Source organism: Kitasatospora sp. NPDC092286, from assembly GCF_044755565.1.
Taxonomy (GTDB): Bacteria; Actinomycetota; Actinomycetes; order Streptomycetales; family Streptomycetaceae; genus Kitasatospora.
On the sequence record NZ_JBIVRD010000036.1, the window covers coordinates 1 to 57,671 of the forward strand.

Below are 57,671 nucleotides of genomic sequence, written 5' to 3' on the forward strand. Positions count from 1 at the left end.
ACTGCAGGGGGGACCCTGTGGGAGAGTAGGACGCCGCCGAACAATCATTCCAGAGAACCCCCACCCGATTCCGGGTGGGGGTTCTCTGCGTTTACGGCCGTGTATTGCTGTGTATTTACGGCATCACGCGCAGGGCACGGTCGCGACGGCTGCTCGGACAGGGCACCCCGGCGCGCCGCTCCGCCGTCAATATGCCGCTAAAACCGCCTGATCAGCGCCCTGATCAGCGGAAAATCGCCTCCCACGCCGTAGTCTCGAAGGGGAGGGGAACAGGTGTCCGGGGGTGGCCCCCGGGCCGGGCCGGATCAAGAATGGTGCTCATGGGACGAGGCAGGCTGCGCATCTACCTCGGGGCGGCCCCCGGGGTCGGCAAGACGTACGCCATGCTCGCCGAAGCGCACCGGCGACTGGAGCGTGGCACGGACGTCGTGGTGGGGTTCGTCGAGGACCACGGGCGGCGGTACACGGCGGCGCTGGTGGCCGGCCTGGAGGTGGTGCCGCGCCGCGAGCTGGTCCATCGGGGCGCCGCGTTCACCGATATGGACCTGGACGCCGTGCTGGCCCGCCGCCCACAGGTGGCGCTGGTGGACGAGCTGGCGCACACCAACGTCCCCGGCTGCCGCAACGACAAGCGCTGGCAGGACGTCGAGGAACTGCTGGCGGCCGGGATCGACGTGATCTCGACCGTGAACATCCAGCACCTGGAGTCGCTCGGCGACGTGGTCGAGGGCATCACCGGGGTACGGCAGCGGGAGACCGTCCCGGACGAGGTGGTCCGGCGGGCCGACCAGATCGAACTGGTCGACATGTCACCGCAGGCGCTCCGCCGCCGCCTCGCACACGGCAACGTGTACGCGCCGGAGAAGATCGACGCCGCCCTGGCCAACTACTTCCGCCCGGGGAACCTGACCGCGCTGCGCGAGCTGGCGCTGCTGTGGACCGCGGACCGGGTCGACGAGTACCTGCAGAAGTACCGGGCCGAGCAGGGCATCGAAGGTACCTGGCAGGCCCGTGAGCGCATCGTGGTCGGCCTCACCGGCGGGCCGGAGAGCGCGACGCTGATCCGCAGGGCGGCCCGGATCGCCGCGCGCGGCTCCGGCGGCGAGCTGCTGGCCGTCCACATCTCCCGCTCGGACGGCCTGGTCGGCTCCGGTTCCGGCTCGCCGCAGGCACTGATCGAACAGCGGGCGCTGGTGGAGAGCCTGGGCGGCAGCTTCCACGCGGTGCTGGGCGACGATCCGGCGGCCGGGCTGCTGGACTTCGCCCGGGGCGTCAACGCCACCCAGATCGTGCTGGGCACCAGCCGCCGGCCGGCCTGGCAGTACATCTACGGTCCGGGCGTGGGCACCACCGTGACCCGGGACTCCGGCGACATCGACGTGCACATCGTCACCCACGAGCACGCCGCCAAGGGGCGCGGCCGGCTCCCGACCCGCCGGGTCACCGACCTGGGCCGTCCGCGGACCGTCACCGGCTGGCTGATCGGGGTGGGCGGGCCGCCGCTGCTGGCGCTGCTGCTCACCCACACCAACGGACTCGGCCTCTCCACCGACATGCTGCTGTTCCTGTCGCTGACGGTCTGCGCGGCGCTGGTCGGCGGGCTGTTCCCGGCGATCGCCTCCGCCCTGGTCGGCTCCTCGGCGCTGAACTACTACTTCGCGCCGCCGATTCACACCTTCACCATCTCCGAGCCGCAGAACATCATCGCGGTGGCGATATTCACCACCGTCGGCATCGCGGTCGCCTCCGTGGTGGACCTGGCCGCCCGGCGCACCCATCAGGCGGCCCGAAGCCAGACCGAGGCGCAGACGCTCAGCGCGCTGGCGGGCACCGTGCTGCGTGGCGCGCCGAGCGGGGAGGGTGTGCTGACGGCGCTGCTGGAGCAGGTCAGGGAGACCTTTCAGCAGGACTCCGCCGCGCTGCTGGAACGGCCGGACCCGCTCGGCCCGTGGCAGGCGGTCGCGACGGCCGGCCCGCACCCGCCGGGGCGTCCCGAGGCCGCCGACGTGGACGTGCCGGTCGGTGACACCCTGGCCCTGGTCCTGCGCGGCCGGGTGCTGCCCGCCGAGGACCGCCGGCTGCTCGGCGCCTTCGCCGCCCAGGCCGCGGTGCTGCTGGAGCGCCGCCGACTGGCCGGGGAGGCCGTCGCCGCCCGCCGGGAGGCGGAGGGGAACCGGATCCGCACCGCGCTGCTCGCCGCCGTCTCGCACGACCTGCGAACCCCGCTGGCGAGCATCAAGGCCTCGGTCAGCTCGCTCCGCTCGGCGGACGTCGAATGGGACGAGCAGGACGAGGCGGAGCTGCTGGCCGGCATAGAGGCCGGCGCCGACCGGCTCGACCATCTGATCAACAACCTGCTCGACATGAGCCGGCTGCAGACCGGCACCGTCACCCCGCTGATCCAGGAGACCGACCTGGACGAGGTGGTGCCGTTCGCGCTCGGCGGCGTGCCGCCGGACTCCGTGCGGCTGGACGTCCCGGAGACCCTGCCGATGATCCGGGCCGACGGCGGGCTGCTGGAACGCTCGCTCGCCAACCTGGTCGAGAACGCCGTCAAGTACAGCCCGGACGGCGTCAAGGTGCTGGTCAAGGCCGACGCCCTGCACCCGGTGGGCGGCCCCGGCCGGGTCGAGCTGCGGATCGTCGACCGCGGCCCGGGGGTGCCCGAGGACGCCAAGGAACGGATCTTCGCGCCGTTCCAGCGGTACGGGGACGCCCCGCGCGGCGCCGGAGTGGGCCTGGGGCTCGCGGTGGCGCGAGGCTTCGTCGAGGCCATGGACGGTACCGTCACCGCGGAGGACACCCCCGGCGGGGGCCTGACGATGGTGGTCACCCTGCCCGCCGCCGACCGCCCGCCGGAGCCGGACGAGAGCGGGCCGCCCGACGCGGCCCCGCCCGAGGCGGCGACCAGCCCGTCCCGTGTATGACCACGTCAGACCTTCCCTTCCGACAGCTGTGAAAGGCGGAGCCCGTATGACCCGGGTCCTCGTCGTGGACGACGAACCGCAGATCGTCCGCGCGCTGGTGATCAACCTCAAGGCCCGCAAGTACGAGGTCGACGCGGCCCACGACGGCGCGAGCGCGCTGGAGCTGGCCGCCGCCCGGCACCCCGACGTCGTCGTCCTCGACCTCGGTCTGCCCGACATGGACGGCGTCGAGGTGATCAAGGGCCTGCGCGGCTGGACCAGGGTGCCGATCATCGTGCTCTCGGCCCGGCACGCCTCCGACGAGAAGGTCGAGGCGCTGGACGCCGGTGCGGACGACTACGTGACCAAGCCGTTCGGCATGGACGAGCTGCTCGCCCGGATGCGCGCCGCCGTCCGCCGGGCCGAGCCGGTGGCCGGGGAGGACGACTCGCTGGTGGTCACCGACAGCTTCACCGTCGACCTCGCGGCGAAGAAGGTCAACCGGGACGGCACCGACGTCCGCCTCACCCCGACCGAATGGCATCTGTTGGAGGTACTGGTCCGCAACGCAGGCCGACTGGTCAGCCAGACCCAGCTGCTCCAGGAGGTCTGGGGCCCGGCCTACCGCACCGAGACCAACTACCTGCGGGTCTACCTCGCCCAGCTGCGGCGCAAGCTGGAACGTGACCCCTCGCACCCGCGGCACTTCATCACCGAGCCGGGCATGGGCTACCGCTTCGAGGGGTGAGCCCCGGGCACCGCCCCGATATCGCGGCCTGCCCTCGGGGCCCCCGAAACCGGTACCCTTCCGGCATGAGTGGTGACATCAGCAGCGACCAGCCGCAGGGCCGCTTCCGCCGCATGCTCAGCCGGCTGACCTCCTCCACCGAGGAGCTGCAGGCCGAGGAGTTGCGCCAGGAGAGCGCGGCGGAGTCGGGCTGCACCCCGATCGCCCGCTGCGGAGACCGCGAAGTGGTCACCGTGGCAGGCACCCTGCGGACCGTGACCCTCCGCCCGCGGGCCGGCGTGCCCGCGCTGGAGGCCGAACTCTTCGACGGCACCGAGGCGTTGGACGTGGTCTGGCTCGGCCGCCGCTCCATCGCGGGCATAGAGCCCGGCCGCCGGCTGGTTGCCAGCGGCCGGATCAGCCTGGCACGCGGGCGCCGCGTGCTGTTCAACCCCCGCTATGAGCTGCGTCCGGTCGGACACGGGAGCGAATGAGCGTGAGCAACCAGCCCGGCGGCGAGTCCGCCGCCCAGCTCGACCTGGCCGGGATCAACGACGCCGCCGAGAACGAGGCGGCCCGGCGGGCCGCCGCCTCCAAGGAGGCCGCCGACACCGTGATGCAGGCCTTCGGCGGCGTGCGCGGCATGATCGACATGACCCTGCCCGGCCTTGTCTTCATCGTCACCTACAACATCACCCACGAGGTGGCGCCGGCCGGCTGGGCGGCGCTCGGCCTCTGCGCGCTGTTCGTGGTGACCAGGCTCGCCAGGCGGGAGACCGTCCAGCACGCCTTCAGCGGGGTGTTCGGGGTCGGCCTCGGCGTCTGGATCTCGATGAAGACCGGCAAGGCCGAGGACTTCTATCTGCCGGGCCTGCTCTGGAACGTCGGCTACTGCCTCGGCTTCGCCGTCTCGGCCCTGGTCCGCTGGCCGCTGATCGGCGTGATGCTGGGCCCGATCACCGGGGAGATGTTCACCTGGCGCAAGGAGAGCCCGGGCCGACTGGCCGCCTACACCAAGGCCACCTGGGCCTGGGTGGTGATCATGGGCATCAAGCCGCTGATCCTCTTCCCGCTGTACTTCTCCCACAACGTCAACCTGCTCGGCTGGCTGAAGGTCGCCCTGGGCATCCCGCCGATGCTGCTGGCGATGTACGTCACCTGGCAGATCCTGCTGAAGGCGCCGCCGCCGATCAAGGCGCAGCTGGACGACGAGCCGGCCGAAGAGGCCGACCGGCCGTAGGGCGTGTCCGACCAGGCCACGCGAGAGGGCCCGCACTCACCGAGTGCGGGCCCTCTCGCGTGGCGGTGGCGCTACTGGGCGCCGGAGGAGGTGGACAGCAGGTCCTCCAGCTCCTCCTCGCGTTCCTGCGCGGCGACGAAGAGCAGCTCGTCGCCGCCCTCCAGGGTGTCGTCCTTGCCCGGCGTCAGCACCCGGCCCTCGCGGATGATGGTCACCAGCGCGGTGTCGGGCGGCCACGGCACGTCGCCGACCCGGGTGCCGACCAGTTCGGTGTCCGAGGCCAGGGTCAGCTCGACCAGGTTGGCGTTGCCCTGGCTGAAGCGCATCAGCCGGACCAGGTCGCCGACGCTGACCGCCTCCTCGACCAGGGCGGACATCAGACGCGGGGTGGAGACGGCCACGTCCACGCCCCAGGACTCGTTGAAGAGCCACTCGTTCTTCGGGTTGTTCACCCGGGCGACCACCCGCGGCACGCCGTACTCGGTCTTCGCCAGCAGCGAGACGACCAGGTTGACCTTGTCGTCACCGGTCGCGGCGATCACCACGTGGCAGCGATGCAGCGCCGCCTCGTCCAGCGAGGTGATCTCACAGGCGTCGGCCAGCAGCCACTCCGCCATGGGGACCCGCTCCACCGAGATGGAGTTGGGGTTCTTGTCGATCAGCAGGACCTCGTGGCCGTTCTCCAGCAGCTCGCCCGCGATCGAGCGGCCGACGGCCCCGGCTCCGGCAATGGCGACCCGCATCAGTGACCCTCCTCCTTCGGCCCCTGCGCGAACGCGGCCTCGACCGCCGTCAGGTCGGCCCGGCGCAGCATCACGTGCACCAGGTCGCCTTCCTGCACCACCATCTGGGGCGTGGGCAGCACACCCTCGCCGAGCCGGGTGACGAACGCCACCCGGGTGTCGGAGGCCTCCTCGAGCGCGCTCAGCCGGTGGCCGACCCAGACCGGGTTGTACGCCACCTCGGCGAGCTGCACGGTGCCGCTCGGGTCCTGCCAGAGCGGCTCGGCGCCGCTCGGCAGCAGCCGGCGCAGCATCTGGTCGGCCGTCCAGCGGACGGTGGCGACGGTCGGGATGCCCAGACGCTGGTAGACCTCGGCGCGCCGGGGGTCGTAGATCCGGGCCGCGACGTTCTCCACGCCGAAGTTCTCCCGGGCGACCCGGGCCGCGATGATGTTGGAGTTGTCTCCGCTGGAGACGGCGGCGAACGCGCCGGCCTCCTCGATGCCCGCCTCGCGCAGGGTGTCCTGGTCGAAGCCGACGCCCGTCACCCGGCGCCCGTTGAACCCGGCGCCCAGCCGGCGGAACGCCGTCGGGTCCTGGTCGACGACGGCCACCGAGTGGCCCTGTTTCTCCAGCGCCCTGGCGAGGGCGGAGCCCACGCGGCCGCAGCCCATGATGACGATGTGCACCGGCGCTACCTCACCCGTCCCGTTGGGTTCTTGACCTGCGCAAACACCGTTCGTCATCCTTCCCCGCCCCGCCGTGCGGGGCGAGCGTCCTCAGGGGTGCTCGGCGCGACAATCCAAGTGTTGCCCGCCTGCTCGTATCCGACACGCTAGCCGGTCCGTCGAACGCGGTCGCGACGAAGGGGGGGAGATAAGTCAGACCACGCTCCGAACAGCCCCTACGATTCCTTAACGTGCCTATGCCGACTGACCTTCCGAAACGCATCCTGATCGGGCGTGCGTTGCGCAGCGACAAGCTCGGGGAAACGCTGCTCCCCAAGCGCATCGCGCTGCCCGTTTTCGCCTCGGACGCGCTCTCCTCGGTCGCGTACGCGCCCGAGGAGATCCTGTTGACGCTCTCCCTGGCGGGCGCCTCGGCCATCCATTTCTCCTGGCAGATCGGCGTTGTCGTCGCCATCGTGATGCTCGCGGTGGTGGCCTCGTACCGGCAGAACGTCCACGCCTATCCCAGCGGCGGCGGTGACTACGAGGTCGCCACCGTCAACCACGGGCCGAACTCCGGTCTGGTGGTCGCCAGCGCGCTGATGGTGGACTACATCCTGACCGTGGCGGTCTCGACCACCTCGGGTGTGGCCAACGTGGTCTCCGCGGTGCCCGCGCTGCGCGGGCACGAGCTGACCCTGTCCGTCGTCGTGGTCATCCTGCTGATGGGGATGAACCTGCGCGGGGTCCGTGAGTCCGGCACCGCCTTCTCCGTTCCGACCTACGCCTTCATGGCCGGTGTGCTCGGCATGGTCGTCTACGGGGTGATCCGGCATTTCGCCTTCGGGCAGGAGATGCCGGCCGAGAGCTCCGGTTTCCATCTGGCGGCCACCCCGGGCAATGATTCGCTGGCCGGCTTCGCGATGGTGTTCCTGCTGCTCAAGGCGTTCTCCTCGGGCTGTGCCGCGCTGACCGGTGTGGAGGCGATCTCCAACGGTGTGCCGGCCTTCCGCAAGCCGAAGAGCAAGAACGCGGCGACCACCCTGCTGATGATGGCCACCATCGCCGTCGTGATGTTCATGGGCATCATCTGGCTGGCCCGGCTCACCGGCGTCCAGATGGCCGAGAACCCCGTCGAGCAGCTCGGCGGCGCCCCGGCCGACTACCACCAGAAGACCGCGCTCGCCCAGATCAGCGAGGCCGTCTTCTCGAACTTCACGCCCGGGTTCTTCTTCGTCGCCGCCGTCACCGGCCTGATCCTGGTGCTGGCCGCCAACACCGCCTTCAACGGGTTCCCGGTGCTCGGCTCGATCCTGGCCCAGGACCGCTACCTGCCGCGCCAGTTGCACACCCGCGGCGACCGCCTGGCGTTCTCCAACGGCATCATCCTGCTGGCGCTGGCCGCGATCCTGTTCATCATCGCGTTCGACGCCGACCCGACCCGGCTGATCCAGCTCTACATCGTCGGCGTCTTCGTCTCCTTCAACATGAGCCAGTCCGGCATGATCCGGCACTGGACGCGGGAGCTGCGCGGCGAGACCGACCCGGCCCGCCGCCGCCACATGCAGCGCAGCCGGGCGATCAACACCTTCGGCCTGGTGATGACCATGGCGGTGCTGATCGTCGTCCTCGCCACCAAGATCAGCCACGCCTGGATCGCGATCGCCGCGATGATCGTGCTGTTCGTGATGATGAAGGCCATCCGCCGGCACTACGACCGGGTCTCCGAGGAACTGGTCGCCGCGGAGGAGCCGGACGACGTGGTGCTGCCCACCCGGGTGCACGCCATCGTGCTGGTCTCCAAGCTGCACAAGCCGGCGCTGCGCGCCCTGGCGTACGCGCGGCTGGCCCGCGCCCACACGCTGGAGGCCGTGACCGTGAACGTCGACCCGGCGGACACCGCGGCGCTGCGCAAGGAGTGGGACGAGCGCGGCATCGAGGTGCCGCTCAAGGTGCTGGACTCGCCGTTCCGTGAGATCACCGGGCCGGTGCTGGACTACGTCAAGAACCTGCGCCGCAGCAGCCCGCGCGAGGTGGTGTCGGTCTACATCCCCGAGTACGTGGTCGGCCACTGGTACGAGCACCTGCTGCACAACCAGAGTGCGCTGCGGCTCAAGGGACGCCTGCTCTTCAAGCCCGGTGTGATGGTGACCTCCGTACCCTGGCAGTTGGAGTCCTCCGAACGGCGCAGGCCGCAGAAGGCGTGGTCGGCGCCCGGTGCCGTCCGGCGTGGTGAGCCACGCGCACCGAAGGCCGTAAAGTCGAAGGTCTCCGCAACGCCCGACGCCACCGCTGACAGCAGCAAGGACTCCTCCCAGTGACCCGCAACACCCCGTCCCGCTCCAACGGCTCCTCGGGCAAGGGCGCCCGCAAGGGCGGTGCCAAGCCCGGCCAGGTCGCCCGTCCGCGCTGGGGCAAGCCGGTGCGTCCGGCTGCCACCGACCGCGAGGGCTTCACCGCGCAGACCGCTCCGCTCGCCCCGGGCGAGCGCGCCCCCGAGCGCCCGGCGGAAGCCGCCGAGGGCGCGGCCAAGCAGCCGAAGCCGGCGAAGTCGGCGAAGTCGGCAAAGCCCACGGGCGACCGTCCGCGCAAGCAGACCGTCCGCCCGCCCAAGGCGCTGCGCACCCCGCGCCCGCCGCGCGCCGAGGCCGCCCCCAAGGGACCCGGCGGCGACCCGCTGGTCGGCGAGCGGTACGAGGTCGAGGTCGGCCCGGTCGCGCACGGCGGCGGGCACTGCGTGGCCCGGCACGAGGGCCGGGTGCTGTTCGTCCGGCACACGCTGCCCGGTGAGCGGGTGATCGCGCTGGTCACCGAGGGCACCACCAAGTCCCGCTTCCTGCGGGCCGACGCGGTGGAGATCCTGGAGCCGGCCAAGGACCGGATCGCCCCGCCGTGCCCGTTCGCCGGGCCGGGCAAGTGCGGCGGCTGCGACTGGCAGCACGTCACCCCCGGCGGGCAGCGCAAGCTCAAGGTACAGGTGCTCACCGAGCAGCTGGCCAAGCTGGCCGGGCTCACCCCGGCCGAGGCCGGCTGGGACGGCAGTGTCGAGCCGGTCGGCGGCAAGCTCCCGGCCGGGCAGGTGCCGGCCTGGCGCACCCGGGTGCAGTACACGGTGGACGCGGGGACCGGGAAGGTCGGCCTGCGCAAGCACCGTTCGCACGACATCCAGCCGGTGGACCACTGCCTGATCGCCGCCGAGGGCGTCAGCGAGCTGGGGATCGAGGCCCGTGACTGGCCGGGCGTCGCCTCGGTCGAGGTGATCGCCGCCTCCGGCTCCTCGGACCGCCAGGTGGTGCTGACCCCGGCGCCGGGCGCGCAGCTGCCGCTGGTGGAGCTGGACAAGCCGGTGTCGATCAGCCGGATCGACGAGCAGGGCAACGTCCACCGGGTGCACGGCCGCGCCTTCGTGCGCGAGCGGGCGGCCGGGCGGACCTGGCGGGTCAGCAACGGCGGCTTCTGGCAGATCCACCCCGAGGCACCGGACACCCTGGTGGACGCGGTCCTGGACGGCCTGGACCCGCAGTGGGGCGAGAACGCGCTCGACCTGTACTGCGGTGTGGGCCTGTTCGCGGGCGCGCTGGCCGACCGGGTCGGCGAGGACGGCGCGGTGCTCGGCATCGAGTCCGCCAAGCAGGCGGTGGAGGACGCCCGGCACAACCTGGCCGCGCTGGACAACGTCCGGATCGAGTGCGACCGGGTGGAGACGCTGCTGCCGCGCACCGGCATCACCGCCACCGACCTGATCGTCCTGGACCCGCCGCGGGCGGGCGCCGGGCGGGAGACCGTCGCGCACCTGGCCGGCCTGGCGGCCCGCCGGATCGCGTACGTGGCCTGTGACCCGGCCGCGCTCGCCCGGGACCTGGCGTACTTCCGCGAGGGCGGCTACCGGCCGGTCTCGCTGCGGGCCTTCGACCTGTTCCCGATGACCCACCACTTCGAGTGCGTGGCGATCCTGGAGCCGGTGGGGGAGCTCGCGCAGTAGCGGCGGCCCAGTTGTGACGGAGGCGGCATCCGGGGTTTCCCGGGTGCCGCCTCCGTGTGTCCGCGGGTGTGAGCGCCCGGGCGGGCGTGCCGTTCAGCGCTGGTCCGGCTCCCCTTCGTCGGCGCTGGGCGGCAGGGTGATCCCGTGCTGGGCGGCGAGCCGGAGCAGTCCGGCGATCCGGCCCTCGTACGCCTGGACGCCGTCGGCGTCCCCGTCGGCCCGGGCGGCCGCGAGTTCCTTGCGGGCCTGGTCGAGCTGCTCGCGCAGCTCCTGGTCGAACATGGCTGTCATTGCCGGCCTCCACACCGGTCGGTGCCGCTCCAGGGAATGCTCAGGGCAATTCAGAGTCTACGAAGGTGAAGAACTCTTCAAGTCTCGCTCCGATCGGTACCGCTCCGGTGCGCCCGGCGGTGTTCACCCCCGGATGTCCTGGCCGGTGGTCCGGCCGTCACCGGCACCGCCATTCTCGTCCCGGTCGCCCGGGCTCCGCCCTCGCGGCACCGGGCGCGGCCCGCGGCATGGCTGATCTGCTAGTTTCGCCGTGCCGTGCCTCGGCGTGAAGCGAGTGGCCACCTGCCTGCGTGCCGGATCGTGGCGGGCAGGCGCAACATGACAGCGAGGGGGCGGCGATGAACGGGTCGTTGCGGAGTACACGCCGGCTGGGCATCGCGGCCGCCGCACTGGCGCTCGCTCTGACCGCCTGCTCGTCCGGCGCCACAGGCAAGGCCTCGAAGCGGCTCATCCCTCCCGAGCAGGCCGTCCAGCAGCTGAGCGCCCTGCTCGACGAGTCGCTGTCCGAGGTCCGGCCGAAGCTGCGGTACCGGGACGAGTGGCCCCGCTCGACCGAGCAGTACTCCAGGGGGCTCGACGAGCATTCCCTCGGCTACGCGACCGCCTCCCGCCGGCGCCACATCATGACCAAGGTCTCGCCGGCCAAGTACGGCGTCCTGCTGGACATGGTCCGGCGCGGCTTGCAGGCCAGGGGCTACACGGTCAACTCGGCCGCCCCGGACCGGCTTGCCGTGTCCGCCACCACCCCGGACGGCTCCGGCGTGGGAATCACCATCCACCCCGCCGGCAACATCGACATCGGGGCGTCGGTCGGCCCCGTCCCGGTGGCCGACGGCCACGACTCCTTCGGCACCCCCACCCCCGAGCCGACCATGTCCAACGGCAATCCCGACATCCTCCCCAGGGACGACGACCCCTTCTGGTCGAACTGACCCCGGCCCACCGGGTCGGTGAGCCGGATCCGGGACCCGTGGCGCAGGACGCCGGACCGGTCGACTTCCTGCCGGAGCGAAGAGTCCGGTGGGCGCTTCCCCCGGCCCGCGAACGGAACTCCTCCGCGCCGCCCGACAACGGGGAGGGCGTGCGACGGCTTTGCATGCGCCCTTGTTGTGCTAGCACATCGGCGCTAGCTTGAGATTCATGGGTAAGAAGCAGCTGAACGTCCGGGTGGACGCCACCACCGCGGAGATGGCCCGGGAGCGGGCGGAGCAGCAGGGGATCAGCATGAACCAGTACATCGAGCGCCTGGTCCAGCAGGACATGGGCGAGGCCGGGCGGGCGTTCGTCGACGCCGCGGCGCAGTTCATGAAGGAGTACGAGACGGCCTTCCTGGCCGAGTTTGGCGAGCGGGGCGGCGCCGACCTGCAGGACGTGCGCCGTTGAACCTGGAGGTCGACCTCTCGTGGCTGCTCATGACCGCCGAGCAGTACACACCCGGTGACCCGCAGGTCACCGACTACGGGTCGCTGCTCGCCGCGGTCTCCCGCCATCAGGCCGAGATCTTCGACATCGCCGTCTACCCCGAACCGCAGGACCGCGCCGCCGCCCTGATGCACCAGCTGATCCGGGTGCCGGCCCTGGAGAAGACCAACGAGCTGTACGCCACCGCCGTCGCCTACGCCTACCTGGTGGCCAGCGGCTGCACGGTCGCGACCACCGCCCGCGAGGTGCGCAGCCTCGCCCGGGCCATCCGTGAGGGGCGGCTCGGCGTGGCCGGGGTCGCGGAACGGCTGGCGGCCTGGGTGGTGGACGAGGCCGAGGGGGAGGGCGTCAGCGGCGAGGACGACGAGGACTCGGACTGACGACCTCCCCCCACGGCGCACCCTGTGCGGGGTGCGCCGTACGGTCTACGCGCCGGCCGGGCCGGTCCCGGCGGGCTCGGCGATCAGGGCCGTCGCGAACGGGCGGAAGCCGGCCCGGCGGTAGATCCGGGCGACGTCCTCGTCGGCGGCGGACAGGAACACCGTCCGCACGCCGTTCGCCCGTGCGTGGGCGACCAGCGCCGCCGTGACCGCCAGGCCGAGGCCGCGGCGGCGCGCCGACGGCAGGGTGCCGACGCCGGCCACTTCGGTGACCGGGCCGACCGGGTTGTGCTGGCCCGCGCAGAGCGCCGAGCCGTTCTGGACGGCCGCGGCGAGCACGGTGCGCCCGGCGGCGATCCGCTCCGCGATCCGCGCGACGGAGCCGTCGGCCACCGAGCGTTCGGCCGCCGCCGCCAGCTCGTCCGTACCCGCGCCGCCCACGCCGGTGCCCGGCTCGGCGAAGGCCAGGTGCGGGACGGTCACCGCGCTCGCCAGGTCGGGGTCGCCGGCGGCCAGCACCCGGACCGACACCCCGTCCGGCGGCCCGGCCGGCCCGGCCGCCGCGTCCTCGGGGCCCAGCACCAGCAGCGGGTGCTCGTGCACCACCAGCCCGGCCTCCTCCACCGCCGCGCGCAGCAGCGGATCGTGCTCGGCCACCCACTCGAAGGCCTCCGGCAGACCCAGCTCGCGCTGGCGGGCCAGGACCAGGCGGACGTCCTCGGCGGTGGCCGCGGGGCCGCTGTGGCCCAGCGCCGGCCGGGCGTAGTACGGCCAGCCCTCGCCCTCGCGGACGAACAGGCTGAGCGGACCGAAGTCCTCGACCCGGGCGGCGCTGCGCGGCACGGCGTCGTAGTACCGCTCGATCTCGTCGAGGAGGGTCCGGTGGCCGGGGTGGCCGGGGTGGCCGGGGTGGCCGGAGTCAGGAGCAGCAGTAGTCACGCCGTGCATCCAAGCAGTCGGCCGCCGCTCCTGCCACCACATTGGGCGCCGTCGGGATGCGGGCGGGACCGGCGGCGGTGAGGCGGTCCGGCGGTTCGTCAGGGGTCGTTCCGACAGGGGCATTTCGGATCGATTGTTGCCCAATGCTTACAGGCCGGGCGATCTTGTGTGTGGGCGGCGTGGCATTCTGGGGCCTTTACAGCTCTGCCGGACGGGACGGCGGACGTCCTGCTGGGCAAGGCGAGGGGGATGACAGGCTCATGAGGCTCTGCTTTCTGGTGGAGGAGCACTACCGGCACGACGGCATGCCGCTCGACGTGGCGCGCCAACTCACCGCGTGGGGCCACCGGGTGGACCTGCTGCGCCCCGGCAACGCGCTGATGGCGATCTCCGAGGCGGTCCGGGCGGGCAGCCATGACGCCTGGGTGCTCAAGACCGTCTCCGGTGGTCCCGGCCTGACCCTGCTGGAGGCGGCCGCCGCCGTTGGCCTCACCACGATCAACGACGTCCGCTCCATCCGCGGCGTCCGGGACAAGGCGCTCGCCGCGGTGATCGCTCGTACCCGGGGTCTGCCCGTCCCGGTCACCTACGCGGCCGCCCGCTGGGAACGGCTCGCGGAGATCCCCGCCTCCGAGTACCCGCTCGTGGTGAAGCCCGCCGACGGCAGTTCGGGGCGGGCCGTGAGGCTCGTCCCGACCCCGGAGCACCTCGCCGAACTCGGTCCCGAACTGGACGGCGAGAGCCTGCTGATCGCCCAGCCGTACGTGCCCAACTCCGGTACCGATCTCAAGGTGTACTGCGTCGACGGCGAGCTGTACGCGACCGAGCGCTGCTCGCCGCTCCACCCCGGCCAGGGCGTACGCGAACGGCAGGTGCCGCTCAGCGGCGATGTCGCGCGGATCGCCGCCCAGGTCGGGGAGGTGTTCGGTCTCGATCTCTACGGGGTCGACGTGCTGCTCGGTCCGGACGGTCCAGTGGTCGTCGACATCAACGACTTCCCGAGTTTCCGTCAGGTGCCCGACGCGGTCGCCCGGGTCGCCCGGGCGGTGCTGCGACTGGCCCGTACCGGGACGGCCGTCTCCGCCCCGGCGCCCGCCCTGGAGTCCGTTCCCGCCCCGGCACCGGGGGTCGTACGGCTGCCCGCGCAAGGGGCCGCCCTCGGGGTGCCCGCTCAGGTGGGCGGTTCCGCGTTCGGCGCCGATTTCGGGGGAGCCGGGTACGACGGGGCCCGCCTCGGCGGCTCGATATGAGGATCTGCCTGCTCACCCCCGACCCCGGTCACCCGCTGCTCGCCGCCACCGCAGGGCTGCTGAGGCCCCGCCACCTGGTGGAGAGCCTCGACCCCAACGCGGGCGACGGTCCGCCCGCCGACCGGCTCGGCCCCGGCCCGCTCGCCGACGTCTACCTGCTCAAGGCCCGTACGCCCCGGGCCCTCGCGTTCGCCCGCCACCTGGAGGAGCGGGGCGCCCCGGTCATCAACTCGGCCGCCGCGACCCGGTTCTGCCAGGACCGCACCGGCATGGCCGAGCTGGCCCGCTCGGCCGGTCTGCCGTTCGCCGCCACCCGTACCGCGGCCCGCCTCGCCGACCTGGCCGAACCCGGCTTCCCGCTGGTCGTCAAGAGCCGCTACAGCCGCCGCCACGACCTCGTCGCCCGGGTCGACGACGCCGCCGGGCTGCGTGCCCTCGCCGAGCGCTGGCCCGACGAGCCCGTGGTGACCCAGCCGTACCTCGCCAACTCCGGCTGGGACCAGAAGCTGTGGGTGATCGCCGGGCAGGTGTTCTGCGCCCGGCGCCGGTCCGAGCTCGCCGAGCCCGCGCTTGTCGAGCCGGTGCTTGTCGAGCCGGCACCCGCCGGGGCCGCTGCGGGAGCCGCCCACGGCAGCCCGTTCGGGCCGGGGGACCTGCCGGCCGAGCGGGTGGACCTCGCGCGGCGGGTCGGCGAGGTGTTCGGCCTCGACGTGTACGGCGTCGATCTGCTCGACGGGCCCGCCGAACCCGTGATCGTCGATGTCAACGCCTTTCCCGGCGTCCGCGGGCAGGCCGGCGCGCCCGAGGCGCTGGCCGCGCTGGCGCTGCGGGTGGCGGGCCGGGGCGGCGCCGGCGGCCCCCGGGTGCCCGGACCGCGCGGTGCGGGGTGGCCCACCAGTAGTCGTTAGGCTTGCCCTTCCGGTCGGACGGCGAACCGGATGGCGGGAGAAGACGGACGTTGCTGCAGGACATCGAGCCCTACCTGGCCTGCCCGCACTGCGCGCAGGCGCTCACCCCGGACGGGCGCACCCTGCGCTGCCCGTCGGGGCACAGCTTCGACATCGCCAGGCAGGGCTACGTCAGCCTGCTCGCCGGTGACGCCCACACCGGCACCGGCGACACCGCCGGGATGGTCGCCGCCCGCAGCGACTTCCTCGCCGCCGGCCACTACCGGCCGATCGCCGACGCCCTCGCCGAGGCCGCCGCGGCGGCCGCCCCGGAGGGTCTCGTCGCGGACCTCGGCGCCGGTACCGGCCACTATCTCGCCCATGTCCTCGACGCCCTTCCCGGCAGCCCCGGCGCGGCCCTGGACATCTCCAAGTACGCGCTGCGCCGGGCCGCCAGGGCCCACCCCCGGATCGGGGCCGTCGTCTGTGACGCCTGGCGCCCGCTGCCGCTGCGGGACGGCTCCGCCGGGCTCGTGCTGAACGTCTTCGCGCCGCGCAACGGTCCGGAGATCCGCCGTGTGCTGCGCCCCGGCGGCACGCTGCTGCTGGTCTCGCCGACCTCCCGCCACCTGCGCGAACTCGTCGCCGCCCTGGGCCTGCTCTCGGTCGACGAGGAGAAACAGCGCCGGATCGAGGAGAAGCTCGGCCCCTACCTCGACCCGGCCGGGCAGCGGGAGGTCGAGTTCACGATGCGGTTGTCGGCGGCCGACGTCCGCACCGTCGTCGGGATGGGCCCGAGCGCCTGGCACACCGACCGGGAGGTGCTGGAGGACCGGCTCGCCGCGCTGGCCGACCCGGTCGAGGTGACCGCCTCGGTGACGGTGGCGGTCTATCGGCGCTGACGGTACGGCGGGTGGTGGCTGTCGGGGCGACGAGCGCTTTGTCCCCGGGACCTCGTTGGGATGAATCTGCCGAGCAGGCACGTTTCTCCCGTCCGACCTGCGGCTAACGTCCGACGGGTGAACCGCGACGCCACCCGGCCCGCCGTGCCGGCCCACCCCCGTCCGAGCGCTCCGGGGCCCGGTCGACCGCCCGTCCAGCGCCCCATCGTCGAGGAGATCCGGCTCGCCTCCTTCAAGTCCTACCGGCGCGCGACACTGCCGCTCGCGCCCCTGACCGTGCTGCACGGCCCCGCCGGCGTCGGCAAGTCGAACGCCCTCGACGGGCTCGCCGTCCTCTCCCGGCTCGCCCTCGGCGAGGAGATCGCCGACTCCCTCAACGGCCTGCCGGGCCGGACCGGACCACTGGCCGCCCCCGTGCGCGGCGGCCTGGAGGGCTGCGTCCCGCACGGCCGGAACGCGATCATCCTCGGCTGCACCGTCCGTTCCGGTGACGGGCCGATCCGCCTGGAGCTCGTGATCCGCACCGACGGGCCCGTCCGGATCGCCCGTGAACGGCTCACCCTCGACGGCCGGACCCTGGTCGAGACCGGTGAACAGGACGTCCGCAACCAGCGGGTCAACGTCAGCTGGCACAACGACACCCGCCAGGGCGACATCCGGGCGCCCTTCCCCGGAAACACCATGATCACTTCGCAGATCCCCCTGCGGGTGGCCGGATCCTCCCCCGGCGAGCGCAAGGTGCTGGCCGCCGCCGAACAGCTGCTCACCGCCCTGCGCGAGGTCTTCCCCGTCCACCCCGTACCCGCCCTGATGCGCGGCTGGGCCCGCCCGAACCCGCAGGCCAGGCTGCTCAGCACCGCCGCCAACATCTCCGCCGTGATCGCCCGGCTCAGCAACGAATGCGGCCGCCGGTACGGCCAACTGCTGCGCGTCGTCCAGTCCGCCGCGCCGCACCCGCTGCTCGGGCTCGACCTCGCGCACCGGGGTACCGGCGCCGACCAGCGGGTCCTGGCCGTCTTCGACGAGGGCGTCCTCGGCCGCACCGGCGTCGACCAGGCCTCCGACGGCATGCTGCGCCACCTCGCGTTCGCCGCCGTGCTGCTCACCGGGGCCGGCGTGCTCGACCTGGATGCGGCCGCCGAGATCCCCTGGGCGCACCGGCAGCTCACCGTGCTCGCCGACGACCTCGGCGCCGGGCTCAGCACCGAGCAGGCCGCCTCGCTGCTGCGGCTCGCCCGTGAGATGTCCGGGCGCAACCAGCTGCGCGTGCTGGCGGCGCTCCAGGAACCGGCTGCCGCCCGGGAGGCGTTCGGCGGGTCGGGCGGGCTGCCGCCGGGGGCCACGCTGGTCGAGTGCCGACGGGACCCGGGCTCCGGCCACACCGTGCTGCGGACGGAGACGGCGCGGGTACCGGCCCAGGCGGTGCGCGGGTGCGGGCCGGTAGGGGAGCCCGGGGTGACCGTGGGGACGGAGCCGGGGGCGGTGCCGGAGACGGTGGTGGATGCGGTAGACCTGGACGGGTGAGTGAACGAGTGACGGAGTCCGGGGCCGGCCCGGTGGAGCCCGGAGCGGCGTCCGGCGAGGCCGCGGTCCCCACGCTGGAGAGCCTGCGGCAGCGGTTGGTGGAGTTCGCCGCCGCGCGTGGCTGGGAGCCCTTCCACACGCCCAAGAATCTGGCCGCCGCGCTGACCGTGGAGGCCGGCGAGCTGCTGGAGATCTTCCAGTGGCTCACACCGGAACAGGCCGCGTCGGTGATGTCCGATCCGGACAGCGCCCATCGGGTGCGCGACGAGGTGGCCGATGTCCTCGCGTATCTGGTGCAGTTCTGTTCGGTACTGGGAGTGGATCCGCTGGCGGCCCTCGCGGCCAAGATCGAACGGAACGAACTGCGCTTCCCGGTTCCTGGGCCTGGGTCGGGGTTGGGGTTGGGATCGGGGAGTGGGACAGGGGGCGGATCGGGGTTCGGCGTCGACTCGAACGTAGGCGATTAACCCTTGTGGGGGATGGAAGTTATCCACACCCCCGGGCTTTTCCACAGGCTTTGACGAGGTGGCCGCATCCGGCCGCGCCCCGACGCACGCTTTCGCCGTGACCACGTGACCGCCATACCGGCGGTCGCGGTCGACGGCGAAACGAGCGAGAAGGGGGTGGCGGGCCGATGGAGGCGCTGCGACTCATCAGGACGGCCAGGCACGCGCTGGCCGAGGCCAGGGAGGTACCGGAGGTGCTGGCCGAGGCGCGGCAGGCCGCGCTGCTCACCGAGGCGGTGGGCGCTCGGCTGTCCGAGCTGGACGACGGCGAGTTGGCCGGGCTCGGCCGGCAACTGTCCGAGGCCGGCGCCCACGCGGCCGGCTGCCTGGACCAGACCTGGTCCGACCGGTGCGCCCCGCCGGGCTGGGGTGGCAGCGGACGGGCCGGGCGGCTCACCGATCTCGGTGAGCTCGCCCCGGCCCTGGGTGAACTCGGCGGCCTGCTGCAGGACGTCGGCGAGGCGCTGGTGGTGCTGGCCTGCGGCGCCGACACCGAGAGCCTGTACTGGACCTGCATCGACGGGGTCGACGCCGGGGCGGAGTGCAAGGACGTGGTCGGTCGGCTGAGGCAGACCGTCGGCGCGGCGGCGGGGGAGGAGGGCGCCGATACCGCATCCGGTCCCGGCGGGGTGGCGGACGGCGCGGCCGGTCCACCGCCGCCCTGGGCTTCGGCGACCGGGCGGGCATCGCCGTCACTGGTCCTCCGGCTCGGTCCTCCGGTCGGTGGCACTGCGGAGGGCGGGGCTGAGCAGGGTGGGGCCGCGGAAGGCAGGGCCGCTCCGCCGGGCTGTCGGGCGTCGGGCGAGGCGGCCGCCTCGGAACAGGGTTCGGAGCGGAGGGCCGCCGTTTCGGTCGGCCGTGCACGGTGATGCGGCCGGCGGCGGTCCGGTCGGGCCGCGCGGACGACAGGGCGGCTGGACGACAGGGCGGGCGGACGGCAAGCGCAGCGGCCCCGGCGCCGTCACCCGGCACCGGGGCCACCCCGCACAGTCGTGTTGCCGCAGCGCTGATGCGGCAACACGAGAGGCGGTCAGTTGTGAGCGTGCAGCTCGGCGTTCAGGCCGCCCCAGGAGCCGGAGCGGGCGATCACCTCGACCGCGCCCGTCTGGGAGTTGCGGCGGAACAGCAGGTTGTCCTGGCCGGACAGCTCGACCGCCTTGGCCACCTTGCCGTCCGGGGTGGTCACCCGGGTGCCGGCGGTCACGTACAGGCCGGCCTCCACGACGCAGTCGCTGCCCAGCGAGATGCCGATGCCCGCGTTGGCACCGAGCAGGCAGCGCTCGCCGACCGAGACGATCTGCTTGCCGCCGCCCGACAGGGTGCCCATGATCGAGGCGCCGCCGCCGATGTCGCTGTGGTCGCCGACCACGACGCCCGCGCTGATCCGGCCCTCGACCATCGAGGTGCCCAGCGTGCCGGCGTTGAAGTTGACGAAGCCCTCGTGCATCACGGTGGTGCCGGTGGCCAGGTGGGCGCCGAGCCGGACGCGGTCCGCGTGGGCGATGCGCACACCCGAGGGGGCGACGTAGTCGGTCATCCGCGGGAACTTGTCGATGCCGTAGACGGCGAGCTGGCCGCCCTGGGCGCGCACCGCCAGGCGGGCCTGCTCGACCTTGTCCACCTGCACCGGGCCGATGCTGGTCCACGCCACGTTGGCCAGCAGACCGAACAGGCCGTCCAGGTTCTGGCCGTGCGGCTTCACCAGACGGTGGCTCAGCAGGTGCAGGCGCAGGTAGGCGTCGTGCGCGTCGATCGGCTTCTCGTCCAGCGAGGCGATCGTGGTGCGCACGGCGACCACCTCGACGCCGCGGCGTACGTCGGTGCGGAGCGCCTCGGCGGCGCCGGCGCCCAGCTCGGCCTCGGCCTGCTCGGCGGTCAGACGGACGGTGCCGGCCGGGCCGGGCTCGGCGGCCAGCGCGGGGGTGGGGTACCAGGTGTCGAGGACGGTGCCGTCGGCGGCGATGGTGGCCAGACCGGCGGCGACGGCGCCGCTTGCGCGGGAGGTGGATTCAGCAGTCACATCGTGCACGTTAACGAATGCGGGCCGTCGGTGCCGAACACGCTCACCGTGCGGACGCGGCGGCCCGCCGTCCGCCGGGGGAGCCGCGCGGCCGCCCGCGCCGGCTCCGGACCTCGGATAAACCCGGTGCTCAGAGGGGTGGTGCTGGGCAATACTCGTGCAGGTGTTCATGTCGATCTCCACCACAGGCACCGCCGAGAGCCCTGCCACCGACCTCGGCTTTCTTCTCCACAAGCACCCGGGCAAGGTCCAGCGGTTCGGGACTTCGCACGGCGAGGCCCATGTCTTCTACCCAGAGGCGAGCGACGAGCTCTGCACGGCCGCTCTGCTACTGGAGGTCGACCCGATCGCGCTGGTCCGCCGGGGCCGGGGCAAGGGCCGCGGCGGCTCCCCGGACTTCGCGCTCGCCCAGTACGTCAACGACCGCCCCTACGCCGCGTCCTCACTGCTGGCGGTGGCCCTGCGGACGGTGTTCCGGACGGCGATGAAGGGCGTCTGCGAGGGCCGCCCCGGGCTGGCCGACCAGGCCCGGCCGCTGCGCATCTCCCTGCCCGCGGTGCCCGCCAACGGCGTCGGCGAGGGCGGTGGCGTGGCGATGGTGGCCAGGCTCTTCGAGCCGCTGGGCTGGCAGGTCGAGGCGGCGGCGATCCCGCTGGACGCGGCCTTCCCCGAGTGGGGCGAGTCGCGCTACGTCCGGATCGAGCTGACCTCCGACGCGCTGCGCCTGGCGGACGCGCTCCAGCAGCTCTATGTCCTGCTGCCGGTGCTCGACGGGGCCAAGCACTACTGGGTCGCCCCGGACGAGGTCGACAAGTTGCTCGCGGCCGGGGAGGGCTGGCTCGCCGACCACCCCGAGCGGGCTCTGATCGCCCGTCGCTATCTGTCCCGGCGCTGGTCGCTCACCCGGACGGCGATGGAGCGGCTGGAGCTGGCCCGGCTGGCGGAGGCCGACGACCGCGAGGTCGAGGAGATCGACAACGCGGTCGACGACACCGACCGGACCGGGAGCACGCCGGACGCCGGGGCCGCTGCGGCCGACGCCCCGGTGCGGCCGGGCGAGCAGGAGGAGAAGCAGATCTCCCTCGCCGAGCGGCGCCGGGTGGCGATCCTGGCCGCGCTGAGTGAGGTCGGGGCGGCCCGGGTGGCCGATCTCGGCTGCGGGCAGGGCGAGTTGATCGGCGCGTTGCTGAAGGACACCCGGATCACCGAGGTCCTCGGCGTGGACGTCTCCGCGCGGGCGCTGTCCGCGGCCGCGCGCAAGCTGAGGCTGGAGCGGATGTCGGAGCGCCAGGCGGCCCGGGTCACGCTGGTCCAGGGCGCGCTGACGTACACCGACGCGCGGTTGAAGGGCTTCGACGCGGCCGTGCTCTGCGAGGTCATCGAGCACCTGGACCTGCCCCGACTGCCGGCCCTGGAGTACGCGGTGCTCGACGCGGCCCGCCCGGCGGCGGTCGTCGTCACCACGCCGAACGCCGAGTACAACGTCCGCTGGGAGAGCCTGCCGGCCGGTCACGTCCGGCACGCCGACCACCGCTTCGAGTGGGACCGCGCACAGTTCCGCGCCTGGGCCGAGCGGGTCGCGGCGACGTACGGCTACACGGTCGTGGTCCGCCCGGTCGGCCCGGAAGACCCGGAGGTGGGCGCGCCGACTCAGCTCGCCCTCTTCCGGATCGGTACCCCGGTCGCGGCTACCGTCGTCGGTACCGCCATCGCCGGTACTACCCCTGCCGGTACCAGTACTGGTACCGGCATCGACACCGACACTGACACCGACGCTGTTGCCCGCACGACGCCCGAAGGGGGCGAGACCCGATGACCGACGACGTACTGTCCGAGTCGCCGCTGGACGAGGCAGCCCCTGCCGGGCAGGCGGGCACCGCCGGGGCCGTGAACCCCGCCGAGCCGGCCACCCCCGCCGAGCCGGATGCCTCCGGCCGGGGCCGTCGGCTGCCGGTCACGGACGTCTCCCTCGTCGTGCTGATCGGCACCAGCGGCGCGGGCAAGTCCAGCTTCGCCCGCAAGCACTTCCTGCCGACCCAGGTGATCTCCTCGGACTTCTGCCGGGGCCTGGTGGCGGACGACGAGAACGACCAGTCGGCCTCCTCCGAGGCCTTCGACGTGCTGCACTACATCGTCGGCAAGCGCCTGGCCGCCGGTCGGCTGACCGTGGTGGACGCCACCAACGTCCAGCAGGAGGCGCGCAAGCAGCTGGTCAGGATCGCCCGTGACCACGACGTGCTGCCGATCGCGATCGTGCTGGACATCCCGCCGGGTGTCTGCGCCGAGCGCAACAAGACCCGGCCGGACCGGCAGCTGCCGGCCCACGTGATCCCGCGGCAGAACCGGGAACTGCGCCGCTCGCTGCGCGGGCTGGAGCGTGAGGGCTTCCGCAAGGTGCACATCCTGCGCGGTGAGGCCGAGGTGGAGTCCGCCGAGATCGTGCCGGAGAAGCGCTTCAACGACCTGCGCCACCTCACCGGCCCGTTCGACATCGTGGGCGACATCCACGGCTGCCGCTCCGAGCTGGAGACCCTGCTCACCCGCCTCGGCTACACGCTCACCCGGGACGCCGTGAACCGCCCGGTGGACGCCGTGCACCCGCAGGGCCGGACGGCGGTCTTCGTCGGTGACCTGGTCGACCGCGGCCCGGACACGCCGGGTGTGCTGCGCCTGGTGATGGGCATGGTGGCGGCCGGGCACGCGATCTGTGTCCCGGGCAATCACGAGAACAAGCTCGGCCGGGCGATGGACGGCAAGAAGGTCACCGTCTCGCACGGCCTCCAGGAGTCGCTGGACCAGCTGGCGGGTGAGTCGGAGGAGTTCCGCGCCGAGGTCCGGGCGTTCATGCGCGGTCTGATCAGCCACTACCTGCTGGACGGTGGCGCCCTGGTGGTCTGCCACGCCGGTCTGCCGGAGAAGTACCACGGCCGCGCCTCCGGCCGGGTGCGCTCGCACGCGCTGTACGGGGACACCACCGGCGAGACCGACGAGTACGGGCTGCCGGTGCGCTACCCCTGGGCGGAGGAGTACCGGGGCAGGGCGCTGGTGGTCTACGGCCACACGCCGGTGCCGATGGCGAGCTTCCTCAACAACACCATCTGCCTGGACACCGGGTGCGTCTTCGGCGGCAGCCTGACCGCGCTGCGCTACCCGGAGCGCGAGCTGGTCGGCGTCGAGGCCGAGCGGGAGTGGTACGAGCCGGTCCGGCCGATGCTCACGGACGCGCCGGGCTCACGCGAGGGCCGTCCGCTGGACCTCGCCGATGTGGCGGGCCGTCGGGTCGTCGAGACGACGCTGCACGGCCGGGTCGCCGTCCGGGAGGAGAACGCGGCCGCCGCGCTGGAGGTGATGAGCCGGTTCGCGATCGACCCGCGGCTGCTGGCGTACCTCCCGCCGACGATGGCACCGAGCGCCACCTCGCGCCGGCCCGGCTACCTCGAACACCCGGAGGAGGCCTTCTTCGCCTACCGCGAGGACGGCGTCCAGCAGGTGATCTGCGAGGAGAAGCACATGGGCTCCCGCGCGGTGGTGCTGGTCGCCCGGGACGACACGGCGCTGGAGAAGCGGTTCGGCATCGCCGGGCCGGGCGCGATCTGGACCAGGACCGGCCGGGCGTTCCTCAGTGACGACGAGCTCACCTCGGCCGTGCTGGGCAGGGTGCGGGCCGCGGCCGAGCGCTCCGGGCTGTTCGAGGAGCTGGGCACCGGCTGGCTGCTGCTGGACGCCGAGCTGATGCCGTGGTCGCTCAAGGCCGTCGAGCTGCTGCGCCGCCAGTACGCGGCGGTCGGCGCGGCGGCGGGCGCGGCGCTGCCCCCGGTGCTCTCCGTGCTCGAGCAGGCGGCCGGCCGTGGGCTGGACGTGGCAGGGCTGACCGCTCGCCAGCGGCAGCGCGCCGCCGACGCGCAGGCGTTCGTCGAGGCCTACCGGCGGTACTGCTGGCCGACCGAGGGCCTGTCGGGCATCCGGCTGGCGCCGTTCCAGGTGCTGGCGGCCGAGGGGGCGAACCTCGCGGTGCGCCCGCACGACGAGCACCTCGCCTGGGTCGACCGCCTGGTCGAGGCCGACCACGCCGGTGGCACGGACAGCGATGACGGCGGCGACGGCTCGCGCACCCCGATCCTGCACCGGACCGGCCGGCTGCTGGTGGACACCACCGACGAGGCGTCCGTCGCCGCGGGCATCGCCTGGTGGGAGGAGCTGACCGGGGCCGGTGGCGAGGGCATGGTGGTCAAGCCGCTGGCGTCCCTGGTCCGCGGCAAGGCGGGCGAGGGCAGGCCGGGCGGGCTGGTCCAGCCCGGGGTGAAGGTACGCGGTCGGGAGTATCTGCGGATCATCTACGGCCCGGACTACACCGAGTACCTGGACCAGTTGCGGCAGCGCTTCCTCGGCCACAAGCGCTCCCTGGCGCTGCGCGAGTACGCGCTCGGCCTGGAGGCGCTGGACCGGCTGGCGGCCGGCGAGCCGCTCTGGCGGGTGCACGAGCCGGTCTTCGCGGTGCTCGCGCTGGAGTCCGAGCCGGTCGACCCCCGGCTGTAGCGGCAGAGGTGTACGGGCCCTACGGTCGTTCCGTGGGGCCCGTACCACCGTAGTTATTGCATACAAATTCCGAGTATCGTATACAATTTCCGCTTCATCTCCGTCCCGTCACCCCAGGAGCCCGGCATGGCGTTCAACCTCCGGAACAGGCACTTCCTCAAGGAGCTCGACTTCACGCCCCAGGAGTTCCGCTTCCTGGTGGACCTCGCCGCCCAGCTCAAGGCGGCGAAGTACGCGGGCACCGAGCAGCCCCGGCTGCGCGGCAAGAACATCGCGCTGATCTTCGAGAAGACCTCCACCCGGACGCGCTGCGCCTTCGAGGTCGCCGCCCACGACCAGGGCGCGACCACCACCTACCTGGACCCGGCCGGCTCGCAGATCGGCCACAAGGAGTCGATCAAGGACACCGCTCGGGTGCTCGGCCGGATGTTCGACGGCATCGAGTACCGGGGCCACGGCCAGGAGATCGTCGAGGAGCTGGCCGCGTTCGCCGGTGTTCCGGTCTGGAACGGCCTCACCGACGAGTGGCACCCCACCCAGATGCTCGCCGACGTGCTGACGATCAAGGAGCACACCGCCAAGCCGCTCACCGAGGTCGCCCTCGCCTACCTCGGCGACGCCCGCTCCAACATGGGCAACTCGCTGCTCGTGACCGGCGCCCTGCTCGGCATGGACATCCGGATCGTCGCGCCCCGTGCGCTCTGGCCGGCCGAGGACGTCCAGAAGGCGGCCAACGCGCTCGCCGAGTCCACCGGTGCCCGGATCACCCTCACCGAGGACGTGGACGCGGGCGTGGCCGGTGCCGACTTCCTCTACACCGACGTCTGGGTCTCGATGGGTGAGCCCAAGGAGGTCTGGGCCGAGCGGATCGCCCTGCTCAAGCCGTACCAGGTGTCGATGGACACCGTCCGGGCCACCGGCAACCCGGCCGTGCGGTTCCTGCACTGTCTGCCCGCCTTCCACGACCTCGGCACGGTGGTCGGGCAGCAGATGCACGAGGCGACCGGGATGTCCGAGCTGGAGTGCACCGACGAGTTGTTCGAGTCGGAGCACTCCATCGTGTTCGACCAGGCGGAGAACCGCCTGCACACCATCAAGGCCGTGCTGGTCGCCACTCTCGGGGCGTAGCTCAGAACTCCAGGTTCACACAGGCGGCCCGGTCGCCCGCGCCGTGCGGGCCGGCCGGGCTGCCGGCGTGCAGCACCAGCGAGCGCGCCTCGCCCGGCCGGGGGTGCCAGGCCACCGAGGTCGTCGCAGCGGCGTCGCCCCGGTCGTCGGTGTGCAGGGTCAGCCGCAGCTCGTTGCTCTCATTGGCGTACGCGGGGTCGGTGGACGGCTGCACCGGGTCCACGGCGTCCTGGTAGTGCGGGCCGGACGCGGCAGGGTCGGCGCCGCACGTACCGGTGTGCAGATGGGCCGGGAAGTCATGGTCCGGGGCGAGGCCGGCGGTGGTCAGCGTCAGCACCGTCCGCCCGGCCACCGTGCGGTCCACCACCACCCGGACGTGGGAGCCGTAGGGCACCAGGTCCGGTGCGTGGCTGATGGCGGCCGGCGGGACGAAGGCCGTGGCCGGATCGAAGTCGGCCTCGATCACCAGGAGCGGCAGGGCGGGGACGGCGGTCGAAGCCGTTGCGGCGGGCGCGGCGGGCGCCAGCAGGGCGAGCGGGAGCAGCGCGGCGGCGTACGAAGCGGGCATCGGAGGGCCTTTCGGGGCTGCGGAACGGGCGTGCCCCCTGCTCAACGGCTGCCGCCCCGAACGGACACCCCCGCCAACGGACACCCCCGCCCATGAGTCCGCCCCGGCCCGCCCGCCCGCCCGCACCTCGCCCGGTCTCACTCCGCCGAGCGCCGGATGCCCCGGATCTCGCAGCGCGGTCCGCTGGCGCGCATCAGCCGCAGGTCCGCCGTCACCAGCGGCGCCCCGTACTGTTCGGCGACCGCTACATAGGCGGCGTCGTCCGGGGTGAGGTTGTCCTTGAGCTCCCAGATCCGGCCGAGCAGCGGTGCCAGTTCGACCTTCCGGATCGCCAGTGAGGGCAGCCGGGCCGCGAGCTCGCCGACCCGTTCGGCGGTGAGCTCCTTCGCCAGGTAGAGCCCGCGCAGCGACTGCATCACCTCGATCAGCAGGTGTTCGGGGGCGACCCACTCGCCGCCCGCCGCGAGTTCGGCCCGGGCGGCCTCCCCGCGCTCGCCCTCGTCCGCCAGCGCGAGCACCAGTGCCGACGCGTCCACCACGATCATCAGTAGGCCCCCGGCCTGTCCCAGCGTGTCAACTGACGGCCACCGTACCCGGGCGCGGAGCCGCCGGGAGGGGAGGGGGGAGAGCCCGGAGGGAGGGGAGCGCGGGGTGCGAGGGGAGGCCCGGAGGGGGTGTTCCGGCGACGGGAAGGCCGTCGAAAAGCTGCGCGAAGGCCGCTGGTGGGCGGAGGGTGGAGTGGGGGGTGGTGCCGACGTGGTGAACGCGGCACCATGCACTATGGTTTATCTCGACATCGAGATAACTGCCCACTACGATATATCTCGACATCAAGATACTTGCCGAGAGGCGCTCGCCGGCGATGCGGGAAAGGTAAGCCTAAGTAAGGCTGACCTTACCACCGCGTGGGCCGGATACCGCACGAAGCACCTAGAAGGAGTCAGTCGTGTCCGCGAACAGCTTCGACGCCCGCAGCTCGCTGCAGGTGGGCGACGAGTCGTACGAGATCTTCAAGCTCTCCGCCGTCGAGGGTTCCGAGCGGCTGCCGTACAGCCTCAAGGTGCTGCTGGAGAACCTGCTCCGCACGGAGGACGGCGCGAACATCACCGCCGACCACATCCGCGCCCTCGGCAACTGGGACGCCACCGCCCAGCCGAGCCAGGAGATCCAGTTCACCCCGGCCCGCGTGATCATGCAGGACTTCACCGGTGTGCCGTGCGTGGTCGACCTCGCCACCATGCGTGAGGCCGTCAAGGAGCTGGGCGGCGACCCGGCCAAGATCAACCCGCTGGCCCCGGCCGAGCTGGTCATCGACCACTCCGTCATCGCCGACAAGTTCGGCACCCCGGACGCCTTCGTCCAGAACGTCGAGATCGAGTACGGCCGCAACAAGGAGCGCTACCAGTTCCTGCGCTGGGGCCAGACCGCGTTCGACGAGTTCAAGGTCGTCCCGCCCGGCACCGGCATCGTCCACCAGGTGAACATCGAGCACCTGGCCCGTACCGTCATGGTCCGCGGCGGCCAGGCGTACCCGGACACCTGCGTCGGCACCGACTCGCACACCACCATGGTCAACGGCCTGGGCGTGCTGGGCTGGGGCGTCGGCGGCATCGAGGCCGAGGCCGCGATGCTGGGCCAGCCGGTCTCCATGCTGATCCCGCGCGTGGTCGGCTTCAAGCTCAACGGCCAGCTGCCGGCCGGCACCACCGCCACCGACCTGGTGCTCACCATCACCGAGATGCTGCGCAAGCACGGTGTGGTCGGCAAGTTCGTCGAGTTCTACGGCGAGGGCGTCTCGGCGATCCCGCTGGCCAACCGCGCCACCATCGGCAACATGTCGCCGGAGTTCGGCTCGACCTGTGCGATCTTCCCGATCGACGCCGAGACCATCAGCTACCTGAAGCTCACCGGCCGCGACGAGCAGCAGCTCGCCCTGGTCGAGGCGTACGCCAAGGAGCAGGGCCTCTGGCACGACCCGTCGGTCGAGCCGGTCTACTCCGAGTACCTCGAGCTGGACGTCTCCACCGTCGTCCCGTCGATCTCCGGCCCGAAGCGCCCGCAGGACCGCGTGATCCTGGCCGAGGCCGCCGAGAAGTTCGCCGAGGCGCTGCCGGCCTACTCCGCCGAGGCCTCGAAGCCGACCACCGTCACCGCCCCCGACGGCTCGACGTACGAGATCGACAACGGCGCGGTCGTGATCGCCTCGATCACCTCCTGCACCAACACCTCCAACCCCTCCGTCATGCTGGGCGCCGCCCTGCTGGCGAAGAAGGCCGTGGAGAAGGGCCTGCGGGTCCAGCCCTGGGTCAAGACCACCCTGGCGCCCGGCTCCAAGGTCGTCATGGACTACTACGAGAAGGCCGGCCTCCTCCCGTACATGGAGAAGCTGGGCTTCAACCTGGTCGGCTACGGCTGCGTCACCTGCATCGGCAACTCGGGCCCGCTGCCCGAGGAGGTCTCGGCCGCCGTCAACGAGGCCGACCTGGCGGTCGTCTCGGTGCTCTCCGGCAACCGCAACTTCGAGGGCCGGATCAACCCGGACGTCAAGATGAACTACCTGGCCTCGCCGCCGCTGGTGGTCGCCTACGCCCTCGCCGGCAACATGAACATCGACATCGCCAAGGACGCCCTGGGTCAGGACGCCGACGGCAACGATGTCTTCCTCGCCGACATCTGGCCGTCCGAGAAGGAGGTCGCCGACGTCGTCGCGGGCTCCATCGACGAGGCCATGTTCGACAAGGGCTACCAGGACGTCTTCGCGGGCGACCACCGCTGGCAGTCGCTGCCCGTCCCGACCGGCAACACCTTCGAGTGGGACGCCGAGTCCACCTACGTCCGCAAGCCCCCGTACTTCGAGGGCATGGCCAAGACCCCGAGCCCGGTGACCGACATCGCCGGCGCCCGCGTCCTGGCCAAGCTGGGCGACTCGGTCACCACCGACCACATCTCCCCGGCCGGCAACATCAAGCCGGGCACCCCGGCGGCGCAGTACCTGACCGCCAACGGTGTGGAGAAGCGCGACTTCAACTCGTACGGCTCGCGCCGTGGCAACCACGAGGTGATGATCCGCGGCACCTTCGCCAACATCCGTCTGCGCAACCAGATCGCGCCGGGCACCGAGGGCGGCTACACCCGCGACTTCACCCAGGCCGACGGCCCGGTGTCGTTCATCTACGACGCCGCGCAGAACTACCAGGCCGCCGGCACCCCGCTGGTCGTCCTGGCCGGCAAGGAGTACGGCTCCGGCTCGTCCCGTGACTGGGCCGCCAAGGGCACCGCGCTGCTGGGCGTCAAGGCCGTCATCGCCGAGTCGTACGAGCGCATCCACCGCTCGAACCTGATCGGCATGGGCGTCCTGCCGCTGCAGTTCCCGGAGGGCGAGAACGCCGACTCCCTCGGCCTGACCGGCGAGGAGACCTTCTCCTTCACCGGTGTGACCGAGCTCAACGAGGGCCGCACCCCGGCGACCGTCAAGGTCAAGGCGGTCGGCGCGGCCGCGACCATCGAGTTCGACGCGGTCGTCCGCATCGACACCCCCGGTGAGGCGGACTACTACCGCAACGGCGGCATCCTGCAGTACGTGCTGCGCAGCCTGATCGGCTGACAGCCGGGGCGGCGGGGCTGATCCCCCGTCGGTAAAGAGACAGTCAAGAGGCCGGATCGCGTCACTGTGGTCCGGCCTCTTGTGCGTCTCGATCAAATGGACTAAACCTCTGTGTCAGCTTGGTCCAGACCATTTGATGCTGAATCAGAGAAAGCCGCAGGTCTTCTCGTATGCGCATGCTCAGTCGTACCGCTGCCCTCATCGCCGCCGCCACGGTGGCCGCCACGATCGCCGCCCCCACGGCCCAGGCCCAGGACCGTGACAACGGCCCGAAGCTCAAGGGGCAGCGGGTCGGCTACTTCACCCAGTGGGGCGCCGACAGCTCCGCCAAGCGGGTGCAGGAGTCCGGCCAGGCCGGGAAGATCACCGTCATCAACTACGCCTTCGGCAACGTCTCCGCCGACGGCACCTGCTTCGAGACCAACGACGCGGGCCAGGGCGACGCCCTGAACGACTACCAGCGCCCGTTCAGCGCCGCGGAGTCGGTGGACGGCGTGGCCGACACCGCCGACCAGCAGCTCAAGGGCCACTTCAACCAGCTGCGCAAGCTCAAGGCCAAGAACCCGCAGCTGAAGACGGTGATCTCGCTCGGCGGCTGGAGCTGGTCCAAGTACTTCTCGGACGCGGCCGCCACGGACGCCTCCCGCAAGAAGTTCGTCTCCTCCTGCGTCGACCTCTACCTCAAGGGCAACCTGCCCCGCCTCGGTACCGCGGAGGGCGGCACGGGTGTGGCCGCGGGCGTCTTCGACGGCATCGACCTCGACTGGGAGTACCCGGGCGGCGGCGGTGACGAGGGCAACATCGTCCGGCCCGAGGACGGCCGCAACTTCACCCTGCTGGTGCAGGAGTTCCGCCGCCAGCTGGACGCGCTCAGCGGCAAGAAGGGCCCGCACTACCTGCTGACCGCCGCCGTGGCCGCCAACGAGACCGTCGCGGACCGGCTGGAGCTGCCGGAGCTGGCCCGGTCGATCGACTGGCTCAACCTGATGACCTACGACCTGCACGGCCCGTGGGAGGGCAAGGGCCCGACCAACCACCAGGCCAACCTCTACTCCGACCCGCACGACCCCGAGCCGCGCCAGCGCAGCGCGGACAAGGCCGTCGACCACTACGCCCAGCTCGGCCTGCCGTCCCAGCAGACCGTGCTCGGCACGCCGCTCTACGGCCACGGCTGGACGAACGTCCCGGCCGGCAACCGCGACGGCCTGCACCAGCCGGCCAGCAGCGCCGCCCCCGACCTGTCCTACAAGGAGATCAACGCGCTGCCCGGCAAGGTCTACGTCGACCGCGACCACGGCGCGTCCTGGAAGTACGACGGCAGCACCTTCTACAGCTACGACAGCGCCGAGGTGCTCACCGAGAAGGCCCGCTACGCCCGTTGGAACGACCTGGCCGGTGTGATGGTCTGGTCGCTGGACGGCGACGACGCCCAGGGCAGCGGGATCGCCGCCCTGGACCGCGGTCTGCGCGGCAACTGAGGCCCGCCGCAGGCTGACAGGCCCCGCAAACCGAGGACCCCGCCGCGAACGTTCGCGGCGGGGTCCTCCCTTCGGACGGCCGGGCTCAGCCGCGGTCGCAGGCCTGCGCGGAGAGCGCCCGGGCCAGGTCGTCACGGCACTCCAGCACCAGCCGGCGCAGCGCGGGCGCGGCGCCCGGGTGGCCGTCGAGCCAGCCGTCCACCTCGGCCAGGGTCTGCTCGCTGGTCTGCGCGCGGGGGAAGAAGCCGCCGACGATCCGCATCGCGATCTCGATCGTGCGCTCGGCCCAGACCCGCTCCAGCAGCTTGAAGTACGGCGCCGCGTACAACGCGGTGAGGTCGCGGTGGGCGGGCACCGCGAAGCCCGCGATGTTCGCCTCGACCAGGGCGTTGGGCAGTTCGTCCGAGTCGATCACGGCCGACCAGGCGGCGGCCTTGGCCTCGGCGGTCGGCCGGGCGGCCAGGCACTCGGTGTACTGCCGCTTCCCACTGGCGGTGTGGTCGGCCTTCAGCTCCTCGGCCAGCTCCTCGTCGGTGGCCTGGCCGGCCACCGCCAGTGCCAGCCAGAGCGACCAGCGCAGCTCCTGGTCCACGTCCAGGCCGTCGATCCGGGCGGTGCCGGCCAGCAGACCGCGCACCAGGCCGAGGTGCTCGGAACCACTGGCGGTCTGCGCCAGGAAGCGGGCCCAGGCCAGCTGGTGGTCGCTGCCGGGGGCGGCGGCGCGCAGCTCGCGCAGCGCGCCGTCGGCCAGCAGCCGGCCGCCCTCGCCGCGCCAGGCCGGGTCGGCGTACAGGTCGACGGCGCTCCTGGCCTGCTGGTGCAGTGACTGCAGCACGCCGATGTTGGACTCCTGCCCGGCGAAGCGCAGCACCAGGGCGACGTAGTCGTGGGCCGGCATCAGGCTGTCGCGGGTCAGGTTCCACACCGCGGACCAGGCGAGCGCCCGGGCCAGGTCGCTCCGGATGTCGCCGAGACCGGTGCGCAGCGTCTCCAACGACTCGGCGTCGAAACGGATCTTGCAGTACGTCAGGTCGTCGTCGTTGAGCAGCACCAGCGCGGGCCGGGCGCGGCCGACGGCCTCGGCGACCACGGTGCGGGCGCCGGTGACGTCCAGCTCGATCCGCTCGGTGCGCACCAGCGTGCCGTCGGCGTCCCGGTCGTAGAGGCCGACCGCGATCCGGTGCGGGCGCAGGGTCTCGCCGTCCTGGAGGAGGGCGAGTTCGGTGATCCGGCCCTCGGAGTCCACCGTGACCTGCGGGGTGAGCGAGTTGACACCGGCGGTCTGCAGCCAGGTGGCGGCCCAGGACTTGAGGTCGCGGCCGCTGGTCTCCTCCAGGATGTCCAGCAGGTCGGTGAGTTCGGTGTTGCCGAAGGCATGCCGCTTGAAGTAGCGGCGGGCGCCCTCGAAGAAGGCCTCCGAACCGGCGTACGCCACCAGTTGCTTGAGCACCGAGGCGCCCTTGGCATAGGTGATGCCGTCGAAGTTGAGCTTGGCGTCCTCGAGGTCGCGGATGTCCGCGGTGATCGGGTGGGTGGTCGGGAACTGGTCCTGCCGGTAGGCCCAGGCCTTGCGCTGGTTGGCGAAGGTGACCCAGGCGCCGGAGTAGCGGGTGCGGGCGCCGATCAGCGCGTAGGAGCCCATGAAGTCGGCGAACGACTCCTTCAGCCACAGGTCGTCCCACCAGCGCATGGTGACCAGGTCGCCGAACCACATGTGGGCCATCTCGTGCAGGATGACGTTGGCCCGGCTCTCGTAGGCGGCGTCGGTGACCCTCGAACGGAAGATGAACTCCTCGCGGAAGGTCACGCAGCCCGGGTTCTCCATCGCGCCGATGTTGTACTCGGGCACGAAGGCCTGGTCGTACTTGCCGAAGGGGTACGGGTAGTCGAACTCCTCGTGGAAGAAGTCGAGTCCGAGCTTGGTGACGCCGAGGATCTCGTCCGCGTCGAAGTAGGGCGCGAGCGACTTGCGGCACAGCGCGGAGAGCGGGATCTCCAGGGTGGTGCCGTCGGGCAGCACGCGGCTGTAGTGGTCGCGGGCGACGTGGTACGGGCCGGCGACGACGGCGGTCAGATAGGTGGAGATCGGCTGGGTGGGGGCGAACTCCCAGACGCGGGCGGCGCCTTCGTCGGTCACGCGCTCGTGGACGGCGTTGGACCGGACGTCCCAGGCGGCCGGCGCGGCGACGGTGAAGGTGAACGGCGCCTTCAGGTCGGGCTGTTCGAAGTCGGCGAAGACCCGGCGGGCGTCGGCCGGCTCGTAGTGGGTGTAGAGGTAGGTCTCGCCGTCCACCGGGTCGGTGAAGCGGTGCAGGCCCTCGCCGGTGCGGCTGTACGCGCAGTCGGCGTCCACGACGAGGACGTTCTCCGCGGCCAGGCCGTCGACGTGCACCCGGGCGCCGTCGAAGGCGGTGGCCGGGTCGAGCGCGCGGCCGTTGAGGACGACCGAGCGCACGGTGGGGGCGAGCAGGTCGAGGAAGGTCGAGGCGCCCGGCTCGGTGCAGCGGAAGGCGATCGTGGTGGTGGAGCGGAAGGTGGCGGCCGCCGGGTCGGGGGCGGAGGTCACGTCCAGCCGGACCTGGTAGCCGTCCACGGCCAGGATGCTGGCCCGCTGCTGGGCTTCGTCGCGGCTCAGGTTCTTACCCGGCACGGCGGTACTCCTTTGTCCGGCTCGCATGGTGGTGCGTTCATCGGGTGATGCGGTCTGGGTGCGGTGTCGTACGCACCGATGGCATCCTTTCACGGCTCGCCACGCCGGTACCATTGCACAGGCCGACTCCGTCGTCCCGGAATCAGCGGTGCGGGGCGGGCGTTGGGTCCGGGGAAGACCCCGTGCGGGGCCCGCCTCACCACTCACGAAGGACGACAGCCGTGACGACTGCCGCTGAGCGCAAGACCGCCGACTTCTGGTTCGACCCGGCCTGCCCGTGGGCCTGGATGACGTCCCGCTGGCTGATCGAGGTCCAGCAGCTCCGCCCGGTGGACGTGAACTGGCACGTGATGAGCCTGTCCGTGCTGAACGAGCACCGTGATCTTCCGCAGGAGTACCGCGACCTGCTGGACAACGCCTGGGGCGCGGTCCGGGTCTGCGTCGCCGCCGCCCAGAAGCACGGGGAGGAGGTGCTCGGGCGGCTCTACACCGAGCTGGGCACCCGCTTCCACAACCAGGCCCTGCCGCAGAACCGCGAGACCGTCGAGGCCGCCCTGGTCGCGGCCGGCCTGCCGGCCGAGCTGGCCGACGCGGCCGACACCGACGCGTACGACGAGGCCCTGCGCGCCTCGCACCAGGAGGGCATCACCCTGGTCGGCGAGGACGTCGGCACCCCGGTGATCGCGGTCGAGGGCGTGGACGGCGAGCGGGTCGCCTTCTTCGGCCCGGTGGTCACCCCGGCCCCGCGCGGCGAGGCCGCCGCCCGGCTGTGGGACGGCACCCTGCTGGTCGCCTCCACCCCCGGCTTCTACGAGATCAAGCGCACCCGCACGGCGGGCCCGTCCTTCGAGTAGCCCCGGCAGCGCACAGCACGAGGGCCCGGTACCGACGCGAGCGGTACCGGGCCCTCGTGCTGTGCCGTTCTCAGTGCGCCCGGGCGTCCCGGCGCTGCTTGAGCAGGCCCGCCGCGGACAGTACGGCGACCAGCACACCGGCCGCGTACAGCTGTTGCCGGTTGCCCTCGGTGGTGGTCATCAGCCCGAGGATGCCGACCACGGCGGCCATCGCGATCCAGGTCAGGTACGGGTAGCCCCACATCCTGACGCTGAGCAGCTCGGGTGCCTCGCGCTCCAGCCGGCGGCGCATCCGCAGCTGGACGACGCAGATGAACAGCCAGACCACCAGGATGGCGACGCCGGTGGTGTTCATCAGCCAGGTGAAGACGGTGTCCGGCCAGAACTTGGCGGCCAGGACCGCGGCGAAGCCGAACAGGCAGGAGGCCAGCACGGCCCGCCGGGGCACCCCGCCGCCGACCTTCGCCAGCGCCTTGGGCCCCTGGCCGCGGCCGACCAGCGAGTACGCCATCCGGGAGGCGCCGTAGATGTTGGCGTTCATCGCGGAGAGCAGGGCGATCAGCACCACGGCCTCCATGATCGTCCCGGCACCGGGCACGCCCAGGTGGCGCAGGACCGTCACGTAGGGGCCGTTCTGCACGACCGCCGGGTCCTTCCAGGAGACCAGGGTGACGACCAGGGCCATCGAGCCGATGTAGAAGATCGCGATGCGCCAGACCGCCGTGCGCACCGCGTTGGCGACGTTCTTCTTGGGGTCGTCGGACTCGGCGGCGGCGATGGTGACGGTCTCCAGACCGCCGTAGGCGAACACCGAGGCGAGCAGGCCGACGATCAGCCCGCTGACGCCGGTGGGCAGGAAGCCGCCCTGGCCGGTGAGGTTGTGGGTGCCGGGCGCGCCAGGGCCGAGCACGCCGGCGACGCCGAGCGCGCCGAGCACCAGGAAGGCGATGATCGCGGCGACCTTGATGGCGGCGAACCAGAACTCGAACTCGCCGAAGTTCTTCACCGCGGTGAGGTTGCTGGCGCAGAAGAAGACCATGAACAGGGCGACCCAGACCCAGGACGAGACGCCGGGGACCCAGCCGTTGACGATCCGCCCGGCGGCGGTGGCCTCGGCGGCGACGCCGCAGCAGAGCATCACCCAGTACATCCAGCCGGCGGTGATCCCGGCCCAGGGACCGAGCTCCTTCTCGGCGTGCACGGAGAAGGAGCCGGAGGCCGGGCGCGCGGCCGACATCTCGCCGAGCATCCGCATGATCAGCATGACCAGCAGGCCGGAGAAGGCGAACGCCAGGATGATGGCGGGCCCGGCCGCCGCGATGCCCGCCCCGGAGCCGACGAAGAGGCCGGCGCCGATCACCCCGCCCAGCGCGATCATCGAGAGGTGACGCTGCTTGAGGCCGTGGGAGAGCTGCTGGCCGCCGGCCGGGGAAGCGGTGGAGGTCGTCCCCGGCGTCGACGGCGCGGTGGTACGGGCCATGAGGGTGGATCCAGACTGTTCGGAATGCGGTGCGATTTGCCCAATATCCGGTGACACGGCTGTCCATGCCAAGAATGCCCCATTCCGGACCACGATGCGGACCGGCCGGTGACGGTAAGCGGCACAGGAGGTCACATTGCGTCGTCTCGGCCGGACCCGACAACGTCCGCCCGCGGGGGTTTGTCAGGTTCCCCGACGGTGACGAAGTGGATCAGCGCGTAGGTTCACAGATGTTCACTCACCTGATCATCCGATCGCCGACCCGTCCCCACCGTGCGGAGGAACCCCGATGGCCACTGCCAGCACCCCGATACCGAGCCGCGCCGTTCTGGCCGACCTGCTGCCCGCCGCGAGCACCCGGCTGGGCGCCCAGGTCCGCGACCTGGCCCTGGTGGCCGGCGGCGCCGCCCTGACCGGTGTGGCCGCCCAGCTCTCGGTGAACATCCCCGGCTCGCCGGTGCCCGTCACCGGCCAGACCTTCGCCGCGCTGCTGGTCGGCACCGCGCTGGGGGCCCGCCGGGGCATCGCCTCGCTCGGCCTCTACCTGCTCGCCGGCCTGGCGGGCCTGCCCTGGTTCGCCGAGGGCACCTCCGGCTGGGCGATGCCCTCGCTCGGCTATGTGCTCGGCTTCGTCCTCGCGGCCGGCCTCACCGGCGCGCTGGCCCGCCGCGGCGCCGACCGCACCCCCCTGAACACCGCCGCCACCATGGTCCTCGGCAGCCTCGCCATCTACGCCGTCGGCGTGCCGTACCTGGCCTTCTCGCTGGACGTCCCGCTGGCCCGGGCCGCCGAGCTGGGCCTCTACCCGTACCTGGTCGGCGACGCCCTGAAGGCCGCCTTCGCGGCCGGGGCCCTGCCGCTCGCCTGGAAGCTCCTCGGCCGCCGCTGAGCGCCCCCTGCGCGGCCCGGGCGCGCGCGCATGCCACACTCATGGGCATGCGCGTGTACCTGGGCTCCGACCATGCCGGATACGAACTGAAGAACCACCTCGTGGAGTGGCTGAAGGAGGCCGGCCACGAGCCCGTCGACTGCGGGCCGCACATCTACGACGCCGCCGACGACTACCCGCCGTTCTGTCTGCGGGCCGCCGAGCGCACCGCCGCCGACCCGCAGGCGCTGGGCATCGTGATCGGTGGCTCGGGCAACGGCGAGGCGATCGCCGCCAACAAGGTCAAGGGCGTGCGGGCGGCGCTGGCCTGGAGCGAGCAGACCGCCGCGCTCGGCCGCGAGCACAATAACGCCAACGTGGTCTCCATCGGCGGCCGGATGCACACCCGGGAGGAGGCGACCAAGTTCGTCGAGGTCTTCCTCAACACCCCGTACAGCGGCGACGAGCGGCACACCCGCCGGATCGAGATGCTGAGCGACTACGAGACCACCGGCGAGCTCCCGCCCATCCCGGCCCATCACCCGCAGGGCTGATCACCCCTCCCGACTCCTTGACGGCCGGCCGCGTGTCCCCACCGCGGCCGGCCGTCGTGCGTGCGGTGGAGCGAGCACCGGCGGCGGAGTCACCGACGCTGTCACCGCCGCCGTCACCGGCCCCGCCGACGGCTGTGTCACCGGCTGTGTCATCGGCCACAGCGCCCACGGCGCCCACTCCGCCTGGCCGGCGCGCAAACAATGGTGCGCGCGGGGCGCAGGCGCCGTCCGTGTGGTTCGTACGCCCAACCGGCGCATGCTTCCTGACGCAGCGGCTGCGACCGCCGCAATCGGCCGAAACCCGCTGACGCGCCCGCGCCACGCCGCTGCCGCCCGTGCGCGAGCCGTCGACGCCGACCCGTACCGCTGGATAGGGTCGGGCCCCATGGCTGGCAGACCGCCGGGCGCACCGCCCCAGACGACTGCGACGAGGCCCGGCGCCGCTGTGGTGTCGGACCCCGTGACGGCCCGGTTGCGCAAGAGGCTCCGCCGGGTCCGCCGAAGGCTGCGCACCGCCGGTGTCGACTACTTCCGCGGCGGCGCCGCCGACTGGCCCGTGCTCTGCGCACTGTCCCTGCTGGTCCCGCTGCTGATCCTGCTCAACATCTGGATCCCCGCCTGGGCCCCGCCCACCTCCCTGGTGCTGCCCATCCTGGCCGCCGCCCTGCTGCTTCGCCCCGGCTCCCTGGTGGTGCTGTACGCGCTGGCCGCGCTCGGCCTCTCCGCCGAGTCCGTCATCCACACCGGCCAGCGGGTCGCCAGCGAGAACCCGGACGCCTACACCTACGGCGTCACCCCCGGCGCCGCCCTGGTGGTCGGTGCGGCCGGGGTCGGCGGTCTGCTGCTGGCCCAGTTCCGCAGCCGGGTCGGCGTGCCCTGGTGGGGTGGCTCGACCATGCTCTTCGACCTGCGCGAGCGGCTGCGGGTGCAGAGCCGCGTCCCCGAGCTGCCCGCGGGCTGGCACGCCGACATGGCGCTGCGCCCGGCCGGCGGGCAGTCCTTCTCCGGGGACTTCGTGGTCGCCGCCCGGACCGGCCCCGGCCAGCGGGTGCTGGAGGTGGTCCTCGCGGACGTCTCCGGCAAGGGCATGGACGCCGGCTCCCGGGCGCTGCTGCTCTCCGGCGCCTTCGGCGGCCTGGTCGGTTCGCTGCCCGCGCACGACTTCCTCCCCGCCGCCAACGGCTACCTGCTCCGCCAGTCCTGGGAGGAGGGCTTCGCCACCGCCGTCCACCTGGTGCTCGACCTGGACACCGGTGAGTACGAGCTGCTCTCGGCCGGGCACCTGCCGGGCATGCAGCGGCTCGCGGGCGCGGGGTGCTGGGAGATCAAGGAGGCCACCGAGGGCCCGTTGCTCGGCATCTACGACGGCGCCAAGTTCGAGGGCGTCCGCGGTCGGCTGAACCGCGGTGACGTGCTGCTGCTCTGCACCGACGGCATGGTGGAGGCGCCCGGCCGGGACCTCTCCGAGGGGATGGACCGGCTGATGGGCGAGGCCGACCGGCTGGTCCCCGGCAGCGGTCCCGACGCCGGCAGCGGCGCGGCCTCCCGGCTGATCGAGACGGTCGCCCGGGACATCAACGACGACCGCGCGGTGCTGCTGCTCTGGCGTGACTGACGCCTCCTCGGCCGCCCTTGAACGGGGCACATGCCAAGGGCAGCCGCTGTCAAGCCTGGTAGCTGATCTTCAGCCATTTCCGGTCCACCGTCAGCAGAGCGGACCAGCCTGTTCCGCTCCGGCCCGCCGGGCGTTTTCCGGCCGCTCAGCGGCGCCCCGCCGATGTTTCGTCAGAACGACTCGACTATCGTCTCGGTCGGCGGAAAGTCGTCTCGCATCGCAGGATATCGGCGTTCGACTGACAGTCAGACCTTTACGCAATCGGCACGTTCGACCACACTGAGTCCGGGCGGGACTGGTCAGGATTCGGGGGATGGGGGGCGTCACGTGCGGCAGGACAGACACCGTGCGGCCATAGCGGGCTCCCTCTCCGACCGCGACGTGTCGGACGATCCCCAATTCCGCCTCGGGACCGTCGGACAGGCCGGGGTCCGGCTTCGCAGGGGCTGCCAGCCGATGGCGTCCCGCTATGAAACGAGGAAGTGAGTCCGGGTGGCACTCTCCGTCTCCGCGCTGGTCCTGTTCGGCGTCATCTGCCTGATCTTCATCCGCAACAAGCAGCTGAAAGTCGGGCACGCCATCCTGGCCGCCCTCTTCGGCTTCATGCTCAACCAGAGCACGGCCGCCAAGCCGATCCAGGACTTCCTGAGCCAGATCGCCAAGAGCATCTCCAACATCGCCGGCTGACCGGCCGGGCCCCCGGTGGGGCCGGTGGGGGAGGGGGCCGTCCGTGCGCGTCACCGGCCGGCCCGTCTGGCCTGCCGCCAGCGGCTGAACAGTCCCCGGGGGCGCGCCGCCGCCGGGGTCCCGGGGCGGGTCGGGGCGGGCGTCAGGGCGCCCGCCGACGAGCTCTCCGGGCCCGGGTCCGCAGCGCCCGGGGCCGCCAGCAGGACGAACAGCCGGGCCCAGCAGAGCCGTTCACCACGCGGCCAGTCCAGCGCGCGCAGCGCCGCCGACGCCGCCTCCGACACCTCCCCGTTCACCCTGACCTCGGCGACGTCGTCCCCCGACTTGCCGCCGAGGAACAGCTTCACCCCGTGCAGCCTCCGGCCGGCCAGCTCCGGCAGCAGCGCGGGCGCCAGCGCGGGCAGCACCCGGTGCTCCGCCAGCCAGCCCGCCAGCCGCTCGTTGCCGAAGCCGAAGACCGCCGCCGGCCCCTGGACGGCGTGCCAGCCGGGCAGTTCGGGGTGGTCGGCGTGGTCGGCGAGCCCACCGTGCCCGTCCCGCAGCTCCACCAGCACCGAGGCGGTGGTGGTCGCCCACATCCGCACCGCGTTGGCGAGCTTCTCCTCCTCGGTCTTCCCGAGCCCCGCCGCGCAGTCCCAGACCACCGGCGCGTCGGCGCGGCCCAGGTGCAGCACGAAGCCCAGGTCGACATGGCCGGCGCCCTCGTCGCCGGGGTGCTCCCGGACGGCCACCGCGGTCGTCCCCGGGCCCCGGACCACCTCGCCGTCGGCGGTGAACTCCTGCCCGAGGCGCGCCATCTCGCGGACCACACAGCGCTGTATGACGGCCAGTCGGTCCTGGGGACGCACCGGAACTCCTTCACCTCGGGTTCGCAACGCTCTCGAACTACGGTCGAACGCCGCCGAGGCTATCGGCCCGGAGCCCCGCCGGGAAACTGTCGCGGGGTCATGACGCGGGGCCCTCCGGTCGCGGGAATGCCCTGTATGCACCATTTTGGGTAGCGGTAACCGTAGGCCACCGCCTGGAGAACCCGCATGCCCCGCACCGACCCGAGGCCGTCTCCGCTGCTCCCGCCCGCCCCGGACGGCTCCGCTCCGGACGGCTTCGGCCCGGTCGGAGCCGCTGCGGCCGGACCCGGTCCGCTCGGGCCCGGCCTGCTCGGGTCCGGCCTGGTCGCCGAGATCGAGGCGTACCTGGCCTCACTGCCCGCCCCCGCGCGCACCCCGCCGCCGTACGTCTGTCCGCTCGGCTCCGCCCTGAGCCCCTGGCACGCCGGCTGGCCGCTGCCCAGGGCCACCCTGCTCGACCGGGTGCTCCGCCGCCCGGCCCGCCCGGTGCCGGTGACCGCCGCCGACCACCTGCGGCTCGCCTCCCGCTACATCGGCGCCTTCGGCTGGGTGCAGGGCGCGATGTGGGACACCGCCGGCCGGGTCTGCCTGCTCGGCGCCCAGGCCGCGGTCCTGGCCCACGGCTACGGGACCCCGGTCACCGTCCGCATCGCCAGGGTCCAGCTGATGGAGGTGCTGCACGCCACCGGCCGTCCGGTCGCCTCCCCGGACGAGTTCAACGACCGCCCCGCGACAAGACAGTCCGACATCCACCGGCTGCTCGACCGCGCCGCCGCCCGCGCGCTGCGACTGGGACTCTGAAGACCCGGGCGGCGTCCGACCGGCCCTGACGGACCCTCGGGAACGCGAACGGCCCCGGGGAGACGGTGACCGTCTCCCCGGGGCCGGGCAGTTGGAGCGGGCGACGAGAATCGAACTCGCGTGACTAGTTTGGAAGACTAGGGCTCTACCATTGAGCTACGCCCGCATGATCCTCCGGCCGTCGCCGGACGGAAGGTCGGGGAACAGCGTACCTGGTCCGGTCGGCTGCGCGCACACCACATTCGTTCCAAGGGCCTCGGACATGTCGCCGAACGGGGAGGGCCCGGCGTGTACGCTTCCTCTCGGCACCACGGGGTGTGGCGCAGTTTGGTAGCGCGTCCGCTTTGGGAGCGGAAGGCCGTCGGTTCGAATCCGGTCACCCCGACAGTGTGCGGCAGGGTCTCGCCGTCGGCGGGGCCCTGTTGTCGTTTCCCCGCCCGGTCCGGCATCGTGGGTCGTTGATTTTTCACCCAAATGCTGGAGCCCCGATGAGGATGAGTCCCAAGATCGCGGTCGGAGTCGTCTTCGTCGCCTCGCTGTTCATGTCGATCATGGACACCACGATCGTCAACGTCGCGCTGCCCGCGATCGGCCGCCAGTTCGGCACCGACCCGGCCGGGGTCGGCGTGATCAACGTCGGCTACCTGGTCAGCCTGGCGGTCTTCGTCCCGCTCTCCGGCTGGCTGGGGGACCGCTTCGGCACCCGCCGGGTCTTCCTCGTCGCGCTCGCCCTGTTCACCCTCGCCTCGCTGCTCTGCGGCGCGGCCGGCTCGATGACCTCGCTCACCCTCTACCGGATCTTCCAGGGCGCGGCCGGCGGCCTGCTCACCCCGGTCGGGATGACCATGCTCTTCCGCGCCTTCCCGCAGGAGGAGCGGATGCGGGCGACCAGGATCCTGATGCTGCCGACCGCCGTCGCGCCCGCCGCGGGGCCGGTGCTCGGCGGCTGGCTGGTGGACGGCTGGTCCTGGCACTGGGTCTTCATCGTGAACGTCCCGGTCGGCATCGCCGCGCTGGTCTTCGGCCTGCTCTTCCTGCCCGACTACCGCGCCGAGCGGGCCGGCCGGTTCGACGCGGCCGGGTTCCTGCTCTCCGCGGTCGGCTTCGGCGCCGCGATGTACGCGCTCTCCGAGGGCGCGTCCGAGGGCTGGGCCAGCGCGCGGATCCTGGTGTCGGCGCTCGTCGGCCTGCTCGCGCTGGTGGCCCTGGTGGTGGTCGAACTGCGCCTCCCGGAGCCGATGCTCGACCTGCGGCTCTTCCGGGACCGGATCTTCCGCACCACCAACCTGCTCTCGCTGTTCTCCGGCGCCGCCTTCCTCGGCATGCTCTACCTCTTCCCGCTGCTGATGCAGGACGCGCTCGGCATGGACGCCCTGCACAGCGGTCTGATGGTGTTCCCCGAGGCGCTCGGCGTGATGCTCGCCTCCCAGGTGGCGAGCCGGCTCTACCCGAGGATCGGCCCGCGCCGGATCCTGGCCGCCGGTGCCGTCGTGGTGGCCGGCTGCCTCGCCCTGATGGCCGCCATCGGCCCGGACAGCAACCTCTGGGCGGTGCGCGCGCTGATGTTCGTGACCGGCTTCGCGATGGCGCACGTCTTCATGCCCTCGCAGACCGCCGCCTTCGCCACCATCACCCCGCGCTCCACCGGCGCCGCCTCCACCCTCTACAACGCGCAGCGCCAGCTCGGCTCCGCGCTCGGGGTCGCGGTGCTCGGCACCGTGCTGACCGCCGTCGGAGCCGTCACCGTGAACGCTTCGGGTACGCCTGTGGCGAACCTTGCCGCCTACCGCGCCGCCTTCCTGACCGCCGCCGGTCTGGCCCTGGCCGCGGCCGTGATCGCCTTGCTGGTAAGGGATTCCGACGCCGTCGCCACCATGCGGCAGGTACCGGCCGGGGGTACCGGGGGCCAGGTTTCGGAGCCGGCCGCGGAGCCCGCCGCGAAGGCCTGAGCGGCCGCCGGCGGCGGTGACCTGGCGTCCGCCTTTCGTGGTACCGGTAGGATGGGGCGCTGGCGGTAGTCCCTGCGGCGTCCACCCAGGTCAACCGCATGAGGGCGAGGAGTCACGCTCACCGTCCACCCCCCACGGGAGATGCAGCTCCAACCGCCCATCGCCCGTCTCGCCCGACCCGCATCAACCGGCCTCGGCCGGCGGCCGGGAAGGGCGGAGGCAACCTGACCGCAAGCCCATAGGAGACCTAACCGTGAAGAGCGCCGTCGAGACTCTGAACCCGACCCGGGTTCGACTCACCGTCGAGGTGCCCTTCGAGGAGCTCAAGCCCAGCCTCGACGCGGCGTACAAGAAGATCAACCAGCAGGTCTCGGTCCCGGGCTTCCGCAAGGGCAAGATCCCGAACCGGGTCATCGACCAGCGCTTCGGCCGTGGTGCCGTGCTGGAAGAGGCTGTCAACGACGCCCTGCCGCGCTTCTACACGCAGGCCGTCGACGAGGGCAAGATCGAGGTCCTCGGCCAGCCCGACATCACCAACATCGAGGGTGTCGAGAAGATCGCCGATGGCGGCGACCTGAAGTTCACCGCCGAGGTGGACATCCGTCCGGAGATCACCCTGCCGGACTTCTCGACCATCGAGGTGACGGTCGACCCGATCGTCGTCACCGACGAGGACATCGACAAGTCGCTGGAGCAGCTGCGCGAGCGCTTCTCCTCGGTCAAGGACGTCGAGCGCGCCGCGGCCGCCGGCGACATCGTGGTCGTCGACCTGATCGCCAAGGTCGACGGTGAGGTGCCGGAGGACGGCACCGCCAACGGCGTCAGCTACGAGATCGGCTCGGGCCGCCTGATCGACGGCATCGACGATGCCGTCGTGGGCCTGGAGGCCGGTGGCACCGCCACCTTCGAGACCGAGCTCAAGGGCGGCACCCAGGCGGGCAAGACCTCCGAGGTCACCGTCACCGTCACCGCCGTCCAGGAGAAGGAGCTGCCGGAGCTGGACGACGAGTTCGCCCAGCTGGCCAGCGAGTTCGACACCCTGGACGAGCTGCGCGCCGACTCCCGCAAGCGCCTCGAGCGCATGAAGGAGTACGACCAGGCCACCCAGGCCCAGGAGAAGGTCCTGGACGCGCTGCTGGCGCTGGTCGAGATCGAGTTCCCGGAGAAGCTCCTCAAGGACGAGATCGAGACCCGCAAGCACAACCTCGAGCACCACCAGCTGGAGCCGATGGGCCTCGACCTCGCCTCGTACCTGGAGACCCAGGGCAAGACCGAGGAGGAGTTCCTGGCGGAGACCGAGGAGCAGGCGAAGAAGGGCATCAAGACCCAGTTCGTCCTGGACCAGATCGTCGCCGACGAGGAGCTGGGTGTTAACCAGGAGGAGCTCACCGAGCACCTCATCCGCCGCGCCGCCGGCTCGGGCCTGACCCCGGACCAGTTCGCGCAGCAGGTCGTCCAGGGTGGCCAGGTGCCGCTGCTGGTCGGCGAGGTCGCCCGCGGCAAGGCGCTCGCCACCGTGGTCGAGGCCGCCAAGGTGGTCGACACCGAGGGCAACGTCGTCGACTTCGCGGACGACGAGGAGACCGACGAGTCCGGCGAGACCGTCGAGGCCGCCGCCGAGACCCCGGCCGTCGAGGCCGAGGCCGAGGAGAAGACCGAGGCCTGATCGCCCCGGTCGCCCTGACGTGACAGCGGGCCCGGACGCCGTACGTGGTGTCCGGGCCCGCTGTGCGTTCCCCCGGGGCGCCGCGCGGACCCTGCGCTCACAGCGAACAGTTCTGCGTGAGGGATTCTGCGGCCCGGCCTGCGCGTTAGGGTCCTTGGACAGCAACAATCACGACGTGATACCCGGAAGCTGTGCGACAGCGTGACGGCCGTGGAGCGACCGTCCAAAACGACTGAGCAGGTGGCTAAGTGACGTTCCCGCAGATGCAGATGCCTGGCCCGATGGCGCCGCACGCCGCCTCTGGTGACGTGCTCGGCGGCCTGGGGGACCAGGTCTACAACCGGCTGCTCAACGAGCGGATCATCTTCCTCGGCCAGCAGGTCGACGACGACATCGCCAACAAGATCACCGCCCAGCTGCTGCTGCTGGCCGCGGACCCGGACAAGGACATCTTCCTTTACATCAACTCCCCGGGCGGCTCGATCTCGGCCGGCATGGCGATCTACGACACCATGCAGTACATCAAGAACGACGTCGTCACCATCGCGATGGGCATGGCCGCCTCGATGGGCCAGTTCCTGCTGACCGCCGGCGCCAAGGGCAAGCGCTTCTCGCTGCCGAACGCCAACATCCTGATGCACCAGCCGTCCGCCGGCCTCGGCGGTTCGGCCACCGACATCCGCATCCAGGCCGAGCAGCTGCTCCGCACCAAGAAGCGGATGTCCGAGCTGATCGCCTTCCACAGCGGCCAGTCCTTCGAGCAGATCACCGCGGACTCCGACCGCGACCGCTGGTTCACGCCCGAGGAGGCCCTGGAGTACGGCCTGATCGACGCGATCATGCACAGCGCCGCGGACGTCCCCGGCGGCGGCGGCACCGGCGCCTGAGCCTCGGCCCGGCCGACGAGACCACAGCCACAACGCTCCGGAGGACAAGAACCCCCATGAACATCCCCAGCCTCTCCAGCGCCAAGTCGCGCGTCGAGGACATGCGTGCCGAGGGCCGCTACATCGTTCCGCGCTTCGTCGAGCGCACCTCGCAGGGCGTCCGTGAGTACGACCCCTACGCGAAGCTGTTCGAGGAGCGCATCATCTTCCTCGGCTCGCAGGTGGACGACGTCTCCGCGAACGACATCATGGCGCAGCTGCTGTGCCTGGAGTCGATGGACCCGGACCGCGAGATCCAGATGTACATCAACTCGCCCGGCGGTTCGTTCACGGCCCTGACGGCCATCTACGACACCATGCAGTACGTGAAGCCGGACATCACCACCGTCTGCATGGGCCAGGCGGCCTCCGCGGCGGCCGTGCTGCTCGCGGCCGGCACCCCCGGCAAGCGGATGGCGCTGCCGAACGCCCGGATCCTGATCCACCAGCCGTACACCGAGACCGGCCGCGGCCAGGTCTCCGACCTGGAGATCCAGGCCAAGGAGATCTTCCGGATGCGCGAGCAGCTGGAGGAGATGCTCTCCAAGCACTCCAAGAAGCCGGTGGAGCAGGTGCGCGACGACATCGAGCGCGACAAGATCCTCACCGCCGAGGAAGCCCTCGAGTACGGTCTGATCGACCAGATCATCTCCACCCGCAAGTCCTCGCTGACCTCCTGAGGCCGGCACCTTCCTTCCTGGCCCGCCATCGGGCGGGAGGGGTCCAGGGGCGGGGCGCGCAAGCCGTTGCGCGCCCCGCCTCCGGCACACCGGCGGCATCGGTGTCGGCATCTGTTCGGTATCAATTCGCCCAGGGCGTAGGGCAGACCTGGCGAAGAGGACGGAATCAGGGGCCCGGCAGAGTACCGTCGGATAGCGAGACCGATCGCCGACGGCGTTGACGGTCCACAGCACCAGGCCCCGGAACCCCCGCGGGGCCCCTGGCGAAGGGGAAGCACCTCGTGGCACGCATCGGAGACGGTGGCGACCTGCTCAAGTGCTCGTTCTGCGGCAAGTCGCAGAAGCAGGTGAAGAAGCTGATCGCCGGCCCAGGCGTGTACATCTGCGACGAGTGCATCGACCTGTGCAACGAGATCATCGAGGAGGAGCTCGCCGAGACCTCCGAGGTGCGTTTCGAGGAGCTTCCGAAGCCGCGCGAGATCTACGAGTTCCTGGACCAGTACGTGGTCGGCCAGGACCTCGCCAAGAAGGCGCTGTCGGTGGCCGTCTACAACCACTACAAGCGTGTCCAGGCCGGCGAGGCGGGCCGCAGTGGCGGCAACGGCCGTGAGGACGCCATCGAGCTGGCGAAGTCCAACATCCTGCTGCTCGGGCCGACCGGCTCCGGCAAGACGCTGCTGGCGCAGACGCTGGCCCGGATGCTGAACGTGCCGTTCGCGATCGCCGACGCCACCGCGCTGACCGAGGCCGGGTACGTCGGCGAGGACGTCGAGAACATCCTGCTGAAGCTGATCCAGGCGGCCGACTACGACGTCAAGAAGGCCGAGACCGGGATCATCTACATCGACGAGATCGACAAGGTCGCCCGCAAGAGCGAGAACCCGTCGATCACCCGGGACGTCTCCGGCGAGGGCGTGCAGCAGGCGCTGCTGAAGATCCTGGAGGGCACCACCGCCTCGGTGCCGCCGCAGGGCGGGCGCAAGCACCCGCACCAGGAGTTCATCCAGATCGACACCACCAACGTGCTGTTCATCGTGGGCGGTGCGTTCGCCGGCCTGGAGCGGATCATCGAGGGCCGGGCGGGTGCCAAGGGCATCGGCTTCGGCGCCAACATCCGCTCCAAGCGGGAGTCGGACGCCAGCGACCACTTCCGTCAGGTGATGCCGGAGGACCTGGTCAAGTTCGGCATGATCCCGGAGTTCATCGGCCGGCTGCCGGTGATCACCAGCGTGCACAACCTGGACCGCGAGGCGCTGCTGCAGATCCTCACCGAGCCGAAGAACGCGCTGGTCAAGCAGTACCGCAAGCTCTTCGAACTGGACGGCGTGGAGCTGGAGTTCTCCCGGGACGCACTGGAGGCCATCGCCGACCAGGCGATCCTGCGCGGCACCGGCGCGCGCGGGCTGCGGGCCATCATGGAGGAGGTGCTGATGTCCGTGATGTACGAGGTCCCCTCGCGCCAGGACGTCGCCCGCGTGGTGGTCACCGGGGACGTCGTCTCCAAGCACGCCATCCCGACCCTCGTCCCGCGCGACATGATCAAGCGGGAGCGGCGCGAGAAGAGCGCCTGACCCGGGTCTGACGGAAGAGCCCCGCACCGGCCGGTGCGGGGCTCTTGCCGTGCGGGGAGGGCCACTTGGCGACGACCGCGGTGTCCCCGGCGGCGGACCGGCCGGACGCGCGGCGTCCGCCGGGTGAAAGCGGTTCGTAACCCGCCCCCCCGGTTACGTAAACTGTGCGTCGTGACCGACACGACGAACCAGCGCCCCGCGAGCACTCACGCCGGGGACGACGCAGCCACCCTCCCGACGACCTACGCCCCGGCGGAGGTAGAGGGCGAGCTGTACGAGCGCTGGGTGGACCGGGGCTACTTCACCGCCGACGCCAAGAGCGACAAGCCCCCGTACACCATCGTCATCCCGCCGCCGAACGTCACCGGCGCCCTGCACCTGGGCCACGCCTTCCAGCACACGCTGATGGACGCGCTGACCCGCCGCAAGCGGATGCAGGGCTACGAGACGCTCTGGCTGCCGGGCATGGACCACGCCGGCATCGCCACCCAGAACAAGGTCGAGCAGCAGCTCGCCGAGTCCGGCCTCTCCCGCCACGACCTGGGCCGCGAGGCCTTCGTCGAGAAGGTCTGGGAGTGGAAGGCGAACTACGGCGGCCGGATCCTCGGCCAGATGCGCCGCCTCGGCGACGGCGTGGACTGGTCGCGCGAGCGCTTCACCATGGACGAGGGCCTCTCCCAGGCCGTCCAGACCATCTTCAAGCGGCTCTTCGACGACGGCCTGATCTACCGGGCCGAGCGCATCATCAACTGGTGCCCGCGCTGCCTCACCGCGCTCTCCGACATCGAGGTGGAGCACGAGGAGGTCCCCGGCGAGCTGGTCTCGATCCGCTACGGGGAGGGCGAGGACTCGATCGTCGTCGCCACCACCCGGGCCGAGACGATGCTCGGCGACACCGCGGTCGCGGTCCACCCCGAGGACGAGCGGTACCGCCACCTGATCGGCCGGACCATCAAGCTGCCGCTGACCGACCGGGAGATCCCGGTCGTCGCCGACGAGCACGTCGACCCGGAGTTCGGCACCGGCGCCGTCAAGGTGACCCCGGCGCACGACCCGAACGACTTCGCCATCGGGCAGCGCCACGACCTGCCGTCGCTGGCCGTGATGGACGAGCGCGGCCTGATCACCGTGCACGGGCCGTTCCTCGGCCTGGACCGCCTGGAGGCCCGCTCGGCCGTGGTCGGCGCGCTGCGCGAGCAGGGCCGGATCGTCGCCGAGAAGCGTCCGTACATGCACGCCGTCGGCCACTGCTCGCGCTGCCACACGGTGGTCGAGCCGCGGCTGTCGCTGCAGTGGTGGGTCAAGGTCGCCCCGCTGGCGAAGGCCGCCGGCGACGCGGTGCGCGACGGCAAGGTGGAGATCCACCCGAAGGGCCTGGAGGGCCGCTACTTCGACTGGGTCGACAACATGTACGACTGGTGCATCTCGCGCCAGCTCTGGTGGGGCCACCGGATCCCGGTCTGGTACGGCCCCGAGGGCCAGGTCGTCTGCGTCGGCCCGAACGAGGAGCCGCCGAGCGGCGAGGGCTGGCACCAGGACCCGGACGTCCTGGACACCTGGTTCTCCTCCGGCCTCTGGCCGTTCTCCACCCTCGGCTGGCCCGAGCAGACCCCGGACCTGGAGAAGTTCTACTCCACCGACGTCCTGGTCACCGGCCACGACATCATCTTCTTCTGGGTCGCCCGGATGATGATGTTCGGCCTGTACGCGATGGACGGCCAGGCGCCGTTCAAGACCGTCGCGCTGACCGGCCTGGTCCGTGACGAGTTCGGCAAGAAGATGTCCAAGTCCTCCGGCACCGCCGTGGACCCGCTGGACTGGATGGACGCCTACGGCGCCGACGCCGTCCGCTTCACCCTGGCCCGCGGTGCCAACCCGGGCGCCGACGTGCCGATCGGCGAGGACTGGGTCAAGGGCGCGCGCAACTTCTGCAACAAGATCTGGAACGCGACCCGCTTCGCGCTGATGAACGGCGCCACCGTCGAGGGCCCGCTGCCCGCGCCGGAGGAGCTGACCGCGGCCGACCGCTGGATCCTGTCGCGGCTGAACGCCACCGTCGCCGAGGTGGACGCGCTCTACGACGACTACGAGTTCGCCAAGGTCTCCGACGCCCTCTACCACTTCGCCTGGGACGAGGTCTTCGACTGGTACGTCGAGCTCTCCAAGACCACCCTGGCCAAGGGCGGCGCGCAGGCCGATGCCTCGCGCCGGGTGCTGGGCGAGGTCCTGGACCTCACCCTGCGGCTGCTGCACCCGGTCGTCCCGTTCGTCACCGACACCCTGTGGACCACGCTCACCGGCGCCGAGTCCCTGGTGATCGCCGAGTGGCCGAAGGACAGCGGCTACCGGGACACCGCCGCCGAGGCGGAGATCGCCACGCTCCAGCAGGTGGTCACCGAGGTCCGCCGGTTCCGCTCGGACCAGGGCCTGCAGCCCGCGCAGAAGGTCCCGGCCGAGCTTGGCCTGGCCGGCACCGTGCTCGCCGTCCACGAGGACGCGATCCGTTCGCTGCTGCGGCTGACCGTCCCGGGCGAGGGCTTCACGGCCACCGCCTCGCTCCCGGTCGCCGGCGCCACCGTGGCGCTGGACCTCTCCGGCACCATCGACGTCGCGGCGGAGCGCAAGCGTCTCGCCAAGGACCTCGCGGCCGCCGAGAAGGAGAAGACCCAGACCACGGCCAAGCTCGGCAACGAGGCGTTCCTCGCCAAGGCGCCGGACGACGTGGTCGCCAAGATCCGTGCCCGCCAGGAGGCCGCCGAGGCCGACATCGCCCGGATCACCGCCCAGCTCGCGGCGCTGCCGCAGGCCTGACCGGCCGACGGCTCACCAGGGCCGCATCCCGCCTCGGCGGGGTGCGGCCCCTCGCCATTTCCCGCCACCCGTTAATCCGTCGTCCTAATAGCCCAATCACATTGCTCCCTTCCGGCGAATATTCATCCCGGACCGGGTGAGGTCCTATTCCGTCCGAATTCATTCGGGTCTTGCTCGCGCGCGTTCGCGGAAGTTCACAGGTCGGATGTGTACGGTGTGCAGGAGTTCCGCAGAGCCGATGACCGACGGGAGGGTATGGCGTGGTGGTGACCGAGGAGTTGGCCGACGAACTGTCTGCTGAGGCGGTCGAGGAGGCCAAGGCCAGGGCGGCGACGCTGCTGCTCGCGTTTCGACACGGAAACCAGCTCGCGTTCGACTACGCGCTGGACCGGCTCTTCGAGGAGCACGCGGAACGCGAGGTGACCACCCTGCTGGCCTGGATCGCCGCCGAGGCGGTGCGCAAGGCGTACGCGCCCGAGGTCGGGGACCGGGTCCTGCACGCGATGGCCCGGCGGGCCCCGGCCGACACCGGCGGGGTGGCCGTGGACGAGGAGACCGCCGACGCGGCCCGGCTGATCGAGGCCGTCGCGGCCGGCGAGGTGGCCGAGGTCCGCGGCCTGGTGTCCACCACCGCCGACACCACCTTCCTGCTCGGCGGCCTGCTCCAGGGCGTCGCGATGATGCTGCCGCTGCTGCCCGAGGGCGAGCTGGCCGAGATCACCGCCGAGCTGCGCCGCCGGCACTGCGGTCCGTGCCCCGAGATTCCGGAGGCCCGGGCCGGGGTCTGAACCCCGGCCCGGGCCCCGGTCCAGCCCGGTGCCTACGGCATCGCGTGCAGATGTCCGCCGATGCTGCTCGCGATCGATCCGCCCGCCGCGGCGTCCCAGTTGGTCGACCAGGTCATCGCCCCGCCGATCCCCGGCCAGGTGGTGTCGGGCCTGAAGCTCCCGCAGTTGGTGCCGGCGGCCAGGCAGTCCAGCGCGTTGTTGACCACGCTCGGGCTGACGTAACCGCCGCCCGCCGCGCTGGTGGAGGCCGGGACGCCGAGGCCGACCTGGTCGGGCCGGAGCCCGCCCTTGAGCTGGATGCAGGCCAGCCCGGTCAGGAAGTTCTCCGAGCCCTGGGAGTAGACGCCGCCGTCGCAGCCGAGCATGGCGCCGGAGTTGTAGTACTGCATATTGGCGATGGTGAGGATGTCCTTCACGTTCAGCGCCAGCTTGAAGTACTCCATGCCGGTCGACTGCATGTCGATGGTCTGCGGCGCCATGGTGAGGATGAATCCCTTGCCCGCCTTCGCGGCCACCGAGTGCAGCGCCTGGCCCATGTAGGTGGCGTTGATGCCGTTCTCCAGGTCGATGTCGACCCCGTCGAAGCCGTAGGTCTGCATCAGTGACCAGACGCTGTTGGCGAAGGTGGTGGCCGAGGCGGAGCTGTTCACCGAGACGGTGCCGTCCTGGCCGCCGACCGAGATGACCACCTTCTTGCCGGCCGCCCGCTTGGCCGCGATGTCGGCCTTGAACTGGGCCTCGGTGTAGCCGCCGAGCCGGGAGGAGAGCTTGCCGTCCACGGCGAAGCTCAGCCCGCCGGGTGTACCGGTGGCGTTGGCGAAGGCGACCGCGATGATGTCGTACGCGGCCGGGACATCGCTGATCCGCTGCACGGTGGCGCCGTTGTCGAAGTTCTGCCAGTAACCGGTCAGCAGGTGTTTGGGCAGACCGGGCCGGTCCGTCGGGGTGTCCGTCGGGGTCGGGCTGGGCGAGTCCGTCGGGGTGTCGGTGGGGGTCGGGGTGTCGGTCGGCGTGGGCTTGGGGTCACCGGGACCGATCAGCGAGATGTCGTCGGCCAGATAGGCGGGCTGGCCGTACCAGCCGTGCAGGTAGACGGTGACGCTGGTGGTGGTGGCACCGGTGGTGAAGGTGGTGGCGAGCCTGGACCAGCTCGCCGAGTTGGTCCAGGTGCCCGGGTCCGCGGCGGCGCCGGTGCCGCGGGCACCGAGGTAGACGTAGGAACCCTGCACCCAGGCGCTCAGCGAGTACGTCGACGACGGCTTCACCGTGACGGTCTGGGTGCACTCGCCGGTGTCGCCCGCACCCGGGGTGGCGCGCAGCGCGTACGAGCCGGAGTGGACGGTGGTGGTCTGGGCCGTGCTGCCGGTGGGGCAGGTCCAGCCGCCGAGGTGGCTGGTGGCCTCGAAGCCGCCGTTCTCGATCAGGTCGACGTCCGCGCTCGGTGCACCGGAGGCGCCGGTGGTGAGGACCAGGCCGCTCAGGCCCAGCGCGATCGCGCCGGCTCCGGCGAGCAGGGTGTGGACGGCGCGTGGGCGCCGGTGTCGGGCAGGTGGCATGACTCCATCTCCTGTGGGGGAGGCCGTCGGCTCGCGTGGGGGCGGGCCGTCCGGGTGTCGATGGTGCGCGTGCGGGAGCTACCGACAAATCAAGTCCCTGTCGGGGAAGGAGACTTGCCTCACAAGGTGGAGTAGACCAATCCGGCTGTCAAGAGGACCTTGGCGGGCTCAGGCCGCGAGCGCCCCGGCTGCCCCGGCCGGTTCGGCGGCTCGGGCCAGCCGCGTGGTCAGCCGGGCGATGCGGGCCGAGGCCAGTCCGTCCCCGTACGGGCTGGGGGTGGCCGCCAGCCGGGCGAGCCGCTCGGGGGCGTCCGCGAGCCAGGCCCGGGTCAGTTCGCCGAACTCCTCGCCGGGCCGTACCAGGGCGGCGAAGCCGGCCTCCACGGCCTCCGGCCGCTCGGTCGAGCGGCGCACCACCAGCAGCGGACGGCCCAGGACGGTGCACTCCTCCTGCACCCCGCCGGAGTCCGAGACCAGCAGCGCGGCGTGCCGGGCCAGGCCCAGGAACTCCGCGTACCCGACCGGCTCGGTGACGGCGATCCGCTCCAGCAGCCCGTCGAGCGCGAACCGCTCGACGGCGGCGCGGGTGCGCGGGTGCATCGGGAACAGCACCGGAGTGCCGGCCCGGGCGGTCCGGTCCAGCTCGGCGAGCACCGCGCCGAGGGCCTCGGCGGTGTCGGTGTTCTCCGGCCGGTGGACGGTGGCCAGCACATAGCCGTCCGGGCGCAGCCCGTGCGCGGCGAGCAGCCGGGCCCGCCCGGCCTCGTCGGGCAGCTGCCGCCGGACCACCTCGACGACGGTGTTGCCGGTGACGGCGATCCGCTCCTCGGGCAGCGACTCGGCGCGCAGGTTGGCCGCGTTCTCCCGGGTGGCGGCGCAGAGCAGGTCGGAGACATGGTCGACCATCACCCGGTTGTGCTCCTCGGGCATCGCCCGGTCGAAGCTGCGCAGCCCGGCCTCGACGTGCACCAGCGGGATCTCGCGGGCGTTGGCGGCGAGCGCCCCGGCCAGGGTGGCGTTGGTGTCGCCCTGGACGACCACGGCGGCCGGGCGGTTCTCGGCGAACGCCGCGTCCAGCTGGCCGAGCGACTGGGCGATCTGCCCGGCGCGCGGGCGGCCGCCGACGCCGGTCAGCAGCTCGGGCCGGGGCAGGCCGAGGTCGCGCAGGAAGCGGCCGGACATCGCCTCGTCCCAGTGCTGGCCGGTGTGCACCAGCCGGGTGGCGTCCCCGAGTTCGTGGATCAGCGGGGCGAGCTTGACCAGTTCGGGGCGGGTGCCGAGGACGACGGCGACGCTGGCGGGGGGAAGGCACATGCTCACGGGGTGACTCCGGTGGTTCTCAGGATTCGAGGGCGGTCGGGGCGCCGAGGACGACCTTCTCGGCGTTGCGTCTGGTCTTGGCCCAGCCGTTGCGGCCGAGCAGCAGCCGGACGGCGCCCCGGGTCGCGACCACGAACAGGTGATAGGCGTACAGCCAGAGCAGCGCGCCCCAGAGCAGCCCGGTGAGCCGGCGCCGGCCGGGGTGGACGCGCCTGCGGTAGGCGAAGCCCCAGAACACCATCGGCAGGGTCGCGAGCACGAAGGCGGCGGCCATGAACGGCCCGAACCGGAGGTGGAAGTCGGCGGTTTCCTCGGGGAAGAGCGCCAGGCCGGCCAGCGTGATCCCGATCGACAGCGGGGTCAGGACGACCAGCAGCACGCAGACCACGGGCTGCAGGAAGGTGTACATCACCTCGGCCTTGCCGGCCCAGCGGTAGTGCGGCGAGCGCAGCACCCGCCCGGTGTAGCGCAGGCACTGCATGTTGCCCTGGGCCCACCGGGTGCGCTGGGTGAGGAAGCGCCGGAACGACACCAGGCCCTCCTGGGAGACCTGCGCCTCGGTGATGTGGGTCAACCGCCAGCCGGCCAGCCGCAGTTCGAGGCCGGACTCGTAGTCCTCCAGCAGTGCCCGCTCCGGCCAGGGCCGGTTCTGCCGGCCCTCCTCGGCGGTCAGCGAGTCCAGCGCGGTGAGCCGGACGAACTGCCCGTTGCCGCCGAGGCCGACGCTGCCGGTACGCCGGCGCAGCAGCTGCATGCCGGTGTTGTTGGCCTGGAACTCGATGTCCTGCAGCCGTACCAGGGCGCGGGCCAGGGCGTTGACGAGCCGGCCGCGGCCGGGCAGCGGCCGTTCGTCGTCGGCGTTGCGCATCCGGACGCCGATCTGCACGGCGCCGGTGTCGGGGCGGCCCATCGCCTTGTCGGCGCAGACCTGTTCCAGGGTGCCCGGGTCCAGTTCGCCGTCGGCGTCGACCACGCCGAGCACCACCCGGGAGCGGTCGGTGCCCTCGGGCAGCCAGGCGGAGATCTCGCGGTACGCGGCGTTCAGCGCGGCGCCCTTGCCGATCCGGGCGTGCGGGCGCCGGCGCTGGACCAGGTGGATCCGCGGGTCGTGCCCGGCGGCGGCCAGTACCAGGTTGCGGGTGGCGTCCTCGCTGTCGTCGTCGATCACCCACAGATGGGCTTCGGGGGCGCTGCGCCGCAGACCGGCGAGGGTCTGGGTGACCACCGCCTCCTCGTCGCGGCAGGGGATCACCAGGTGCCACCGGAAGGCCGAGGGGTCGCCGGGCTCGGCGGGCCTGGCGTGTGTGAACGCGTGCCGCGAGCCGGCCCAGTAGAGCAGGAAGCGGCCGAACACGAAGACCATGTAGGCGAGCAGCGCCAGGGAGGCCAGCTCGGCGACCCAGACGATCCCGTTCCGGTTGTCCAGGATGTAGTCGCGCACGGCGTCGGGCATGGCGCTGCTCTCCTCATGATCAAAGGTGATTTGTCTCCTTGGGGTGCGAATCGATGCTTCATCGCGTCTGAGACTCGCCGAATCGATAGTAAAAGGGGTAAATCGGAAAGTCTGGGCAAAGTGGCCGTTCTCACCCCGTGAGGGGTGGCCGCCGTCGCTCCGTAGACTGTGGTCGTGAGCGACAAGGCCGACCCGAACCCGTACACCCTCCGCCCCGCCGACGGCGGCTCCGGCGACGCCCTGCGCGACGTCGAGCTGGAGCTGTCCAAGCGCTGGCCGGAGAACAAGCTGGAGCCCTCGCTCGACCGGATCGAGGCGCTGATGGACATCCTGGGCCAGCCCCAGCGGTCCTTCCCCTCCATCCACATCACCGGCACCAACGGCAAGACCTCCACCGCCCGGATGATCGAGCAGCTGCTGAACACCTTCGAGCTGCGCACCGGCCGCTACACCAGCCCGCACGTGGAGTCCGTCACCGAGCGGATCTCCCTGGACGGCGCCCCGATCAGCCCCGAGCGGTTCGTCGAGGTCTACCGGGACATCGAGCCGTACGTGCGGATGGTCGACGAGCGCGAGCCGGTCGCGATGTCCTTCTTCGAGGTGCTGACCGGCATGGCCTACGCGGCCTTCGCCGACGCCCCGGTGGACGTCGCCGTGGTCGAGGTCGGCATGGGTGGCTCCTGGGACGCCACCAACGTGATCGACGCCGCCGTCGCGGTGATCACCCCGATCTCCCTGGACCACACCGACAAGCTGGGCGGGACCACCGGCGAGATCGCGGTCGAGAAGTCCGGGATCATCAAGTCCGGCGCGGTCGCCGTCGTCGCCCAGCAGCAGCTGGACGCCGCCCAGACCATCCTCAAGCGCGCCGTCGAGGTGGACGCCACGGTGGCCCGCGAGGGCATGGAGTTCGG

47 protein-coding genes and 2 tRNA genes (1 of these 49 running past the window's edge) are annotated in these 57,671 nt (G+C 71.9%); 35 read left to right on the plus strand and 14 right to left on the minus strand.

The features are described from left to right. Nucleotides 1-320: 320 nt before the first annotated feature. From ACIQIB_RS29560 to ACIQIB_RS29575, 4 genes are all read left to right on the plus strand, one after another. Complete coding sequence (locus ACIQIB_RS29560; RefSeq protein ID WP_400761710.1) at nucleotides 321-2,927, plus strand: ATP-binding protein; 2,607 nt, start codon at nucleotides 321-323, stop codon at nucleotides 2,925-2,927. A 46-nt stretch (nucleotides 2,928-2,973) separates the two neighbouring features. Then, nucleotides 2,974-3,654, plus strand: a complete 681-nt coding sequence (locus ACIQIB_RS29565; protein WP_363615267.1) for a response regulator — start codon at nucleotides 2,974-2,976, stop codon at nucleotides 3,652-3,654. 65 nt (nucleotides 3,655-3,719) lie between these two features. After that, nucleotides 3,720-4,127 carry an OB-fold nucleic acid binding domain-containing protein gene (locus ACIQIB_RS29570; RefSeq protein WP_363615269.1) on the plus strand — a complete coding sequence of 136 codons (408 nt, stop codon included), beginning with the start codon at nucleotides 3,720-3,722 and terminating at the stop codon, nucleotides 4,125-4,127. 2 nt (nucleotides 4,128-4,129) lie between these two features. Beyond that, complete coding sequence (locus ACIQIB_RS29575) at nucleotides 4,130-4,873, plus strand: DUF3159 domain-containing protein (protein WP_400761713.1); 744 nt, start codon at nucleotides 4,130-4,132, stop codon at nucleotides 4,871-4,873. Between the two features lie 71 nt (nucleotides 4,874-4,944). Here the strand turns inward: ACIQIB_RS29575 and ACIQIB_RS29580 are convergent, their stop codons facing one another. Both ACIQIB_RS29580 and ACIQIB_RS29585 read right to left on the minus strand, forming a co-directional pair. After that, nucleotides 4,945-5,616, minus strand: coding sequence for a potassium channel family protein (locus ACIQIB_RS29580; protein WP_400761716.1), 672 nt, complete (start codon nucleotides 5,614-5,616; stop codon nucleotides 4,945-4,947). Beyond that, the gene (locus ACIQIB_RS29585) at nucleotides 5,616-6,284 is read right to left on the minus strand and encodes a potassium channel family protein (protein WP_400651883.1); all 669 of its coding nucleotides are present in this window, start codon (nucleotides 6,282-6,284) and stop codon (nucleotides 5,616-5,618) included. Before ACIQIB_RS29585 ends, ACIQIB_RS29580 begins: the two co-directional genes overlap by 1 nt. A gap of 236 nt (nucleotides 6,285-6,520) precedes the next feature. Here ACIQIB_RS29585 and ACIQIB_RS29590 point away from each other — a divergent pair, with 236 nt between their 5' ends. Both ACIQIB_RS29590 and ACIQIB_RS29595 read left to right on the plus strand, forming a co-directional pair. Then, entirely contained in the window at nucleotides 6,521-8,584 is a 2,064-nt protein-coding gene (locus ACIQIB_RS29590; RefSeq protein ID WP_400761719.1) for an APC family permease, read from the plus strand. A 356-nt stretch (nucleotides 8,585-8,940) separates the two neighbouring features. Further along, entirely contained in the window at nucleotides 8,941-10,245 is a 1,305-nt protein-coding gene (locus ACIQIB_RS29595; RefSeq protein ID WP_363607597.1) for a class I SAM-dependent RNA methyltransferase, read from the plus strand. 93 nt (nucleotides 10,246-10,338) lie between these two features. On the opposite strand, the gene ACIQIB_RS29600 is transcribed toward ACIQIB_RS29595, so the two are convergent. Beyond that, the gene (locus ACIQIB_RS29600) at nucleotides 10,339-10,536 is read right to left on the minus strand and encodes a hypothetical protein (protein ID WP_363607588.1); all 198 of its coding nucleotides are present in this window, start codon (nucleotides 10,534-10,536) and stop codon (nucleotides 10,339-10,341) included. 350 nt (nucleotides 10,537-10,886) lie between these two features. Between ACIQIB_RS29600 and ACIQIB_RS29605 the strand changes: the two genes are divergently transcribed. The 3 genes from ACIQIB_RS29605 to ACIQIB_RS29615 all read left to right on the plus strand — a co-directional run bounded on the left by ACIQIB_RS29605 (nucleotide 10,887) and on the right by ACIQIB_RS29615 (nucleotide 12,338). Then, a complete protein-coding gene (locus ACIQIB_RS29605; protein ID WP_400651885.1) occupies nucleotides 10,887-11,468 on the plus strand; it encodes a hypothetical protein in 582 nt (193 codons plus the stop codon). 208 nt (nucleotides 11,469-11,676) lie between these two features. After that, the gene (locus ACIQIB_RS29610; RefSeq protein WP_363607586.1) at nucleotides 11,677-11,919 is read left to right on the plus strand and encodes a toxin-antitoxin system HicB family antitoxin; all 243 of its coding nucleotides are present in this window, start codon (nucleotides 11,677-11,679) and stop codon (nucleotides 11,917-11,919) included. Continuing rightward, nucleotides 11,916-12,338, plus strand: a complete 423-nt coding sequence (locus ACIQIB_RS29615; protein ID WP_363607585.1) for a fic family toxin-antitoxin system, toxin component — start codon at nucleotides 11,916-11,918, stop codon at nucleotides 12,336-12,338. Before ACIQIB_RS29610 ends, ACIQIB_RS29615 begins: the two co-directional genes overlap by 4 nt. A gap of 45 nt (nucleotides 12,339-12,383) precedes the next feature. Here the strand turns inward: ACIQIB_RS29615 and ACIQIB_RS29620 are convergent, their stop codons facing one another. After that, complete coding sequence (locus ACIQIB_RS29620) at nucleotides 12,384-13,202, minus strand: GNAT family N-acetyltransferase (RefSeq protein ID WP_400761748.1); 819 nt, start codon at nucleotides 13,200-13,202, stop codon at nucleotides 12,384-12,386. 335 nt (nucleotides 13,203-13,537) lie between these two features. Here ACIQIB_RS29620 and ACIQIB_RS29625 point away from each other — a divergent pair, with 335 nt between their 5' ends. From ACIQIB_RS29625 to ACIQIB_RS29650, 6 genes are all read left to right on the plus strand, one after another. Continuing rightward, nucleotides 13,538-14,527, plus strand: coding sequence for an ATP-grasp domain-containing protein (locus tag ACIQIB_RS29625; RefSeq protein WP_363607583.1), 990 nt, complete (start codon nucleotides 13,538-13,540; stop codon nucleotides 14,525-14,527). Then, a complete protein-coding gene (locus tag ACIQIB_RS29630; RefSeq protein WP_400651893.1) occupies nucleotides 14,524-15,435 on the plus strand; it encodes a RimK family alpha-L-glutamate ligase in 912 nt (303 codons plus the stop codon). The genes ACIQIB_RS29625 and ACIQIB_RS29630 overlap by 4 nt, the downstream gene beginning before the upstream one ends. A 50-nt stretch (nucleotides 15,436-15,485) precedes the next feature. After that, the gene (locus tag ACIQIB_RS29635; protein WP_400651896.1) at nucleotides 15,486-16,316 is read left to right on the plus strand and encodes a putative RNA methyltransferase; all 831 of its coding nucleotides are present in this window, start codon (nucleotides 15,486-15,488) and stop codon (nucleotides 16,314-16,316) included. 117 nt (nucleotides 16,317-16,433) lie between these two features. Continuing rightward, nucleotides 16,434-17,840, plus strand: coding sequence for an AAA family ATPase (locus tag ACIQIB_RS29640; protein ID WP_400761722.1), 1,407 nt, complete (start codon nucleotides 16,434-16,436; stop codon nucleotides 17,838-17,840). A gap of 83 nt (nucleotides 17,841-17,923) precedes the next feature. Further along, nucleotides 17,924-18,307, plus strand: a complete 384-nt coding sequence (locus tag ACIQIB_RS29645) for a nucleotide pyrophosphohydrolase (protein WP_400652327.1) — start codon at nucleotides 17,924-17,926, stop codon at nucleotides 18,305-18,307. A gap of 167 nt (nucleotides 18,308-18,474) precedes the next feature. After that, nucleotides 18,475-19,215 carry a DUF6099 family protein gene (locus ACIQIB_RS29650; RefSeq protein WP_400761725.1) on the plus strand — a complete coding sequence of 247 codons (741 nt, stop codon included), beginning with the start codon at nucleotides 18,475-18,477 and terminating at the stop codon, nucleotides 19,213-19,215. A 161-nt stretch (nucleotides 19,216-19,376) separates the two neighbouring features. On the opposite strand, the gene dapD is transcribed toward ACIQIB_RS29650, so the two are convergent. Next, complete coding sequence (dapD, locus tag ACIQIB_RS29655; protein ID WP_400651904.1) at nucleotides 19,377-20,366, minus strand: 2,3,4,5-tetrahydropyridine-2,6-dicarboxylate N-succinyltransferase; 990 nt, start codon at nucleotides 20,364-20,366, stop codon at nucleotides 19,377-19,379. A gap of 163 nt (nucleotides 20,367-20,529) precedes the next feature. Between dapD and ACIQIB_RS29660 the strand changes: the two genes are divergently transcribed. From ACIQIB_RS29660 to argF, 3 genes are all read left to right on the plus strand, one after another. Beyond that, a complete protein-coding gene (locus ACIQIB_RS29660) occupies nucleotides 20,530-22,182 on the plus strand; it encodes a 3' terminal RNA ribose 2'-O-methyltransferase Hen1 (RefSeq protein WP_400761728.1) in 1,653 nt (550 codons plus the stop codon). Beyond that, nucleotides 22,179-24,902, plus strand: a complete 2,724-nt coding sequence (locus ACIQIB_RS29665; RefSeq protein ID WP_363607576.1) for a polynucleotide kinase-phosphatase — start codon at nucleotides 22,179-22,181, stop codon at nucleotides 24,900-24,902. The genes ACIQIB_RS29660 and ACIQIB_RS29665 overlap by 4 nt, the downstream gene beginning before the upstream one ends. Before the next feature lie 126 nt (nucleotides 24,903-25,028). Next, nucleotides 25,029-26,030, plus strand: a complete 1,002-nt coding sequence (gene argF / locus ACIQIB_RS29670; protein ID WP_363607575.1) for an ornithine carbamoyltransferase — start codon at nucleotides 25,029-25,031, stop codon at nucleotides 26,028-26,030. Nucleotide 26,031: 1 nt separating this feature from the next. On the opposite strand, the gene ACIQIB_RS29675 is transcribed toward argF, so the two are convergent. Together ACIQIB_RS29675 and ACIQIB_RS29680 are read right to left on the minus strand one after the other, a co-directional pair. Continuing rightward, nucleotides 26,032-26,598 carry a superoxide dismutase family protein gene (locus ACIQIB_RS29675; protein WP_363607574.1) on the minus strand — a complete coding sequence of 189 codons (567 nt, stop codon included), beginning with the start codon at nucleotides 26,596-26,598 and terminating at the stop codon, nucleotides 26,032-26,034. A 137-nt stretch (nucleotides 26,599-26,735) separates the two neighbouring features. Beyond that, on the minus strand, nucleotides 26,736-27,143 hold the full coding sequence (locus tag ACIQIB_RS29680) for a type II toxin-antitoxin system VapC family toxin (protein ID WP_400651912.1): 408 nt from the start codon (nucleotides 27,141-27,143) through the stop codon (nucleotides 26,736-26,738). Between the two features lie 401 nt (nucleotides 27,144-27,544). On the opposite strand from ACIQIB_RS29680, the gene acnA reads away from it, so the two are divergent. Both acnA and ACIQIB_RS29690 read left to right on the plus strand, forming a co-directional pair. Then, a complete protein-coding gene (acnA, locus tag ACIQIB_RS29685; protein WP_363607572.1) occupies nucleotides 27,545-30,202 on the plus strand; it encodes an aconitate hydratase AcnA in 2,658 nt (885 codons plus the stop codon). Between the two features lie 176 nt (nucleotides 30,203-30,378). Beyond that, nucleotides 30,379-31,680, plus strand: coding sequence for a glycoside hydrolase family 18 protein (locus ACIQIB_RS29690; protein WP_363607571.1), 1,302 nt, complete (start codon nucleotides 30,379-30,381; stop codon nucleotides 31,678-31,680). 85 nt (nucleotides 31,681-31,765) lie between these two features. On the opposite strand, the gene pepN is transcribed toward ACIQIB_RS29690, so the two are convergent. Continuing rightward, nucleotides 31,766-34,330 (minus strand): aminopeptidase N, encoded by a 2,565-nt coding sequence (gene pepN / locus ACIQIB_RS29695; RefSeq protein WP_400761730.1) that lies wholly within the window; start codon nucleotides 34,328-34,330, stop codon nucleotides 31,766-31,768. Nucleotides 34,331-34,551: 221 nt separating this feature from the next. Here pepN and ACIQIB_RS29700 point away from each other — a divergent pair, with 221 nt between their 5' ends. Continuing rightward, complete coding sequence (locus ACIQIB_RS29700) at nucleotides 34,552-35,184, plus strand: DsbA family protein (RefSeq protein ID WP_363607569.1); 633 nt, start codon at nucleotides 34,552-34,554, stop codon at nucleotides 35,182-35,184. 70 nt (nucleotides 35,185-35,254) lie between these two features. Here ACIQIB_RS29700 and ACIQIB_RS29705 read toward each other — a convergent pair whose 3' ends face one another. Beyond that, on the minus strand, nucleotides 35,255-36,664 hold the full coding sequence (locus ACIQIB_RS29705) for an amino acid permease (protein WP_400761732.1): 1,410 nt from the start codon (nucleotides 36,662-36,664) through the stop codon (nucleotides 35,255-35,257). A 289-nt stretch (nucleotides 36,665-36,953) separates the two neighbouring features. Between ACIQIB_RS29705 and ACIQIB_RS29710 the strand changes: the two genes are divergently transcribed. The 4 genes from ACIQIB_RS29710 (at nucleotide 36,954) to ACIQIB_RS29725 (ending at nucleotide 40,388) form a co-directional block, all read left to right on the plus strand. Further along, a complete protein-coding gene (locus ACIQIB_RS29710; protein ID WP_363607567.1) occupies nucleotides 36,954-37,553 on the plus strand; it encodes a biotin transporter BioY in 600 nt (199 codons plus the stop codon). Nucleotides 37,554-37,600: 47 nt separating this feature from the next. Beyond that, a complete protein-coding gene (locus ACIQIB_RS29715) occupies nucleotides 37,601-38,086 on the plus strand; it encodes a ribose-5-phosphate isomerase (RefSeq protein ID WP_363607566.1) in 486 nt (161 codons plus the stop codon). A 460-nt stretch (nucleotides 38,087-38,546) separates the two neighbouring features. Beyond that, on the plus strand, nucleotides 38,547-39,701 hold the full coding sequence (locus ACIQIB_RS29720) for a PP2C family protein-serine/threonine phosphatase (protein WP_363607565.1): 1,155 nt from the start codon (nucleotides 38,547-38,549) through the stop codon (nucleotides 39,699-39,701). Between the two features lie 492 nt (nucleotides 39,702-40,193). Then, entirely contained in the window at nucleotides 40,194-40,388 is a 195-nt protein-coding gene (locus ACIQIB_RS29725) for a hypothetical protein (protein WP_363607564.1), read from the plus strand. 50 nt (nucleotides 40,389-40,438) lie between these two features. Here ACIQIB_RS29725 and ACIQIB_RS29730 read toward each other — a convergent pair whose 3' ends face one another. Beyond that, nucleotides 40,439-41,236, minus strand: a complete 798-nt coding sequence (locus tag ACIQIB_RS29730; protein ID WP_400761734.1) for a DUF6348 family protein — start codon at nucleotides 41,234-41,236, stop codon at nucleotides 40,439-40,441. A 186-nt stretch (nucleotides 41,237-41,422) separates the two neighbouring features. Between ACIQIB_RS29730 and ACIQIB_RS29735 the strand changes: the two genes are divergently transcribed. Next, nucleotides 41,423-42,037 carry a hypothetical protein gene (locus ACIQIB_RS29735; RefSeq protein ID WP_363607562.1) on the plus strand — a complete coding sequence of 205 codons (615 nt, stop codon included), beginning with the start codon at nucleotides 41,423-41,425 and terminating at the stop codon, nucleotides 42,035-42,037. 92 nt (nucleotides 42,038-42,129) lie between these two features. Here the strand turns inward: ACIQIB_RS29735 and ACIQIB_RS29740 are convergent. Beyond that, nucleotides 42,130-42,203 (minus strand) — tRNA-Gly (locus ACIQIB_RS29740). 145 nt (nucleotides 42,204-42,348) lie between these two features. Between ACIQIB_RS29740 and ACIQIB_RS29745 the strand changes: the two genes are divergently transcribed. From ACIQIB_RS29745 to ACIQIB_RS29780, 8 genes are all read left to right on the plus strand, one after another. Further along, nucleotides 42,349-42,422, plus strand: a tRNA-Pro gene (locus ACIQIB_RS29745). Nucleotides 42,423-42,531: 109 nt separating this feature from the next. Then, complete coding sequence (locus ACIQIB_RS29750; RefSeq protein WP_363607561.1) at nucleotides 42,532-43,986, plus strand: MDR family MFS transporter; 1,455 nt, start codon at nucleotides 42,532-42,534, stop codon at nucleotides 43,984-43,986. Between the two features lie 253 nt (nucleotides 43,987-44,239). Further along, nucleotides 44,240-45,652 carry a trigger factor gene (gene tig, locus ACIQIB_RS29755; RefSeq protein WP_363607560.1) on the plus strand — a complete coding sequence of 471 codons (1,413 nt, stop codon included), beginning with the start codon at nucleotides 44,240-44,242 and terminating at the stop codon, nucleotides 45,650-45,652. Nucleotides 45,653-45,921: 269 nt separating this feature from the next. Continuing rightward, entirely contained in the window at nucleotides 45,922-46,539 is a 618-nt protein-coding gene (locus ACIQIB_RS29760) for an ATP-dependent Clp protease proteolytic subunit (protein ID WP_305067940.1), read from the plus strand. A gap of 56 nt (nucleotides 46,540-46,595) precedes the next feature. Continuing rightward, nucleotides 46,596-47,258: an ATP-dependent Clp protease proteolytic subunit gene (locus ACIQIB_RS29765; RefSeq protein ID WP_363607559.1), complete on the plus strand. Its 663-nt coding sequence runs from the start codon at nucleotides 46,596-46,598 to the stop codon at nucleotides 47,256-47,258. A 281-nt stretch (nucleotides 47,259-47,539) separates the two neighbouring features. Beyond that, complete coding sequence (clpX, locus tag ACIQIB_RS29770) at nucleotides 47,540-48,829, plus strand: ATP-dependent Clp protease ATP-binding subunit ClpX (RefSeq protein ID WP_063347569.1); 1,290 nt, start codon at nucleotides 47,540-47,542, stop codon at nucleotides 48,827-48,829. Between the two features lie 171 nt (nucleotides 48,830-49,000). Next, a complete protein-coding gene (locus tag ACIQIB_RS29775; protein ID WP_363607558.1) occupies nucleotides 49,001-51,640 on the plus strand; it encodes a valine--tRNA ligase in 2,640 nt (879 codons plus the stop codon). A 260-nt stretch (nucleotides 51,641-51,900) separates the two neighbouring features. Continuing rightward, entirely contained in the window at nucleotides 51,901-52,428 is a 528-nt protein-coding gene (locus ACIQIB_RS29780; protein ID WP_400651934.1) for a hypothetical protein, read from the plus strand. Between the two features lie 32 nt (nucleotides 52,429-52,460). On the opposite strand, the gene ACIQIB_RS29785 is transcribed toward ACIQIB_RS29780, so the two are convergent. The 3 genes from ACIQIB_RS29785 to ACIQIB_RS29795 form a co-directional block, all read right to left on the minus strand. After that, entirely contained in the window at nucleotides 52,461-53,984 is a 1,524-nt protein-coding gene (locus ACIQIB_RS29785) for a glycosyl hydrolase family 18 protein (RefSeq protein ID WP_363607556.1), read from the minus strand. 168 nt (nucleotides 53,985-54,152) lie between these two features. Continuing rightward, on the minus strand, nucleotides 54,153-55,298 hold the full coding sequence (gene wecB, locus ACIQIB_RS29790; protein ID WP_363607555.1) for a non-hydrolyzing UDP-N-acetylglucosamine 2-epimerase: 1,146 nt from the start codon (nucleotides 55,296-55,298) through the stop codon (nucleotides 54,153-54,155). Between the two features lie 25 nt (nucleotides 55,299-55,323). Beyond that, nucleotides 55,324-56,757 (minus strand): glycosyltransferase, encoded by a 1,434-nt coding sequence (locus tag ACIQIB_RS29795; protein WP_400761738.1) that lies wholly within the window; start codon nucleotides 56,755-56,757, stop codon nucleotides 55,324-55,326. Between the two features lie 174 nt (nucleotides 56,758-56,931). On the opposite strand from ACIQIB_RS29795, the gene ACIQIB_RS29800 reads away from it, so the two are divergent. Next, nucleotides 56,932-57,671, plus strand: partial view of a folylpolyglutamate synthase/dihydrofolate synthase family protein gene (locus ACIQIB_RS29800; protein WP_363607553.1) — the 5' portion only. Its footprint extends 652 nt past the window's final position; 740 of the gene's 1,392 nt are visible here — the first part of the coding sequence; the start codon lies at nucleotides 56,932-56,934; its stop codon lies beyond the right edge, outside the window.

Coding starts and splice junctions, on each gene's coding strand:
- ACIQIB_RS29750 (WP_363607561.1), top strand. CDS start 42,532: ATGAGTCCCAAGATCGCGGTCGGAGTCGTCTTCGTCGCCTCGCTGTTC.
- argF (WP_363607575.1), top strand. CDS start 25,029: ATGGCGTTCAACCTCCGGAACAGGCACTTCCTCAAGGAGCTCGACTTC.
- ACIQIB_RS29610 (WP_363607586.1), top strand. CDS start 11,677: ATGGGTAAGAAGCAGCTGAACGTCCGGGTGGACGCCACCACCGCGGAG.
- ACIQIB_RS29795 (WP_400761738.1), bottom strand. CDS start 56,757: ATGCCCGACGCCGTGCGCGACTACATCCTGGACAACCGGAACGGGATC.
- ACIQIB_RS29625 (WP_363607583.1), top strand. CDS start 13,538: ATGAGGCTCTGCTTTCTGGTGGAGGAGCACTACCGGCACGACGGCATG.
- ACIQIB_RS29765 (WP_363607559.1), top strand. CDS start 46,596: ATGAACATCCCCAGCCTCTCCAGCGCCAAGTCGCGCGTCGAGGACATG.
- ACIQIB_RS29570 (WP_363615269.1), top strand. CDS start 3,720: ATGAGTGGTGACATCAGCAGCGACCAGCCGCAGGGCCGCTTCCGCCGC.
- ACIQIB_RS29715 (WP_363607566.1), top strand. CDS start 37,601: ATGCGCGTGTACCTGGGCTCCGACCATGCCGGATACGAACTGAAGAAC.
- ACIQIB_RS29690 (WP_363607571.1), top strand. CDS start 30,379: ATGCTCAGTCGTACCGCTGCCCTCATCGCCGCCGCCACGGTGGCCGCC.
- ACIQIB_RS29680 (WP_400651912.1), bottom strand. CDS start 27,143: ATGATCGTGGTGGACGCGTCGGCACTGGTGCTCGCGCTGGCGGACGAG.
- ACIQIB_RS29665 (WP_363607576.1), top strand. CDS start 22,179: ATGACCGACGACGTACTGTCCGAGTCGCCGCTGGACGAGGCAGCCCCT.
- ACIQIB_RS29590 (WP_400761719.1), top strand. CDS start 6,521: ATGCCGACTGACCTTCCGAAACGCATCCTGATCGGGCGTGCGTTGCGC.
- ACIQIB_RS29735 (WP_363607562.1), top strand. CDS start 41,423: ATGCCCCGCACCGACCCGAGGCCGTCTCCGCTGCTCCCGCCCGCCCCG.
- ACIQIB_RS29760 (WP_305067940.1), top strand. CDS start 45,922: ATGCCTGGCCCGATGGCGCCGCACGCCGCCTCTGGTGACGTGCTCGGC.
- ACIQIB_RS29630 (WP_400651893.1), top strand. CDS start 14,524: ATGAGGATCTGCCTGCTCACCCCCGACCCCGGTCACCCGCTGCTCGCC.
- ACIQIB_RS29785 (WP_363607556.1), bottom strand. CDS start 53,984: ATGCCACCTGCCCGACACCGGCGCCCACGCGCCGTCCACACCCTGCTC.
- ACIQIB_RS29560 (WP_400761710.1), top strand. CDS start 321: ATGGGACGAGGCAGGCTGCGCATCTACCTCGGGGCGGCCCCCGGGGTC.
- ACIQIB_RS29705 (WP_400761732.1), bottom strand. CDS start 36,664: ATGGCCCGTACCACCGCGCCGTCGACGCCGGGGACGACCTCCACCGCT.
- ACIQIB_RS29565 (WP_363615267.1), top strand. CDS start 2,974: ATGACCCGGGTCCTCGTCGTGGACGACGAACCGCAGATCGTCCGCGCG.
- ACIQIB_RS29675 (WP_363607574.1), bottom strand. CDS start 26,598: ATGCCCGCTTCGTACGCCGCCGCGCTGCTCCCGCTCGCCCTGCTGGCG.
- wecB (WP_363607555.1), bottom strand. CDS start 55,298: ATGTGCCTTCCCCCCGCCAGCGTCGCCGTCGTCCTCGGCACCCGCCCC.
- ACIQIB_RS29600 (WP_363607588.1), bottom strand. CDS start 10,536: ATGACAGCCATGTTCGACCAGGAGCTGCGCGAGCAGCTCGACCAGGCC.
- ACIQIB_RS29650 (WP_400761725.1), top strand. CDS start 18,475: ATGGAGGCGCTGCGACTCATCAGGACGGCCAGGCACGCGCTGGCCGAG.
- ACIQIB_RS29580 (WP_400761716.1), bottom strand. CDS start 5,616: ATGCGGGTCGCCATTGCCGGAGCCGGGGCCGTCGGCCGCTCGATCGCG.
- ACIQIB_RS29710 (WP_363607567.1), top strand. CDS start 36,954: ATGGCCACTGCCAGCACCCCGATACCGAGCCGCGCCGTTCTGGCCGAC.